This is a genomic window from Halopseudomonas formosensis (assembly GCF_900115905.1).
In the GTDB taxonomy this organism is placed as follows: Bacteria; Pseudomonadota; Gammaproteobacteria; order Pseudomonadales; family Pseudomonadaceae; genus Halopseudomonas; species Halopseudomonas formosensis.
Map to the genome: position 1 here is coordinate 32,104 of NZ_FOYD01000012.1, position 55,449 is coordinate 87,552.

General features: G+C 63.5%; 51 protein-coding genes and 1 other RNA gene. 17 read left to right on the top strand and 35 right to left on the bottom strand.

Annotated features, from left to right (window positions below; translation table 11 throughout):
* Positions 1-342: 342 nt before the first annotated feature.
* Positions 343-957, bottom strand: coding sequence for an FKBP-type peptidyl-prolyl cis-trans isomerase (locus BM046_RS13880; protein WP_090540501.1), 615 nt, complete (start codon positions 955-957; stop codon positions 343-345).
* A 211-nt stretch (positions 958-1,168) separates the two neighbouring features.
* Here BM046_RS13880 and BM046_RS13885 point away from each other — a divergent pair, with 211 nt between their 5' ends.
* The 3 genes from BM046_RS13885 to BM046_RS13895 all read left to right on the top strand — a co-directional run bounded on the left by BM046_RS13885 (position 1,169) and on the right by BM046_RS13895 (position 5,123).
* On the top strand, positions 1,169-2,461 hold the full coding sequence (locus BM046_RS13885; protein WP_090540503.1) for an NCS2 family permease: 1,293 nt from the start codon (positions 1,169-1,171) through the stop codon (positions 2,459-2,461).
* The gene (trmA, locus tag BM046_RS13890) at positions 2,461-3,549 is read left to right on the top strand and encodes a tRNA (uridine(54)-C5)-methyltransferase TrmA (protein ID WP_090540505.1); all 1,089 of its coding nucleotides are present in this window, start codon (positions 2,461-2,463) and stop codon (positions 3,547-3,549) included. The genes BM046_RS13885 and trmA overlap by 1 nt, the downstream gene beginning before the upstream one ends.
* Positions 3,550-3,671: 122 nt before the next feature.
* On the top strand, positions 3,672-5,123 hold the full coding sequence (locus tag BM046_RS13895; RefSeq protein ID WP_218150044.1) for an aminotransferase-like domain-containing protein: 1,452 nt from the start codon (positions 3,672-3,674) through the stop codon (positions 5,121-5,123).
* On the opposite strand, the gene BM046_RS13900 is transcribed toward BM046_RS13895, so the two are convergent.
* On the bottom strand, positions 5,120-7,318 hold the full coding sequence (locus BM046_RS13900) for a hypothetical protein (protein WP_090540508.1): 2,199 nt from the start codon (positions 7,316-7,318) through the stop codon (positions 5,120-5,122). The genes BM046_RS13895 and BM046_RS13900 overlap by 4 nt on opposite strands.
* Before the next feature lie 205 nt (positions 7,319-7,523).
* Here BM046_RS13900 and BM046_RS13905 point away from each other — a divergent pair, with 205 nt between their 5' ends.
* Together BM046_RS13905 and BM046_RS13910 are read left to right on the top strand one after the other, a co-directional pair.
* On the top strand, positions 7,524-9,911 hold the full coding sequence (locus BM046_RS13905) for a DUF6351 family protein (RefSeq protein ID WP_218150045.1): 2,388 nt from the start codon (positions 7,524-7,526) through the stop codon (positions 9,909-9,911).
* 156 nt (positions 9,912-10,067) lie between these two features.
* Entirely contained in the window at positions 10,068-10,583 is a 516-nt protein-coding gene (locus BM046_RS13910) for a GspH/FimT family pseudopilin (RefSeq protein WP_090540510.1), read from the top strand.
* Between the two features lie 26 nt (positions 10,584-10,609).
* Here BM046_RS13910 and argJ read toward each other — a convergent pair whose 3' ends face one another.
* The 3 genes from argJ to BM046_RS13925 all read right to left on the bottom strand — a co-directional run bounded on the left by argJ (position 10,610) and on the right by BM046_RS13925 (position 15,805).
* Positions 10,610-11,827 (bottom strand): bifunctional glutamate N-acetyltransferase/amino-acid acetyltransferase ArgJ, encoded by a 1,218-nt coding sequence (gene argJ, locus BM046_RS13915; RefSeq protein ID WP_090540512.1) that lies wholly within the window; start codon positions 11,825-11,827, stop codon positions 10,610-10,612.
* Positions 11,828-11,943: 116 nt separating this feature from the next.
* Positions 11,944-14,685: a preprotein translocase subunit SecA gene (gene secA, locus BM046_RS13920; protein ID WP_090540514.1), complete on the bottom strand. Its 2,742-nt coding sequence runs from the start codon at positions 14,683-14,685 to the stop codon at positions 11,944-11,946.
* A gap of 178 nt (positions 14,686-14,863) precedes the next feature.
* The gene (locus tag BM046_RS13925) at positions 14,864-15,805 is read right to left on the bottom strand and encodes a M23 family metallopeptidase (RefSeq protein WP_090540516.1); all 942 of its coding nucleotides are present in this window, start codon (positions 15,803-15,805) and stop codon (positions 14,864-14,866) included.
* Between the two features lie 70 nt (positions 15,806-15,875).
* On the opposite strand from BM046_RS13925, the gene BM046_RS13930 reads away from it, so the two are divergent.
* A complete protein-coding gene (locus BM046_RS13930) occupies positions 15,876-16,331 on the top strand; it encodes a DUF721 domain-containing protein (RefSeq protein WP_090540518.1) in 456 nt (151 codons plus the stop codon).
* 217 nt (positions 16,332-16,548) lie between these two features.
* Here the strand turns inward: BM046_RS13930 and lpxC are convergent, their stop codons facing one another.
* The 18 genes from lpxC to rsmI all read right to left on the bottom strand — a co-directional run bounded on the left by lpxC (position 16,549) and on the right by rsmI (position 36,197).
* Positions 16,549-17,460 (bottom strand): UDP-3-O-acyl-N-acetylglucosamine deacetylase, encoded by a 912-nt coding sequence (lpxC, locus tag BM046_RS13935; protein ID WP_090540521.1) that lies wholly within the window; start codon positions 17,458-17,460, stop codon positions 16,549-16,551.
* Between the two features lie 113 nt (positions 17,461-17,573).
* Entirely contained in the window at positions 17,574-18,746 is a 1,173-nt protein-coding gene (gene ftsZ, locus BM046_RS13940; protein ID WP_090540523.1) for a cell division protein FtsZ, read from the bottom strand.
* Positions 18,747-18,852: 106 nt separating this feature from the next.
* Positions 18,853-20,085 (bottom strand): cell division protein FtsA, encoded by a 1,233-nt coding sequence (gene ftsA / locus BM046_RS13945; RefSeq protein WP_090540525.1) that lies wholly within the window; start codon positions 20,083-20,085, stop codon positions 18,853-18,855.
* Positions 20,086-20,094: 9 nt separating this feature from the next.
* Positions 20,095-20,955 carry a cell division protein FtsQ/DivIB gene (locus tag BM046_RS13950; RefSeq protein WP_235818654.1) on the bottom strand — a complete coding sequence of 287 codons (861 nt, stop codon included), beginning with the start codon at positions 20,953-20,955 and terminating at the stop codon, positions 20,095-20,097.
* A 14-nt stretch (positions 20,956-20,969) separates the two neighbouring features.
* On the bottom strand, positions 20,970-21,887 hold the full coding sequence (locus BM046_RS13955; protein ID WP_090540527.1) for a D-alanine--D-alanine ligase: 918 nt from the start codon (positions 21,885-21,887) through the stop codon (positions 20,970-20,972).
* A complete protein-coding gene (murC, locus tag BM046_RS13960; protein ID WP_218150046.1) occupies positions 21,887-23,305 on the bottom strand; it encodes a UDP-N-acetylmuramate--L-alanine ligase in 1,419 nt (472 codons plus the stop codon). The genes BM046_RS13955 and murC overlap by 1 nt, the downstream gene beginning before the upstream one ends.
* 34 nt (positions 23,306-23,339) lie before the next feature.
* Positions 23,340-24,413, bottom strand: coding sequence for an undecaprenyldiphospho-muramoylpentapeptide beta-N-acetylglucosaminyltransferase (murG, locus tag BM046_RS13965; RefSeq protein ID WP_090540532.1), 1,074 nt, complete (start codon positions 24,411-24,413; stop codon positions 23,340-23,342).
* Positions 24,403-25,578: a putative lipid II flippase FtsW gene (gene ftsW, locus BM046_RS13970; RefSeq protein WP_177197880.1), complete on the bottom strand. Its 1,176-nt coding sequence runs from the start codon at positions 25,576-25,578 to the stop codon at positions 24,403-24,405. Before ftsW ends, murG begins: the two co-directional genes overlap by 11 nt.
* The gene (gene murD / locus BM046_RS13975) at positions 25,578-26,927 is read right to left on the bottom strand and encodes a UDP-N-acetylmuramoyl-L-alanine--D-glutamate ligase (RefSeq protein ID WP_090540534.1); all 1,350 of its coding nucleotides are present in this window, start codon (positions 26,925-26,927) and stop codon (positions 25,578-25,580) included. Before murD ends, ftsW begins: the two co-directional genes overlap by 1 nt.
* A 10-nt stretch (positions 26,928-26,937) precedes the next feature.
* Positions 26,938-28,020, bottom strand: a complete 1,083-nt coding sequence (gene mraY, locus BM046_RS13980) for a phospho-N-acetylmuramoyl-pentapeptide-transferase (RefSeq protein ID WP_090540536.1) — start codon at positions 28,018-28,020, stop codon at positions 26,938-26,940.
* Positions 28,011-29,399, bottom strand: coding sequence for a UDP-N-acetylmuramoyl-tripeptide--D-alanyl-D-alanine ligase (locus BM046_RS13985; protein ID WP_090540540.1), 1,389 nt, complete (start codon positions 29,397-29,399; stop codon positions 28,011-28,013). The genes mraY and BM046_RS13985 overlap by 10 nt, the downstream gene beginning before the upstream one ends.
* Complete coding sequence (locus BM046_RS13990) at positions 29,392-30,843, bottom strand: UDP-N-acetylmuramoyl-L-alanyl-D-glutamate--2,6-diaminopimelate ligase (protein ID WP_090540542.1); 1,452 nt, start codon at positions 30,841-30,843, stop codon at positions 29,392-29,394. The genes BM046_RS13985 and BM046_RS13990 overlap by 8 nt, the downstream gene beginning before the upstream one ends.
* The gene (locus BM046_RS13995) at positions 30,840-32,600 is read right to left on the bottom strand and encodes a peptidoglycan D,D-transpeptidase FtsI family protein (protein ID WP_090540544.1); all 1,761 of its coding nucleotides are present in this window, start codon (positions 32,598-32,600) and stop codon (positions 30,840-30,842) included. The genes BM046_RS13990 and BM046_RS13995 overlap by 4 nt, the downstream gene beginning before the upstream one ends.
* On the bottom strand, positions 32,597-32,905 hold the full coding sequence (ftsL, locus tag BM046_RS14000; RefSeq protein WP_090540546.1) for a cell division protein FtsL: 309 nt from the start codon (positions 32,903-32,905) through the stop codon (positions 32,597-32,599). The genes BM046_RS13995 and ftsL overlap by 4 nt, the downstream gene beginning before the upstream one ends.
* On the bottom strand, positions 32,905-33,843 hold the full coding sequence (rsmH, locus tag BM046_RS14005; protein ID WP_090540548.1) for a 16S rRNA (cytosine(1402)-N(4))-methyltransferase RsmH: 939 nt from the start codon (positions 33,841-33,843) through the stop codon (positions 32,905-32,907). Before rsmH ends, ftsL begins: the two co-directional genes overlap by 1 nt.
* Entirely contained in the window at positions 33,840-34,295 is a 456-nt protein-coding gene (gene mraZ / locus BM046_RS14010; RefSeq protein WP_090540550.1) for a division/cell wall cluster transcriptional repressor MraZ, read from the bottom strand. Before mraZ ends, rsmH begins: the two co-directional genes overlap by 4 nt.
* Before the next feature lie 305 nt (positions 34,296-34,600).
* An RNA gene (gene rnpB, locus BM046_RS14015) (RNase P RNA component class A) lies at positions 34,601-34,951 on the bottom strand.
* 397 nt (positions 34,952-35,348) lie between these two features.
* Complete coding sequence (gene rsmI, locus BM046_RS14020; RefSeq protein ID WP_090540553.1) at positions 35,349-36,197, bottom strand: 16S rRNA (cytidine(1402)-2'-O)-methyltransferase; 849 nt, start codon at positions 36,195-36,197, stop codon at positions 35,349-35,351.
* 126 nt (positions 36,198-36,323) lie between these two features.
* On the opposite strand from rsmI, the gene BM046_RS14025 reads away from it, so the two are divergent.
* From BM046_RS14025 to BM046_RS14040, 4 genes are read left to right on the top strand one after another with little or no spacing between them, the layout of a single operon-like run.
* Positions 36,324-38,147, top strand: coding sequence for a penicillin-binding protein activator (locus BM046_RS14025; RefSeq protein WP_177197879.1), 1,824 nt, complete (start codon positions 36,324-36,326; stop codon positions 38,145-38,147).
* Entirely contained in the window at positions 38,141-38,521 is a 381-nt protein-coding gene (locus BM046_RS14030; protein WP_090540557.1) for a YraN family protein, read from the top strand. Before BM046_RS14025 ends, BM046_RS14030 begins: the two co-directional genes overlap by 7 nt.
* 14 nt (positions 38,522-38,535) lie before the next feature.
* Positions 38,536-39,129, top strand: a complete 594-nt coding sequence (locus BM046_RS14035; protein WP_090540559.1) for a phosphoheptose isomerase — start codon at positions 38,536-38,538, stop codon at positions 39,127-39,129.
* Complete coding sequence (locus tag BM046_RS14040) at positions 39,126-39,692, top strand: BON domain-containing protein (RefSeq protein WP_090540561.1); 567 nt, start codon at positions 39,126-39,128, stop codon at positions 39,690-39,692. Before BM046_RS14035 ends, BM046_RS14040 begins: the two co-directional genes overlap by 4 nt.
* A 92-nt stretch (positions 39,693-39,784) precedes the next feature.
* Here BM046_RS14040 and BM046_RS14045 read toward each other — a convergent pair whose 3' ends face one another.
* The 7 genes from BM046_RS14045 to rplM all read right to left on the bottom strand — a co-directional run bounded on the left by BM046_RS14045 (position 39,785) and on the right by rplM (position 44,729).
* Positions 39,785-40,177 carry a ClpXP protease specificity-enhancing factor gene (locus tag BM046_RS14045; protein ID WP_090540607.1) on the bottom strand — a complete coding sequence of 131 codons (393 nt, stop codon included), beginning with the start codon at positions 40,175-40,177 and terminating at the stop codon, positions 39,785-39,787.
* A 27-nt stretch (positions 40,178-40,204) separates the two neighbouring features.
* Positions 40,205-40,834: a stringent starvation protein SspA gene (gene sspA, locus BM046_RS14050; RefSeq protein WP_090540563.1), complete on the bottom strand. Its 630-nt coding sequence runs from the start codon at positions 40,832-40,834 to the stop codon at positions 40,205-40,207.
* Positions 40,835-41,026: 192 nt separating this feature from the next.
* Complete coding sequence (locus BM046_RS14055) at positions 41,027-41,806, bottom strand: cytochrome c1 (protein WP_090540566.1); 780 nt, start codon at positions 41,804-41,806, stop codon at positions 41,027-41,029.
* Positions 41,806-43,029: a cytochrome b gene (locus BM046_RS14060; protein WP_090540568.1), complete on the bottom strand. Its 1,224-nt coding sequence runs from the start codon at positions 43,027-43,029 to the stop codon at positions 41,806-41,808. The genes BM046_RS14055 and BM046_RS14060 overlap by 1 nt, the downstream gene beginning before the upstream one ends.
* Positions 43,029-43,625 (bottom strand): ubiquinol-cytochrome c reductase iron-sulfur subunit, encoded by a 597-nt coding sequence (gene petA / locus BM046_RS14065; RefSeq protein WP_090540608.1) that lies wholly within the window; start codon positions 43,623-43,625, stop codon positions 43,029-43,031. Before petA ends, BM046_RS14060 begins: the two co-directional genes overlap by 1 nt.
* A 270-nt stretch (positions 43,626-43,895) precedes the next feature.
* A complete protein-coding gene (rpsI, locus tag BM046_RS14070; protein ID WP_090540570.1) occupies positions 43,896-44,288 on the bottom strand; it encodes a 30S ribosomal protein S9 in 393 nt (130 codons plus the stop codon).
* 12 nt (positions 44,289-44,300) lie between these two features.
* Complete coding sequence (gene rplM / locus BM046_RS14075; protein WP_090540572.1) at positions 44,301-44,729, bottom strand: 50S ribosomal protein L13; 429 nt, start codon at positions 44,727-44,729, stop codon at positions 44,301-44,303.
* Between the two features lie 271 nt (positions 44,730-45,000).
* Here rplM and BM046_RS14080 point away from each other — a divergent pair, with 271 nt between their 5' ends.
* Positions 45,001-46,041: an NADP(H)-dependent aldo-keto reductase gene (locus tag BM046_RS14080; RefSeq protein WP_090540574.1), complete on the top strand. Its 1,041-nt coding sequence runs from the start codon at positions 45,001-45,003 to the stop codon at positions 46,039-46,041.
* 87 nt (positions 46,042-46,128) lie between these two features.
* Here BM046_RS14080 and zapE read toward each other — a convergent pair whose 3' ends face one another.
* Together zapE and BM046_RS14090 are read right to left on the bottom strand one after the other, a co-directional pair.
* Complete coding sequence (zapE, locus tag BM046_RS14085) at positions 46,129-47,223, bottom strand: cell division protein ZapE (protein ID WP_090540576.1); 1,095 nt, start codon at positions 47,221-47,223, stop codon at positions 46,129-46,131.
* 61 nt (positions 47,224-47,284) lie between these two features.
* Entirely contained in the window at positions 47,285-47,908 is a 624-nt protein-coding gene (locus BM046_RS14090) for an alpha/beta hydrolase (RefSeq protein ID WP_090540577.1), read from the bottom strand.
* 174 nt (positions 47,909-48,082) lie between these two features.
* Between BM046_RS14090 and BM046_RS14095 the strand changes: the two genes are divergently transcribed.
* From BM046_RS14095 to BM046_RS14115, 5 genes are read left to right on the top strand one after another with little or no spacing between them, the layout of a single operon-like run.
* The gene (locus BM046_RS14095) at positions 48,083-48,532 is read left to right on the top strand and encodes a Z-ring associated ZapG family protein (protein WP_090540610.1); all 450 of its coding nucleotides are present in this window, start codon (positions 48,083-48,085) and stop codon (positions 48,530-48,532) included.
* A 34-nt stretch (positions 48,533-48,566) separates the two neighbouring features.
* Positions 48,567-49,703, top strand: a complete 1,137-nt coding sequence (locus tag BM046_RS14100) for an MlaE family ABC transporter permease (RefSeq protein WP_090540579.1) — start codon at positions 48,567-48,569, stop codon at positions 49,701-49,703.
* On the top strand, positions 49,700-50,503 hold the full coding sequence (locus BM046_RS14105; protein ID WP_090540581.1) for an ABC transporter ATP-binding protein: 804 nt from the start codon (positions 49,700-49,702) through the stop codon (positions 50,501-50,503). Before BM046_RS14100 ends, BM046_RS14105 begins: the two co-directional genes overlap by 4 nt.
* Entirely contained in the window at positions 50,503-51,420 is a 918-nt protein-coding gene (locus BM046_RS14110; RefSeq protein ID WP_090540583.1) for an MlaD family protein, read from the top strand. Before BM046_RS14105 ends, BM046_RS14110 begins: the two co-directional genes overlap by 1 nt.
* Positions 51,417-52,046, top strand: coding sequence for an ABC-type transport auxiliary lipoprotein family protein (locus BM046_RS14115; RefSeq protein ID WP_090540585.1), 630 nt, complete (start codon positions 51,417-51,419; stop codon positions 52,044-52,046). Before BM046_RS14110 ends, BM046_RS14115 begins: the two co-directional genes overlap by 4 nt.
* A 1-nt stretch (position 52,047) precedes the next feature.
* On the opposite strand, the gene BM046_RS14120 is transcribed toward BM046_RS14115, so the two are convergent.
* The 3 genes from BM046_RS14120 to BM046_RS14130 all read right to left on the bottom strand — a co-directional run bounded on the left by BM046_RS14120 (position 52,048) and on the right by BM046_RS14130 (position 55,076).
* The gene (locus BM046_RS14120; protein ID WP_090540587.1) at positions 52,048-52,953 is read right to left on the bottom strand and encodes an AEC family transporter; all 906 of its coding nucleotides are present in this window, start codon (positions 52,951-52,953) and stop codon (positions 52,048-52,050) included.
* The gene (locus BM046_RS14125; protein WP_090540589.1) at positions 52,950-54,191 is read right to left on the bottom strand and encodes an MFS transporter; all 1,242 of its coding nucleotides are present in this window, start codon (positions 54,189-54,191) and stop codon (positions 52,950-52,952) included. The genes BM046_RS14120 and BM046_RS14125 overlap by 4 nt, the downstream gene beginning before the upstream one ends.
* Positions 54,192-54,365: 174 nt before the next feature.
* Positions 54,366-55,076 carry a phosphoribosylaminoimidazolesuccinocarboxamide synthase gene (locus tag BM046_RS14130; protein WP_090540591.1) on the bottom strand — a complete coding sequence of 237 codons (711 nt, stop codon included), beginning with the start codon at positions 55,074-55,076 and terminating at the stop codon, positions 54,366-54,368.
* A gap of 125 nt (positions 55,077-55,201) precedes the next feature.
* On the opposite strand from BM046_RS14130, the gene BM046_RS14135 reads away from it, so the two are divergent.
* Positions 55,202-55,449 (top strand): DUF1153 domain-containing protein (locus tag BM046_RS14135; RefSeq protein ID WP_090540593.1); only part of this gene is annotated, 248 nt, incomplete at its 3' end.

Sequence of the window (55,449 nt, forward strand, 5' to 3'; positions counted from 1 at the left end):
CCGTAGGAGCACCGCCCTCGGTGCGATTGGGGCGTACCGGCAACTCCGGCGCCGCCGGCGGGGGTTCGCACCCGGGGCGGGTGCTCCTACCGGATGGGGTGGCAGGCTCGATTGTAGGAGCACCGCCCTCGGTGCGATTGGGACGTGCCGGCAACGACGGCGCCGCCGGCGGGCATTCGCACCCGGGGCGGGTGCTCCTACAGCGAATATCCGTCTGCCTTGCGCACTCCGTAGGAGCACCCGCCCTCGGTGCGATTGGGGCGTGCCGGCAACTTCGGCGCCGCCGGTGGGCATTCGCACCCGGGGCGGGTGCTCCTACGGGAGTGGCGAATGGGCCGGTCGTTACAGGACCTTGAGCAGTTCGATGTCGAAGATCAGGGTGCTGTGCGGCGGGATGCTGCCGGCGGCGCGGCCGCCGTAGGCCAGGTCCGCGGGGATGTAGAGGCGCCATTTGGCACCTTCTTTCATCAATTGCAGTGCTTCGGTCCAGCCGGCGATAACGCCGCCTACCGGGAACTCGGCGGGTTGGCCGCGCTTGTAGGAGCTGTCAAATACCTCACCACTGATCAGGGTGCCTTCGTAGTGGGTACGGACGGTAGAGCTGGCAGTCGGAGTGGCTCCGGTACCTTCGCTGATGACCTCATACTGCAGACCGGATGGCAGAGTGATCACGCCTTCGCGACTGCTGTTGCGCTCGAGGAACTCCTGACCGGCCTTGCCTGCGGCGCGGGCGGATTCCTCGGCCAGGGCCTGCATCTTGGCCTGCAGGGTCTGGAAGGCAGCCTGCATGGCGGCGTCGTCCACCTGACTGGGCTGCTGGGTGTAGGCGTCGCGCAGACCGGCCAGCACCAGTTCAACGCTCAGGTCCGGGATATTGCTCGACAGCAACTGATCACCCATCTGCCGGCCAATGCCGTAGCTGACGCGCTGTTCGTCGGTTTCAAAGGTGTGGCTCATGGCTGCTCTCCTGAAAAATGACCGACAAGCCTGACACAACAGCGCTGAAAATTCACCTGCGGGTTGCCGGACGGAGCACTCACCAGACAGTCCGATACTCCCTGCCCGCGCCGCCCCTCCGCATCGCGGATCAGGCCAAAGATGCTGCGTGACCCGGGGAGATAGGCTAGAATGGCACGCTTTTCGGCCCCCCTCTACCGAGACTCTCCCCATGCTGGAAAAGCTGTTTCAACTCAAGGCACATGGCACCAACGTCCGCACCGAGATCCTCGCCGGTGTGACCACCTTCCTGACCATGGCCTATATCATTTTCGTCAATCCCATGATGATGGCCGACGCCGGTATCGATCCGGGCGCCGCCTTCGTCGCCACCTGTCTGGCGGCCGCGCTGGGCTCGCTGATCATGGGCGCTTGGGCCAACTATCCCATCGCCCTGGCTCCGGGCATGGGCCTGAACGCCTTTTTCAGCTACACCGTGGTGGGCTCCATGGGCTACAGCTGGCAGGTCGCCCTGGGTGCGGTATTCATCTCGGGTTTGCTGTTCTTCATGCTGAGCATCTTCCGCATCCGGGAGTGGATCATCAACAGCATCCCCATGCCGCTGCGCTCGGCGATTGCCGCAGGCATCGGCCTGTTCCTGGCATTGATTGCACTGAAGAGCGCGGGCATCGTGGTGGACAACCCGGCCACCCTGGTCGGCGCCGGTGACATGACCCAGCCCGGCCCCCTTCTGGCCGCCCTGGGCTTCATGCTGATCGTGGCTCTGGCCTACCGTCGGGTGACCGGTGCGGTGATGATCGGCATTCTGGTCATTACCGGCATCAGCCTGCTGTTCGGCCTGACCCAAGCCACCGGCTTCGTTTCCGCACCGCCGAGCCTGGCGCCGACCTTCCTCGAGCTGGATATCCGCGGGGCGCTGGACGTGGGGCTGGTCGCGGTGATCTTCGCCTTCCTGTTCGTCGACCTGTTCGACACCTCGGGCACCCTGATCGGAGTGGCCCAGAAGGCCGATCTGGTGGACAAGGACGGCAAGCTGCCGCGTCTGGGCCGCGCCCTGATGGCTGACAGCACTGCCACCATGTTCGGGTCCCTGCTGGGTACATCCACCACCACCAGCTACGTCGAGTCCGCCGCGGGCACCGCTGTCGGCGGCCGTACCGGTCTGACCGCCTGCGTGGTCGCCGCCCTGTTCCTGCTGAGTCTGTTCCTGTCGCCGCTGGCCGGCGCGGTACCGGCTTTTGCCACCGCACCGGCACTGTTCTTCGTTGCCGTGCTGATGACCAGCGGCCTGGTTCAGGTGAACTGGGAAGACCTGACCGAAGCCGCCCCCGTGGTGGTAACGGCGCTGATGATGCCCCTGACCTTCTCCATCGCCAACGGCATTGCCTTGGGCTTCATTACCTGGACCGCCATCAAGCTGCTGTCCGGTCGCTGGCGTGATCTCAATTCCAGCCTCTACGTGCTGTCGGCCCTGTTCATCGTCAAGCTCGGGTTCTTCAGCTGATGGGGGTGAGCTTCGATCCGTCCGGGTACGAGCAGCAACTGGCGGCCAAGCGCGAGCGACTGACAGAGCTGCTCGCGCCCTTCAGCGCCCCCGAGCCGGCAGTGTTTGCCTCGCCCCGGGAGCATTTCCGTCTGCGTGCCGAATTCCGTCTGTGGTATCAGGAGGGACAGCCGCACTACGCAATGTTCGAGCCGGGCAACAACCGCCAGCCGATCCTGATCGAGCAGTTGCCGATTGCCAGCCGCCGCATCAACGAGCTGATGATGCCCCTGCTGGAGGCCTGCAAGGCCGACCCCGAGCTGGGTCGCAGACTGTTCCAGGTGGAGTTTCTCACCACGCTGTCCGGCGAGGCCCTGGTCACCCTCTGCTACCACCGCCCGATTGATGAGCAGTGGGATCAGGCTGCGCGGAAACTGGCAGAGCAGCTGAACATACTGCTGATCGGCCGCAGCCGTGGGCGCCGCCGGGTGCTGGCGCGCGATCATGTGCTCGAAGAGCTGCAGGTGGATGGCCGCACCTGGCGTTACCAGCAGGTCGAGGGTGGCTTCACCCAGCCCAACGGCGTGGTCAACCAGCATATGCTCAGCTGGGCGCTGGAGGCCGCCGGGCACAATACCGATGACCTGCTGGAGCTGTACTGCGGCAACGGCAACTTCACCCTGCCCCTGTCCACCCGCTTTCGCCGGGTACTGGCCACAGAGCTGTCCAAGAGCTCGGTACGCTCGGCGCTGGAGAACATCGCTGACAATCAGGTAGAGAATGTCACCCTGGTGCGCCTTGCAAGTGAAGAGGTAACCCAGGCGCTGACCGGCGTGCGCGAGTTCCGTCGACTGCAAGGTATCGACCTGAGCGGCTATCAGTTCGGCACCGTCTTCGTCGACCCGCCCCGCGCAGGCCTGGATCCGGGCACCCTGGAACTGGTCAAGGGTTACGACCGCATCCTGTACATCTCCTGCAACCCGGAGACCCTGGCGGCCAACATCGCCGAGCTTCAGGCCAGCCATCGCATCACCCGTTGCGCCCTGTTCGACCAGTTCCCCTATACCCACCATATGGAAGCTGGAGTGCTGCTGGAACGCCGGACCTGAGCGCCAGCAGTACAGATCCGCTCCAGGGCGGCGCTACCCCATTCTGGAGTAATGGCTTAAAGCCGTTATACTGATCACCTCAGAGGAACAACAATAATCACTACCTCGAGAGGGACTGACCCTTGCTGGATCAGGATCTTTATCTTTATGAAAGTATCAGTCTGCAACTGCGTCGTCATATCGAGAGCGGCAGTTACAGGCCAGGGCAGCGGTTGCCCTCAGTTCGCAATCTGAGCCGGCTGTTCAATACCAGCGTCAACACCATCATTCAGTGCCTGCGGCAGCTGGAGCAGGAGAACTATATCGAGGTGCGCGCCAGATCCGGCACCTTCGTGGCGGCATCGCCCCCTGCAGGCCTGCACGGCTCCACGGACTTCGACCCGCTTCCCGTGGAAATCTCCCTGAGCGACGACATCCTCCATTATATGGAACCCCATCATCAGGCCGATCTGGTGCATCTGGGCATTGCCCTGCCCCACCCCCGGCTGATGCCCATGGAACGGATCATGACCACCCTGCGTGACATTACCCGGCGCCAGGCCCGGGATGTCTGGGATTACAGCCATCCACAGGGGCATCAGCGCTTCACCCTGCAGTTGGCGCGGCGCAGCCTCCATTATCCCAACCCGATATCCCAGGACGACGTCATCATCACCAACGGTTGCATGGAAGCCATTGACCTGGCATTGCGTACCGTCACCAGACCAGGGGATACGGTGGCCGTCGAGTCCCCCACCTATTACGGAACCCTGCTGGCACTGGAAGTCCTGCGTCGCAAGGTGCTGGAGATCCCGACCTGTCCGGAACGCGGGATCTGCCTCTCCACCCTGGAGCAGGCCTTCAAGCATCGCCGGGTTTCAGCCTGCATCATCTCCGCCAACGCGCAGAACCCGCTGGGCTTCTCCATGCCGGAACAGAACAAGCTCAAGCTGGTAGAGCTGGCCAGCCGACACGGTATTCCCGTGATCGAAAACGACGTCTGGGGTGACACGCTCTATACCGAAGGCGCCATGCCGGCCAAGGCCTATGATCAGGCGGGCATGGTGGTGTACTGTCACTCGTTCTCCAAGTCCCTGATGCCCGGCATCCGTCTTGGCTGGGTAGCACCGGGGCGTTTTCATCACCGGCTGCGTGAACTCAAGCTGGTAAGCAGCATCACTACCGCTTCCGCTCCCCAGCTGCTCATGGCAAGGCTGATGGAAAGCGGCTTTTACGCCCAGCACCTGAGTACACTGCGCCTGCAGCTGGCGAAACAGGCACAGCAGGTCCGCGAGGTGGTGCTGCGCTGTTTCCCCGCGGGTACGCGGGTTCACCAGCCCAGCGGGGGTTGTGTTCTCTGGGTCGAGCTACCCTCCCACATGAATACCGAGATTCTGTTTGAAGATGCTCTGGGGGCCGGCATCCATATCTTCCCGGGCAGCGTGTTTTCCCCGAGTCAGCAGTACACCCATTGCCTGCGGCTGAATGTGGGCAGCCCCGTGGATACGCCGCTGTTGAAGGCGGTGGCCCGCCTCGGCGAGCTGGCCAGGTATCGATCGGCCCCCCGGGTAGAGGGACCGATCGCAGAACACTAGGGTAAACGGGACACGCCGGTGTAATCGTCGCTGTAGCAGGGTGCGTCGCCACAGACGTCCGTCACCGCGCCATCGCGCTGCATGAAGGCGGACTTCTGCTGACGCGCTGCCACCGTGCTGCGCGGCGAACTGTGCGGGTCGTTGCCAAAGTCGGCGCCAGGGCCCCTGTTGATGGTGGGCGGGAAATCATTGCCGCTCCAGCCACCGCCGTCGCGTTCCACCTTGGCACCGGAGTCCCATATCATCATCCCATGACCATGGTGAGGATACTGCTCGATCCGCGGGATCGCGAACAGCGGGTTGCTGTCGGGACTTTCGCCAAGCCTGGCCGTGGGCTCATGTACTGCAGCGCCTATGGTGCGCGCCATCACTTCCGCACTCCACTGGGTCACCTGGAAGTCCCCCAGCGCCACATGCAGCAGCACATGCTTGTCCGCTGGTGTATTCGGCAGATGACGACCCGCCAGATGACTGAGATAACCGTTGTTCTCCGCCCGGTCCCAGAGCATCTGCATCAACGCGAAATTGAGCGACTGATCCAGTCCATCGGGATAGGCGGCATAGAGGACGGGGGCAAAACGCTGCTCGAAGGGGCCGTAGCGGCGCAGCAGCAGACTGTAGTTGCTCCCCGGTACCCCCAGCACGCCACGATGGAGGTTGGGCGCGGTGGCAATCAGGGCGCCACCCAGAATGCCACCCTGGCTGTTACCGTCGTAGAACACCTCGGTCGGATCATAGACCAGCTGGCCCTGATGGCGGAATTCGTCAGCGGAGGCGAAGCCATCCGGGTGCTGCATGAGTTCGGCCAGAAACATGAAGTTCAGCAAGCCCTGCTGGCTGCGATCCAGTTGCCGTGGCAGGCCGGTCAGGTCAGCCATGATCTGATGGATATTGCCGGCCAGAATGTCCTCCTGGGACATGCCTATCCAGTCGGTAGCGCAGAACATGATGTTATGTTCGCTCTGCATGGCCCGCACGTTGCTGCTGCCGAATTCGCCCCCACTGATATTGTATGAGCTTTCCCCGAACAGGCCGTGACCGTAGATGGCCGCTCTGGCAGTCTGCACATCGGCTTGTGCGAAGTCGGTTGTCGCCAGGGGAATCTGGCAGCGGAAACCAGCACGAACCACGTCTTCACCCAGGGTCTGCGGCAGTGCATCGGGATCATCACTGGCGTAGTTGAAGGTCGCCCCCACCCCACCCCCGGTCTGATTGAGGTAGTTGGGTACATCGAAGGTGCCCTTGATGTTGCGACTGAGGCCGCTGGCCGGGTTATCACGCACCTCGGTGATGCGGAAGCTCGGGCTGGCTCCGGCCAGGCGGGCGAAGGCGTCATCACGGATTGCCAGCAGACGTTCGGTGAGCGACTGCTGACTGGCGATGGTGAAATCCCAGGCCAGAGTCAGTTCCCCGCGCTTCACACCCGCCTGCTCCAGGATGGCAAAGATATCTTCCATCGCCTCGCGGCGCGCCTCGAACACCGGCTCTCCGGTATCGATGCCGTCACGATAGGCCCGAAACAGTTCATTGACCGGCAGCAACTCACCCTCGGCATCTCGAGCATTGCGGATCACTGCGATATAGCGGTTTCCCTCTTCAAAATTCCGTGCCGGCCGGATGATAAGCGCCTGCTCCGCCGGGTCGGTATTGTTGGCGTCCAGCTCGACCCATATCAGCTGCCGCTCGAGCGTCGATGCGTTGATGACCAGAACGGGGGCGTCAGGATCCAGCGAGGGCTCGATGTCCGTGATACGCACGGCGCCGGTCCGCTCCAGATCGATGCCCGGAAGATGTGCCAGCAGCATGGATCCAGGTGAGAAACCATCATTGCGGTTCCACTGGGTCGGCTCGATAGGTGTGGCTTCCGTCGTCCGGATCGGCACGAAGCGGGTGTTGTCCGGCGAGGCGGGCATGTCCACCGGTTGCGCCACCGGCATGGCGCGGATATCGAAGTCGATCCGGAGTCCGGTCGGTGTGGAACCGTCTTCCCGGGTAAACAGGTTGTTGGGGAACGGATACAGACAATGGCCGAGCACGGTATGGTCGCAGTACGCGGCCGACTCCACATCAAAGTCGCTGAGATCGACCTTCTCGGTCTCCACTGGCCGCGAACTGCCCGACCCGCCTGAACTCAGACAGCCCTGGAGCAGCAGTGCCCCGCACGCCGTAGCAACGGCGAGATAGATATGACGCATGGCTCGGTCCCTCTTCTCTTGTTGTTGTCGAGCCAGCCTAGAAAAGTCGGCAAGGCTTTAACAGGCACAGTTACTGCTAACTGACTCAAACAGATCCCTCAGACAGCGGTTCTGTTTCAGTCAGATAGCGCAATCTGTACCTGTTTTCGCTTCTGGGGTGGGCATAGGATCAGATTTCCATAATAAGAAGATGGAGCAAGCCACCATGAAACCTGAAAAGTGCTACTGGCTGCCTTGTGCGGCCGGCCTGCTAGCGATCGCCCTGACCGGATGTCTGAGTGGATCAGGCGGCTCCAGCAGCAAGAACCAGTCAAGACCTGACCTGAGCCTGGCGGTACTCTCGAGTGCACCGGACCAGGTCAGCGGCGGTAATGTGCTGGTTACCATCGAGGGTGATCCGGCCGTCATCGAGAAAGAGCTCGAGCAGCTGGAGTTCTGGGTCAACGACCAGGAAGTCACGCCAGCCCTGGTGCGGACCCGCAACAACCAGCTGGAGATCCTGATCGAGGGTCTGGAACTGGGTGACAACCAGCTGGAGCTGCAACACAGCCGCAGCGGCCGTCTGGATCAGCTGGAGCTGGTCAACCACCCCATCACCGGACCCATCTTCTCCGGCCCGCATCAGTACCCCTTTGTCTGCACCACGGTATCCGAACTGGGCATTCAGCCGCTGGTGGACACCGATGGCGAGATGGGCTTCCCGGTCCTGGACGAAGGCGGGCAGCAGATCGGCCTGAGCAAGGACTGCAGCATCGAGCCTGTGGTGACCTTCCTGTACCGCACCACCGGCGGCGCCTACCGCGATCTGCCGACCGATGGCAGCCGTCCGGCCGACATGGCACGCACCACTCTGACCGACGGTCGCGAGGTGGACTTCATCGTCCGCCGTGAGGTCGGTACCATCAACCGCTTCATCTACAGCATGGCCACCCTGGCCAACCTCGGCGACGCGCCGGACACCGCCTCCACCAACAACTGGAACGGGCGGCTGCTCTATCACTTCGAGGGCGGCGTGGCGATCGGTCACAGCCAGGGGCGCCTGAGCGGCCGGGCACTCAGCCCCGAAGCGCTGGGCCAGGGCTACGCGGTGATCTACTCCACCGGCAACCGGACCAGCACCCACTACAACCTGCAGGTGGGTGGCGAGACCGCGCTGATGGTCAAGGAGCACTTCATCAAGCGCTTCGGGGTGCCCGACTACACCGTGGCCATCGGCGGCTCGGGTGGGGCCATTCAGCAGTATGTGTACGCGCAGAACCATCCCGGGTTGATCGACGCCGGGGTACCGCAGTACTCCTACCCGGACATGGTGACCCAGACCATCCATATCGGCGACTGCGAGCTGCTTGAGCACTACATGGACGTCACCGACAAGGACAACACCCTGTGGACCGATACCCTGAGCCGGCGCCTGCTGGTGGGACTCAATGCCACCGAGGACTACCCTGATCCCTTTGCCGGTGCCAAGGGTCTGCTGGGGTTGAGCACCGCTCCGGGCATGACCGAATGCATCCCTGCCTGGCGTGGACTCTCCCCGCTGGTGATGAACCCGCTGTTCGGCCAGGCGCCCAACCAGGACAAGATGCAGCCGCCGGGCATCATGAATACCGTGCAGTGGAGCCATTACGACGACCTGCGCAATATCTACGGGGTCGACGAGAACGGCAACCCGCGTACCCTGTATGACAACGTCGGTGTGCAGTACGGCCTGCAGGCACTGGTCGAGGGCAACATCACGCCCGACGAGTTTCTCCGTGTCAATGCGCTGATCGGCGGCTGGAAACACCCCAGCGAGATGGTTCAGGAAGGCTTCCCCTTCCTCGGCAGCGTGGACGAAGTACTCGCCGATCCGAGCAAGTTCGACCCCTGGAGCAGCCGCAACATGAACCTGAGTCCGGATGGCGTCACCCCGGCACCGCGCACCCAGGGTGATCTGATCGCGATCAACGCGGCCTATGAATCGGGCATGGTCTTCGACGGCCAGCTGGATATTCCGATCATCGACTGGCGCCATTACCTCGAGGAGGTACTGGATATGCACAACAGCCACCAGTCCTTCTCTGCTCGCCAGCGCATCCGCAACAGGATGGGACATTCGGATAATCAGGTGATCTGGTTCACCGATGCCCGACCGACCATTCTGGACGATCCCGAGGAGCCGGAACCCCGGGACGAGTTCGACCAGACCTGGATGGCGCTGGAGGTACTGCACGAGTGGCTGATGAACATTCGCGCCAACCCCGACCGCAGCATCGGCGAAAACCGCCCAGCCGCGGCCGTGGACAGCTGCTTCAATACCCAGGGCGAGCTGATCGCATCCGGGGCGGATGTGTGGGATGGGATTCTGGATGACCGCCCGGCGGGCACCTGCACCCAGCAGTTCCCCACCTATACCACCTCGCGGATCATCGCTGGCGGCCCCATCGAGGGCAGCGTGTTCAAGTGCACGCTCAAGTCCGTGGACACCGCCCTGGCCGATGGTACCTACGGCAGCTGGGTGCCCACACCGGGTCAGGTCGACCGCCTGAAGGAAATCTTCCCCCAGGGCGTCTGCGACTACAGCAAACCTGATCAGGGCCGTCCCGGCGCCTGATGCAAACACAACCGGGCAAGGCCTGTTGGCCTGCCCGGTTGTGATCCTTCTCCCAGTTTCAGTCCCTCGCCCTTGGGTGATTCCCGGGGTATCTATAGCCTTGGCCCTGAACAGGATCGGGCAGCACGGCAGTAGCCCCTGAACGAGGAACTCGCCGTGCAGCGCAGAGGCTTTACCCTGATCGAACTCATGGTCGCCGTGGCGGTACTGGCGATTCTGCTCTCCATCGGCGTGCCGGCTCTCGGCAGCATGATCGACGCACAACGACTGGACAACGAAGCCCACCGGCTGATGCGCAGCGTACAGTTCACCCGCAACGAGGCAGTGCGGCGCAACCGCCATGTGCTGATGCAGCCGGTGAACGGCAGCTGGACCAATGGCTGGGTGGTGTTTCTGGATGACGACCGCAATGGGCAGCACGATCCGGACGACCCCCTGCTCAGGGTGGAGGGCCCCGCCGGCGCGGTTATCCATGCCAACGGCAGCCTGACCGGCTATGTGCGCTACAACAGCCAGGGCGAATCGGAGCTGCTGAACGGAGGCTTCCTGTCAGGTACCTTTTCCCTGTGTCCCCGGCAACCGGGAGTCGAGGCCAGGCAGCTGGTCATCAATCGGGTGGGTCGGGTGAGGATGCAGCGGGCGGAGCCCGCTGCAGGGAACTGTCCGGAATGACGGGGCGCCTGCCACGCCCCCCGCTGTCAGGTGCGGTATTCCGCGTTGATGCGCACGTACTCGTGGGACAGGTCGGTGGTCCAGATCGTCTCGCTGACGTTGCCACGGCCCAGTTCGATGCGGATGGTGATTTCCTCCTGGGCCATGACCCGGGCACCCTGCTCTTCGGTGTATTCCGGCGCACGCCCCCCATTGCGGGTGATGCAGACGTCGTCCAGGTACACATCAATGCGCTCGACATCCAGATCGGGCACGCCGGCATAGCCGACCGCGGCGAGAATGCGGCCCCAGTTGGGGTCGGAGGCGAACAACGCGGTCTTGATCAGCGGCGAGTGGGCCACGGCGTAGGCCACATCCAGGCATTCGTCCCGGTTGGCACCGCCGTTGACCCGCACAGTCACGAACTTGGTCGCCCCTTCGCCGTCGCGGACAATCGCCTGGGCCAGCTCGAGCATGACCTCGTTGACCGCCCGCGCCAGCTGGGCGTATTCGGGACTGGTCAGATCATTGATCTCGTCCATCTGCGCCTGGCCGGTGGCAATCAGGATGCAGGAATCGTTGGTGCTGGTGTCGCCATCGATGGTAATGCGGTTGAACGACAGATCAGCAGCCTGACGCAGCATATGCTGCAGTACCGGCTGAGTTACCCTGGCGTCGGTGGCCACGTAGCCCAGCATGGTCGCCATGTTCGGGCGGATCATGCCGGCACCCTTGGAGATTCCGGTAACGGTCACTGTCCGGCCACCAAGACTGATCTGGCGGCTGGCACCCTTGGGCAGGGTGTCGGTGGTCATGATGCCTTCGGCCGCCTGGGCCCAGTTACCTTCGGCCAGATCGGCCAGGGCCTGGGGCAGTACCGCGATGATCTTGTCGGCCGGCAGCAGCTCGCCGATGACGCCGGTGCTGAAAGGCAGTACCCGTACCGGCTCGACACCGGTCAGACCGGCCAGCGCTTCACAGGTACGCAGGGCCGCTTCCATGCCCGGCTTGCCGGTACCGGCGTTGGCATTGCCGGTATTGACCAGCAGGTAGCGCGGACCGCTGGGCAGATGCTGTTTGCACAGGGTCACCGGGGCAGCACAGAAGGCGTTACGGGTGAATACCCCGGCCATGCGCGCACCCTCGGCCGCTTCCATGACCACGACGTCCTTGCGCCCGGCACGTTTGATGCCGGCGCAGGCAATACCCAGGCGAAAGCCGGGAACCGGGTGCAGAGTCGGGAGTGGGCCAAGTCCGACGGGCATGATGCGATATCTCCAATTGAGTGAGGTGTACAAAGACAAAGGGGCCGGCACGCTGCTGTGAGGCGGGTGCCGGCCCTGGGGTGTTACTGCAGTACCCGGATGTCCGAATCAGCTGCTCAGACGATGCTGCCGTGACACTGCTTGTATTTCTTGCCCGAGCCGCAGGGGCAGGGGTCGTTGCGCCCTACCTTGGGCCCTTCACGGGTGATGGGACCGGCCGGGGCCGCCGCTGCAGGCTCGCCCTGCGGCTCCTCTGCCTCATTCTCGACCCCCGGCGCTGCTTCATGCTTGAACTGCATGCGCTGGGCCAGCTCCTCGGCCTGACGGCGCAGACGGGCTTCCTCTTCCGCCGGGTCCTCGCGGCGCACCTGCACGTGGCTGAGGATACGCACGGTGTCGTGCTTGATGGAGTCCAGCAGCTGCTCGAACAGCTCGAAAGCCTCGCGCTTGTACTCCTGCTTGGGGTTCTTCTGGGCATAGCCGCGCAGGTGGATGCCCTGACGCAGGTGGTCCATGGTCGCCAGATGCTCCTTCCACAGATCATCCAGCACCCGCAGCAGCATCTGCTTCTCGAAGGTACGCAGCGCTTCCGCGCCGGCCAGGGACTCCTTCTCGGCGTAGGCTGCGCTCAGCGCCTCGCTGATGCGCTCGCGCACGCCATCCTCGTGCAGGGAGTCGTCTTCGTCCAGCCACTGCTGTACCGGCAGCTCCAGGGCCAGCTCGGAGCGCAGGTGCTGTTCCAGGCCGGCGATGTCCCACTGCTCTGGTACGCTCTGGGGCGGCATGTGCTGGCTGACGATGCTCTGCACCACGTCCTCGCGGATGGCCTTGATGGTCTCTTCCACCGACTCGGCGGCGAGGATCTCATTGCGCTGGGCATAGATCACCTTGCGCTGCTCGTTGGCCACATCATCGTATTCCAGCAGCTGCTTGCGGATATCGAAGTTGCGGCCCTCGACCTTGCGCTGCGCCTTCTCGATGGCGTTGGTAACCATGCGGTGTTCGATGGCCTCACCCTTCTCCATGCCCAGGGCCTTCATGAAATTCTTCACCCGGTCAGAGGCGAAGATGCGCATGAGGTTGTCTTCCAGCGACAGGTAGAAGCGGCTGGAGCCCGGATCACCCTGGCGACCGGCGCGGCCACGCAGCTGGTTGTCGATACGGCGGGATTCGTGGCGTTCGCAGGCGATGATGTGCAGGCCGCCGGCATCCAGTACCTGCTGGTGGCGCTCCTGCCACTCGGCCTTGATCTGATCGATCTGCTCGGGGGTCGGGTTCTCCAGGCTGGCGATCTCCGCCTCCCAGCTGCCGCCGAGGATGATGTCGGTACCACGACCGGCCATGTTGGTGGCGATGGTCACGGCGCCGGGGCGACCGGCCTGGGCGATGATTTCCGCTTCCTTCTCATGGTACTTGGCGTTCAGTACCTGGTGGGCAATCCCTTCCCGCTTCAACAGGTTGGAGACCACCTCGGAGGATTCGATCGAGGCGGTACCCACCAGCACCGGACGGCCACTTTCCATGCAGCCCTTGATGTCCGCGACGATGGCCGCGAACTTCTCGTCGATGGTCAGGTAGACCAGGTCGTTGTAGTCCTTGCGGATCATGGGCTTGTTGGTGGGAATCACCACCACGTCCAGGCCGTAGATCTGGCGGAACTCGAAGGCCTCGGTGTCAGCAGTACCTGTCATGCCCGACAGCTTGTTGTACAGACGGAAGTAGTTCTGGAAGGTGGTGGAGGCCAGGGTCTGGCTCTCGGCCTGGATCTTCAGCCCTTCCTTGGCTTCGATGGCCTGGTGCAGGCCTTCGGAGAGCCGGCGTCCGGGCATGGTCCGACCGGTGTGTTCGTCGACCAGCACCACCTGCCCATCCTGCACTATGTACTCCACGTCCCGGTGGAACAGGGTATGGGCACGCAGGGCCGAATGCACATGGTGCAGCAGGTTGAGGTTCTGCGCCTGATACAGGCTGTCGCCCTCGGCCAGCAGCCCTTCGGCGCTGAGCAGCTCCTCGACGTACTGGTGGCCATCCTCGTTGAGCTCGACCTGACGGGTCTTCTCGTCGATGTAGTAGTGACCGTCGACGCCCACTTCACCTTCCTCCGGCCGTACGCCGCGCTTGAGGCGGGGAATCAGCTTGTCGATGGTGGTGTACAGCTGGGAGCTGTCCTGGGAGGGGCCGGAAATGATCAGCGGCGTGCGCGCTTCGTCGATGAGGATGGAGTCCACCTCGTCGACGATGGCGAAGTTCAGCTCGCGCTGGAACTTGTCTTCCAGACGGAAGGCCATGTTGTCGCGCAGATAGTCGAAACCGAATTCGTTGTTGGTGCCATAGGTGATGTCGCAGCGGTAAGCGGCGCGCTTCTCCTCCGGATCCTGGAAGGGCACCACCACGCCGACGGTCAGGCCGAGAAACTCGTGGAGCGGACGCATCAGGTTGGCGTCGCGCCGGGCCAGGTAGTCGTTCACCGTGACCACGTGCACGCCCTTGCCGGACAAGGCATTGAGATAGGCCGGCAGGGTGGACACCAGGGTCTTGCCCTCACCGGTCTTCATCTCGGCAATCTTGCCCTCGTGCAGGACCATGCCACCGATCAGCTGAACGTCGAAATGGCGCATGCCCAGTACCCGCTTACTGGCCTCGCGGACCAGGGCAAAGGCTTCGGGCAGAATGGAATCCAGGCTTTCACCCTTGCTTACGCGCTCCTTGAACTCGCCGGTCTTGGCCCGCAGCTGCTCATCACTCAGGCTGTTCAGACCTTCTTCGAGCGCGTTGATGGCATGCACTGTTTTCTGCATGCGCTTCAACTCGCGCTCGTTCTTGCTTCCAAACATCTTCTTCAATAGAGGCGCAAACATAGTCGACTTCAGTATCCATTTGAGGTGGCTGACGCTGTTCCGTACTAAGGCGGTTCACCGGCAAAAAAACCATTCTACTCTGAAACTCTCGCGACAATAAACCGTAGGGCCGGGAGCGCGGTTTCGGGAATGGCGGGACATCGGCAGGGGCCGGGTCAATTGACCCGGCCTGGGGGAATCAGTTCAGAGCGAGGAAGCGGGCCGGGTCGATGGCCCTGTCGTTGCGATAGACTTCCAGGTGCAGATGCGGGCCGGTCGAGCGACCGGTGGAACCCACAGTGGCAATCTGTTCGCCCTTTCTGACCAGATCGCCCTTCTTCACCATCAACTCCTGGGCATGAGCATAACGGGTCTTGTAGCCGTTGCCGTGAGTGATCTCGACCATGTTGCCATAGGCGCCCCGGCGACCGGCGTAGGTGACCACGCCGGCACCGACGGCGTAGATCGGCGTGCCGCGGGGTGCAGCGAAGTCCAGCCCCGAATGCATGGCGATACGCCGGGTAATGGGATCGGCACGGCGGCCGAAACCGGAGGAGATGTAACCCACGTGCACCGGGGTGAAGTCCAGCGCCGAGTCGGCATCGGTCTTGCGGTTGAGCATCAGCTCCTCCAGCAGGCGCAGCTGCTGGGTGCGATCCTCGATGCGCGCACTGAGACGGTCCAGCACCAGCTGCAGCTCCTCCCCTTCATGGAAATTCATCGCGCTGGGCACCTCCGGCCCACCCATGCCGGGATCGGAGTCGGAGCTGAAGTTGAACTCTCCATCGGACAGCTCGGCAAGCTCGGTAAGGCGCTCGCCCAGAGCGTCAAGGCGGGACAGGCGGACCTGCAGACGGCCCAGCTGCTGGGTCATGTGTTCCAGCTGAACCCGCGACTCTTCCTTTATATAATCCGCGCCGGTGGCATAATCACCTTGAACTGACTGTTGCCAGAGGGTGTCATAATCCAGGGCGGCAGTGTCTGTTTCCATCTGCTGCTGCGAGCTGGCCAGATTCCAGGCCAGCAACGCGGCGAGCAAGGGCATCAGCAGGATGCCTGCGAGACCGGCGATCAACCAGGGCGATGACAGATTCACCGCCCGGCTGGTACCGTCACGCTTGGTGACTATGATGATGTTCAATGAAAGATCCCCAAATTAATCCCTGCGGTTCTGCTAGGATGACCGCTGTTTCAGTCACGCCGAGATAGCAATGTCTTTCTATCCCATGGACGCACGTCGCCCGGGTGACCTGCTGAAAACCCACTCCGCCCTGAAGGGTCTGTTTCGCCAGGCTCGGGCCATAGAACGCATGCAGGTTCTGCTCGACTCGGTATTGGAGCCGGCAGCTCGCGAGCACTGTCGCGCAGCCTCTTACCGCGACGGTGTTCTGAGGGTGCTGGTGACCGATAGCCAGTGGGCTACCCGGGTCCGCTACCAGCAGAAACGCCTCATCCGTCAGTTACAGGCCTACGCGGAGTTCGCCACCTTAACGAAAATCCACTGTAGGGTACAACCGCCACTGGTCAAAAAAACGCCACCAGTTCGCAAAATGAGGCGGTCAATTGTCGCAGCTGAGACCCTGTTCGAAACCTCCAGGGAGATCAGCGACCCCAATCTGCGGGCGGCCCTGGAACGCCTGGCGCGTCATCATAGTGGCGAGTCCTGAACCTCCGTCATTGGCAAGAACATAACCCTGCATCCCAGACCGCCTGCACACTCCGAGCCGGCGATGGCTTTTCCGGCAGCAGCCAGGAAGCTTCCGTTGCGAGGCCTGCCCGATCTCCCAAGCTGACTTTCCGAATAACTTCCAGACAGGCTTCCAGATAAACAAATAAGCAAAAAAAACGGCCACCGAAGTGGCCGTCAAACGAAACGAGTAAAAATCAGACTGCAGCGGCGGGACGCATGAAGGAGATGGGTGCGGTCCCGGCGTCTTCGAAGGTTACGATTTCATAGGCATCGGGCTTGGCCAACAGGGCACGCAACAGCTTGTTGTTGAGGGCATGACCGGACTTGAAGCCGCGGAACTCGCCTACCAGGCTCTTGCCCAGCAGGTAGAGGTCACCGATGGCATCGAGGATCTTGTGCTTGACGAATTCGTCCTCGTAACGCAGGCCGTCTTCGTTCAGTACGCGATACTCGTCCACCACAATGGCATTGTCCACACTGCCACCCAGAGCCAGGTTCTGCGAGCGCAGGTATTCGATATCCCGCATGAAGCCGAAGGTACGCGCACGGCTGACTTCCTTGACGAAGGAAGTACTCGAGAAGTCGACACTGGCGGTCTGGCTTCTGCCGCGGAATACCGGATGGTCGAAGTCGATGCCGAAGGTCACCTTGAAGCCCTCGAAGGGCACGAAGGTTGCCGTCTTGCCGTCCTCTTCCACGGTCACTTCACGCTTGATGCGAATGAACTGCTTGGGCGCGTCCTGTTCCTCGATCCCCGCTGACTGGATCAGGAACACGAACGGACCGGCGCTGCCGTCCATGATCGGTACTTCCGGCGCACTGAGCTCCACCACGGCGTTGTCGATACCCAGGCCGGCCATGGCCGACAGCAGGTGCTCGACGGTATCCACCTTGACTCCATCCTTGATCAGCGTGGTAGACATGGTGGTCTCGCCGACGTACTCGGCCCGCGCCGGAACCTCGGCCACGGGGTCGAGATCAGTGCGACGGAACACGATGCCGCTGTCCACCGGCGCCGGTTTCAGAGTGAGGTAGACCTTCTCACCCGAGTGCAGGCCAACACCGGTGGCCCGGATGGTGTTCTTCAGTGTGCGTTGTCTGATCATGCTTGAACTGGCTTCCGCTGTAATTGCGAATAATTTTCAACTAGATGGCGCGTAGCATAGCAAAATTCGCCCCTGTTGAACACTAATCAGCCCTATTCAACCGATTGACCCACTCAATCAGCCTGACGCCGCAGGAAGGCCGGAATATCCAGATAATCCAGGTCTTCGTTGGGACGTGCAAGGGCTGTTGCCGCTGTCTGGGCGCCACCGGAATTGCGCATCACGGTCGGACGATCCAGGTCGCGGTAGTTGGTAGCCATGCTCTCGGCCGGACGGCTGGCCTGCACCGGGGCAGCCGTGTTGTCCACAACCTTGACCGGCTTGTCCATGCGTGCGCCCAGACCGGTGGCAACCACAGTTACCCGCAGCTCCTCACGCAGTTCCGGATCGATCACGGTACCCACCACCACGGTGGCGCTCTCGGAAGCAAACTCCTCGACGGTGTTACCCACTTCGGAGAACTCGCCCAGCGACAGGTCAGGACCGGCGGTGATGTTGACCAGGATGCCGCGGGCACCCATCAGGTTGACGTCTTCCAGCAGCGGGCTGCGGATGGCGGCTTCGGCGGCTTCACGGGCGCGGTTCGGGCCGCTGGCGTGGCCGGTACCCATCATGGCCATGCCCATTTCGCTCATCACGGTCTTCACGTCGGCGAAGTCGACGTTGATCATGCCGGGACGGATGATCAGGTCGGCAATGCCCTGGACGGCGCCAAGCAGTACGTCGTTGGCCTTGCTGAAGGCGGACAGCAGGCTGGCGTCCTTGCCCAGAACGGTCAGCAGCTTCTCGTTGGGGATGGTGATCAGGGAGTCGACGTGCTGGCTCAGCTCGCGGATACCTTCCTCGGCGATCTGCATGCGCTTGCGGCCTTCGAAGGGGAACGGCTTGGTTACCACGGCAACGGTGAGGATGCCCATTTCACGGGCAACTTCGGCAACGATGGGTGCAGCACCGGTACCGGTACCGCCACCCATGCCGGCGGTGATGAACACCATGTCCGACCCCTGCAGCACCTCGGCGATGCGCTCGCGATCTTCCAGGGCGGCTTCACGGCCGATCAGCGGGTTGGCGCCAGCACCCAGACCCTTGGTCACGGCGGTACCCAGTTGCAGTACGGTACGGGCGGTCATGTTTTTGAGCGCCTGGGCGTCGGTGTTGGCGCAGATGAAGTCCACGCCTTCGACGTTGTTGATCACCATATGCTGCAGGGCGTTACCGCCGCCGCCGCCAACGCCGATGACTTTGATGACCGCGTTTTGCGGGAGGTTATCGATCAGTTCAAACATGGTCCCATCTCCTCGAGTTGATACTCGTCTTGTTTCGTTGTAAGTCGCTTCGTCTGGTACTGCTGTCCGGTTTCCCGGGTGCCCGCTTGGTTTCCCTGCGGGTCTGTTAAAAATTCCCTTTGAACCACCGCTTGACCTTGATCAGCGGTGATTCCCTGCTCTGTTCCGGCCCCCCGTGCTGGGGGTCACCGTGGTGTTTCATGCCGTAATGCAACAGTCCCACGCCGGTGGCGTAGATGGGATTGCGCACCACGTCGCTCAGCCCCTTGATCTCCTGCGGCACGCCCAGGCGCACCGGCATGTGGAAGATTTCCTCGGCCAGCTCGACCGCCCCTTCCATCTTTGCGGTGCCGCCGGTCAGCACTATGCCGGCGGGGATCATGTCCTCGAAACCGGAGCGGCGCAGTTCAGCCTGGATGAGGGTGAACAGCTCGTCATAGCGCGGCTCCACCACCTCGGCCAGGGCCTGGCGGGACAGATCCCGCGGCGGGCGCTCGCCGACGCTGGGCACCTTGATGGTTTCCTCCGGCCCGGCCAGCTTGGCCAGGGCGCAGGCGTAGCGGATCTTGATCTCTTCGGCGTGCTGGGTCGGGGTACGCAGGGCCATGGCGATATCGTTGGTGACCTGGTCGCCGGCAATCGGAATCACTGCGGTATGCCGGATGGCACCCTCGGTAAAGATGGCGATATCGGTAGTGCCACCACCGATATCCACCATGCACACGCCCAGTTCCTTCTCGTCCTCGGTCAGCACCGAGTAGCTGGAGGCCAGCTGCTCGAGGATCACGTCCTCCACTTCCAGGCCGCAGCGGCGGATGCACTTCTCGATGTTCTGCACCGCGTTCATGGCGCAGGTCACCAGATGCACCTTGGCTTCCAGACGCACGCCGGACATGCCGCGGGGCTCGCGCACACCCTCCTGGTTATCGATCACGTATTCCTGAGGCAGGATGTGCAGCACCTTCTGGTCCGCCGGAATGGCCACGGCCTGGGCCGCATCCAGTACCCGGTCGATATCCGCCTGCACCACTTCACCTTCGCGGATCGCGACTATGCCGTGGGAGTTCATGCTGCGGATGTGGTTGCCGGCAATCCCCGCATATACGGAATGAATCTGGCAGCCTGCCATCAGCTCGGCTTCTTCAATGGCTCGCTGGATCGACTGCACGGTGGACTCGATATTCACCACCACGCCCTTCTTCATGCCGCGGGACGGATGCGAGCCGATACCGACGATTTCCAGCTCGCCGTCCGTGCCGATTTCGCCGACCAGCGCCACCACCTTGGAGGTGCCGATATCCAGTCCGACGATCATCCTGCTACCCTGCTTGCTTGCCATGATTGCTCGTTACTCCCCGTTAACCGTTACGGGCTCGCGCCACGCCACTGCCATTCCATTGCTGTAGCGCAGGTCCACCCGTGCTATGAGCTCCCGACGCTCGGCCAGCATCAGCCGGTCGATGGTCAGAAACCGTTGCATCTTGTCCAGTACATCATCACGCCCCAGCAGCATCTCGATGCCGCCGCGGGTTGTCAGGAACCAGCTGCCGCGGTCGCGCATTTCCAGCCGCGCCACCTCGTGTCCATGGGGCCGCAGCAGGCGATTGAACTGCTGATAGTTCTGCATCACCCGCTTTTTCGCCCGCTCCGGGCCGTTCAGCAGTGGCAGGCCCTGGAAGCTGTCGATCTGCTCCGGGGTGAAGGCACGGCCGTTGTTGTTCAGCAGCGCGTCATCACCCCAGCGCGCCACCGGCAGGTGCTCGTCGAGATTGATCACCAGCTGATCCGGCCAGACCCGGCGTACACTGGCCCCGGACACCCAGGGCATGGCCAGCAGATCCGCACGCAGGGCATCCAGATCTATGGTGACCAGGCTCTTCTGCTGATAAGGCGCCAGCGCCGCCTGGACCGAGGCGCGATCTATGTACTGCAGATCCCCTTCCACATTGATCACGCTGATCGGACGCTGGGCCAGCGGCTGCAGACGGTCGACCAGCTCGTACAGCCCCATGCCCAGCACCACCAGCAACAGCGGCCAGAGCAGTTGCTGAAGACGCCGACCGCTGCCGCGCAGGCCCTGCAGCGAGGGCATGCCGAGCCGCGGCCAGCTGCGCGGGGCCGGCGGGGTCACGCGCACGGCGCCACGGGTCGGCGCACCACGCCGGCCCGGGTTTCTGCCGCTGCGCTGATCCCTGATCATCAGCCCCATGTCGATTCCCTGCCTCAGTAGCGGGCACTGGCGAGAATCGCCAGCACCAGATCGGTGAAATTCAGCCCCGCCGCCGCAGCGGCCATGGGCACCAGGCTGTGGTCGGTCATTCCGGGCGCGGTGTTGACCTCCAGCAGGTAGAAACTGCCATCGGTGTCCTGCATCACATCGACCCGGCCCCAGCCGCGGCAGCCCACGGCGTCGAAGGCACGCAGACACAGGTCGGCCAGCTCTGCTTCGCGCTCCTCGCTCAGGCCGCAGGGGCACTGGTACTGGGTGTCGGAAGCCAGGTACTTGGCCTGGTAGTCATAGAAGGTGTTGGGCGTGCTCAGCCGGATCGCCGGCAGCACCTGACGATCAAGAATGCCGACGGTGAACTCGGCCCCGGTGACCCACTGCTCGACCAGCGCCACATCGTCGTACTTGCGCGCCTGCTCCCAGGCCGCCTGCAGCTCTTCCAGCGAATGCACCTTGGCCATGCCGATGCTGGAGCCTTCGTGGATCGGCTTGATGATCAGCGGCGTACCCAGCTGCTCGACCACACCGGCGCATTCGGCCGCGTCGCGCAGAACCGCATAGGCCGGCGTCGGCAGGCCAATGCTCTGCCAGACCTGCTTGGTACGCAGCTTGTCCATGCCCAGCGCCGAGGCCATGACTCCGCTGCCGGTATAGGGGATCTGCAGGCATTCGAGCATGCCCTGCAGGCTGCCATCCTCACCTCCACGCCCGTGCAGGGCGATGAATACCCGGTCGGGGCGCTCGGCGATCAGGCGTTCGGCCAGATCGGCCCCCGCATCAATACCGAACGCATCCACACCGGCGCCCTGCAGGGCAGCCAGCACCGCTGCGCCGGATTTGAGCGAAACTTCACGCTCGGCTGAGGTGCCGCCGTAGAGTACCGCGACACGCCCAAAGTCATTAACGTCGACCATCAGGCCTGACCTCCCTTGAGTTCGTTACCCAGCCGCGTCAACGCCTCGGCCAGTTGCGGGGCGAGCCCGCCGATATCGCCAGCGCCCTGGGTCAGCAGGATATCGCCCGGCTGCAGTACCGCGCGCAGCAGCGGCATCAGATCCGCGTCCCGCGCCACATACAGCGGGTCGATCTGGCCACGCAGGCGGATGCTGCGGCAAAGATGCTTGCTGTCCGCTCCCGGCACCGGCTCTTCCCCGGCGGGGTAGACTTCCATCAGCAACAGCACGTTGGTTTCGCCCAGCACCTGAACAAAGTCCTCGTACAGGTCCCGGGTACGGGTGTAACGGTGCGGCTGGTAGACCATGACCAGCCGTCGCTCCGGCCAGCCGCCACGCACGGCCTTGATCACGGCATCCACTTCCCGCGGATGGTGGCCGTAGTCGTCGACCAGCATCACGCTGCCCTCGTCACCGAGCGGGAACTCGCCATGCACCTGGAACCGGCGGCCCACGCCCTGGAAGCTGGTCAGCCCCTGAACGATGGCCTCGTCGCTGACGCCCTCGTCCGCGGTCACGGCAATGGTCGCCAGAGCATTGAGCACGTTGTGCACGCCGGGCATGTTGACGAATACCCGCAGCGGCTCGCGGCCTTCGCGCAGTACGGTGAAGTGGGTCTGCATGCCCTTTTGCTCGATATCCACGGCGCGGATGTCGGCGTCCTCGGACTGGCCGTAGGTGATCACCTGACGGTTGATCTGCGGCAGGATATCCCGCACCACAGGATCATCGATGCAGAGCACCGCCAGACCGTAGAACGGCAGGTTGTGCAGGAAGTCGACGAAGGTGCGCTTCAGGCGGTTGAAGTCGCCTTCGTAGGTGGCCATGTGATCGAAATCGATATTGGTGACGATGGCGGCCATCGGCTGCAGGTGCAGGAAGGAGGCATCGCTCTCGTCCGCCTCGGCCACCAGGTAGCGCCCCTCGCCCAGCTGGGCATTGGTGCCGGCGGCGGTGAGTTTGCCGCCGATGACGAAGGTCGGGCTCAGATCTGCCGCGGCCAGTACCGAAGCAATCAGGCTGGTGGTCGTGGTCTTGCCGTGGGTACCGGCCACCGCAATGCCATGGCGGTAGCGCATCAGTTCGGCCAGCATCTGCGCCCGGGGCACCACGGGAATGCGTTTTTCCAGGGCCGCGGCGACCTCGGGGTTGCTCTTGTTGATGGCGCTGGAAACCACCAGCACATCGGCGTTCTGCACGTTCTCTGCGCGATGGCCGATATCCACCCGGGCGCCGAAGCTTTCCAGCCTGGCAGTGACTGCCGAACGCTTCAGGTCGGATCCGGACACTCGGTATCCGAGGTTGAGCAGCACTTCGGCAATGCCGCACATGCCCACCCCGCCGATACCGACGAAGTGGATGCGACGAATGCGGCGCATGGCCGGCAGACTGAAGGTGGCCTCGGGGCGCTTGTCAGTGCTCACGGGCAACCTCCAGGCAGGCGCGGACCACGTCTGCTGTTGCATTGGGTCGGGCCTGTTTGCGGGCTTGTTCTGCCATCAGTCGTACTGTCTCCGGTTTGCCAAGCAGGGTGCCGAGGCGCTGGGCCAGCAGCTCGGCGGTAAGGGTTTTCTGCGGCAGCAGCTCGGCTGCGCCGCGATCGGCCAGGTAGCGCGCATTGGCTGTCTGGTGATCATCAATGGCATGGGGCAGCGGGATCAGCAGCGCCGGACGGCCGGCTGCGGCCAGCTCGGCCACGGTCAGTGCCCCGGCCCGGCATACCACCAGATCGGCCCAGGCATAGGCCTCGGCCATGTCTTCGATGAAGGGCTGCACCTCGGCCTTCACACCCACTGCCGCGTAGGCCTGGCGGGTATCGTCCACATGCTGGCGACCGCACTGGTGGCGGATCTGCGGGCGCTGGCCGGCGGGTAACAGGGCCAGGGCCAGCGGCAGCAGTTTGTTCAGCGGCAGTGCACCCAGGCTCCCGCCCAGCACCAGCAGACGCGGCTGACGCAGCCCGTCCCAGATCAGGGGCGGTACCTCAAAAATGTGCTCACGTACCGGGTTGCCGGTGGTGCGCCGGGCACTGCCGGGGGCAAAGCTGTTGTCGAAGCCTTCGCAGCGGCGGGTGGCAATGTGCGCCAGCAGCCGGTTGGTGGTGCCGACCACCGCGTTCTGTTCATGAATCACCAGCGGGATACGGCGCAGCCAGGCCGCTACGCCACCGGGTCCGGTGACGTAGCCGCCGGCGCCCAGTACCACCGCCGGCTGCAGCTCGCGCAATACCTGCAGGGACTGCCACAGGGCGCGGACCAGACGTACCGGTGCCAGCAGCAGCCCCAGCTTGCCCTTGCCGCGCAGTCCTTGGATATCGATGAAATGCAAGGGGATGCCGGCCTGCGGGATCAGCTCGGCCTCGATGCCCCGGCGGGTACCCAGCCAGTGCACCTCATAGCCCTGTTCCTGCAGCAGACGGGCACAGGCCAGCGCCGGGAACACGTGCCCGCCGGTACCACCGGCCATGATCAGCACCTTACTGGCCATCGGCAGCCTCCCGCAGCGCCTGACGGCGCTCCCAGTCGATCCGCAGCAGGATGCCCAGGCTGATGCAGCACACCACCAGCGAACTGCCGCCATAGCTGAGGAATGGCAGGGTCAGCCCCTTGGTCGGCAGCAGGCCGATATTCACGCCGACGTTGATCAGCACCTGCCCGCACCACATGATCGCCAGGCCATAGGCCAGATAGGCCGAGAACAGGCGACCGGCGCGCTCGGCCCAGAGTCCGATGTAGAGCGCCCGGCCAGCGATAAACACCAGCAGGGCGAAGGCCGCCAGGGCGCCTACCATGCCCAGCTCCTCGGCCAGTACGGAAAACACGAAGTCGGTATGGGCTTCCGGCAGGTAGAACTGCTTCTGGATGCTGTTGCCCAGCCCGACGCCGAGCCACTCGCCACGGCCGAAGGCGATCAGTGCCTGGGTCAGCTGGTAGCCGGTGCCGTAGGGGTCGTTCCACGGATTGAGGAAGCCGGTCAGGCGCTGCAGTCGGTAGGGTTCGGACCACACCAGCAGCGCCGCCATGCCGGCCAGCGAGCCGAACAGCAGGGTGAAGCGCAACAGCCCCACCCCTCCGAGGAACATCATGCCCACTGCCGCACCCATCAGCACCACGGTGGCGCCGAAATCCGGTTCCATGATCAGCAGGAAGGCCATGGGGCCCAGCACCAGGAATGGTTTGATGAAGCCCAGCCAGCCTTCCTTGACCTCGTCCTGACGATGCACCAGGTAACCGGCCAGGAATACCACAGCGAACAGCTTGGCCAGTTCCGAGGGCTGCACGTTGATCGGCCCGACGGCGATCCAGCGCCAGCTGCCGTTGACCTCGCGGCCGATACCGGGGATCAGCACCGCAATCAGCAGCACGAAGGCCAGCACCAGCAGCAGGAAGCGCGACTGCTCCCAGAATCGCAGCGGCACGGCCAGGGTGCCGAGCAGTGCCAGCACGCCGATGAACATGTACACCAGCTGACGCTTCATGTAATACAGCGGACTGCCGAGCTGGCCGGCTGCCACTTCCATGGAGGCGGAACTGACCATCACCAGCCCCAGCGACAGCAGCGCGATACCACCCAAGAGCAGCGGCATGTCCATGTCGAAGCGGCGCTCCCCGGTCAGGGGGGCCAGGGATCTGTGCAGCATCTGGGTGACCATCATGGCGCCAACCTCCCGACCGCAGCGGCGAACAGCCGACCACGCTCCTCGAAGTTGGCAAACATGTCCAGGCTGGCGCAGGCCGGCGACAGCAGCACCGCGTCACCAGGCTGCGCCAGGCTGGCAGCGGCGTTGACCGCCTCATCCAGACTGCTGACCCGCTGCAGCGGCACATGGCTCTTGAGCACCTGTTCCAGCTTGTCGGCGTCGCGACCGAGCAGCACCACGGCACGGCAATAGCGACTGATCGGCTCGCACAGCGGCGAAAAGTCGGCACCCTTGCCATCGCCGCCGGCAATCAGCACCTGCCTGCCCTGCAGGGTATCGCCGAAACCTTCAATGGCCGCCAGCGCCGCACCGACGTTGGTGGCCTTGGAATCGTCGTAGTAGTCCACGCCGGCGTGCTGCCCGACCCACTGGCAACGGTGGGGCAGACCGGGGAAGTCGCGCAGGGCCTCGAGCATGGCCGTCATCGGCAACCCGACAGCGTGACCCAGCGCCAGCGCCGCCAGGGCATTGGCCTGATTGTGGGCGCCGCGGATCTTCAGCTCGCTGACCGGCATCAGCGCCTTGAATTCGAAGGCCAGATGTTTCTGCCCGTCCTGCTCGATCAGCCCGAAGCCCCTGAGGTCGGGCTTGCCCAGACCGAAGCTCCAGCACGGCAGACGATCGGCAACCAGCGGCCGGGTCAGGGCATCATCGCGATTGACTACAACCTGCCGGGCACCACGGAAGATGCGGTGCTTGGCCAGGTGATAGGCGCCCAGATCGGCGTAGCGATCCATGTGGTCTTCGCTGATGTTGAGTACGGTGGCGACCTCGGCATTCAGCGCCTCGGTGGTCTCCAGCTGGAAGCTGGACAGCTCCAGCACATAGAGATCCGCCTTGCTGTCCAGCAGATCCAGTGCCGGAGTGCCGATGTTGCCACCGACCGCCACCCGCCGGCCGGCCTTCTCGGCCATCAGCCCGACCAGGGTGGTCACAGTGCTCTTGGCGTTGGAACCTGTGATGGCGACTATGGGCGCCTCCGCGGCACGGGCGAAGAGTTCGATATCACCCACTACCTTCACCCCGGCCTGAATGGCCGTCTGGATGGCAGGTGTGGACAGGGGAATGCCCGGATTCACGATGAGCTCGTCAGCCGAACTCAGCAGCTGCGCATCCAGCTCGCCGAGGTAGAGGTCTGCCATGGGCGCAAAGCGCTTGAGCTTGTCCAGGCCGGGCGGATTGGTGCGGGTGTCGCAGACCGCGAACGGCAGATCACGGCCGGCCAGATACCGGGCGACCGATAAACCGGTAACCCCCAGTCCGACTATGATCCGTTGCTTGTCCGTGGAAATCAGCGACACCTTGGGTTCCTCAACGCAGTTTCAGAGTGGACAGGCCGATCAGCACCAGAATCACGGTGACGATCCAGAAGCGCACGATGACGCGCGGCTCCGGCCAGCCCTTGAGTTCGAAATGGTGGTGGATGGGTGCCATGCGGAACACCCGGCGACCGGTCAGCTTGAACGAAGCCACCTGGACGATCACCGACAGGGTCTCGACCACGAAGATGCCGCCCATGATGAACAGCACTATTTCCTGACGTACCACCACCGCAATCACACCCAGCGCGGCGCCCAGCGCCAGCGCGCCGACGTCACCCATGAACACCTGCGCCGGGTAGGTGTTGAACCAGAGAAAGCCCAGGCCTGCACCGATCAGCGCCCCGCAGAAGATCAGCAGCTCGCCTGAGCCCTGCACATAGGGGATCAGGAGATACTGGGAGAACTGCACGTTGCCGGACAGGTAGGCAAAGATGCCCAGGGCGCCACCGACCATCACCGTCGGCATGATGGCCAGCCCGTCCAGACCATCGGTCAGGTTGACGGCGTTGCTGGCCCCGACGATGACGAAGTAGGTCAGTACGATGAAGAAGGCACCCAGCTGGAACTCGACGCTCTTGAAGAACGGCAGGATCAGGGTGGTCTCTGCGGGGGTGTCGGCGGCCAGATAAAGGATCACGGCGGCGACCAGGCCGAACACCGACTGCCAGAAATACTTCCAGCGCGACGGCAGACCGCGGGAGTTCTTCTCGATCACCTTGCGGTAGTCATCCACCCAGCCGATGGCGCCGAAGCTGATTGTCACACCCAGCACCACCCAGATATAGAGGTTGCTCAGGTCCGCCCACAGCAGGGTACTGATGGTGATGGCGGTGAGGATCAGGGCGCCGCCCATGGTCGGGGTACCCTTCTTGGACAGGTGCGACTGGGGACCATCGTTGCGCACGGCCTGGCCGATCTGGCGCAGTTGCAGGGTGCGGATCATCCAGGGACCGAGGAACAGCGCCATGCCCAGGGCAGTCAGCACGCCGAGGATGCCGCGCAGGGTCAGGTACTGGAAAACACCGAAGCCGGTGTGAAATTGTTGCAGGTATTGCGCGAGTATCAGCAGCATGTCGGCTTGCCCTCTTCCTGATGTTGCGAGCCTTCAACCAGAGCGGCGACGACCTCTTCCATACCCGCACTACGCGAGCCTTTTACCAGAACCCGGGTGCGCGGGTTCAATTCATTGTTCAATGCCGCAGCCAGTGCAGCGCGATCGGCAAAACTGTGACCGCCGAGACCGAAAGCCCGGGCGGCCAGTGCCGACAGCGGGCCGGTGCTGTACAGGGCATCCAGGCCGCGGCTGCGTGCGTACTCGCCGATGTCCCGGTGGGCCTGCTGTTCGGTTGCACCCAGCTCGCCCATATCCCCCAGCGCCAGTATCCGCTGACCGTCCAGGGCAGCCAGCACATCGATGGCAGCGCGGACCGAGACCGGGTTGGCGTTGTAGGTGTCGTCGATGACCAGTGCGCCGTGGTGCCCGGGCAGGCTGCGGCCGCGGCCGGCGACCGGCTGCAGGGCCGCCAGGCCGTCGGCGATGGCCTGCAGGGGAATGTCCAGCGCCAGGGCGGCCGCGGCCGCAGCCAGGGCGTTGGCCACGTTGTGCCGACCCAGCAGGTTTAGCTGCACGTGCTGACTGCCCAGCGGAGACATCAGTTCGAAGCCCGGACAGCCACGCTGGTCGAGCTGGATATTGCGGGCATGCAGATCGGCGCGGCAGTCCTCGATACTGAAGCTCCAGCGCTTGCGCTGACCCAGAGTGGCCTGCCAGTCCGCCTGCCAGGGGCTGTCGAGGTTGATCACGCCCTGTCCATCGGCATCCAGACCGGCGAAGATTTCGCCCTTGGTCCGGGCAATGGCCTCTTCGCTGCCGAAACGGCCGATATGGGCCACGCCGGCATTGGTCAGCACGCCCACCTGCGGGCGGGCCAGCTGCATGCAGTAGGCGATGTCGCCCACCGCGCCGGCGCCCATCTCGACCACGGCAAAACGGTGCTCGGGAGCCAGCTCCAGCAGGGTCAGGGGTACGCCCAGCTCGTTGTTCAGATTGCCGCGGGTGGCCAGCACCGGTCCGCACTCGCGCAGGATGGCGGCGAGCATTTCCTTGACCGTGGTCTTGCCGCTGGAGCCGGTGATCGCCACCAGCGGATGGCGGAAGGCGGTGCGGTTCAGCGCACCCAGCTGGCCCAGGGCGAGCTGACAGTCGCTGACGATCAGTTGTGGCAGTGCGTCGTCCAGCGGCCGTTGCACCAAGGCGGCGACGGCGCCATTGGCGCGGGCCTGGGCGATGAAGTCGTGGCCATCCACCCGGCTGCCGGGCAGGGCCACGAACAGGCCGCCGGGCTGCACCCGACGGGCATCGATGCTGACGCTGTCAAAGCTGACGTCGGCACCCTTGAGTGTGGCATTGAGCGGTGTGGTCAGGGCGGAGAGGCGCATGGCTTCAAGCATGATGTCCCCCCCGGCCAAGCAGAGCGCGTTCGGCCTGTTCGATGTCGCTGAAAGGGTGACGCACCCCGTTTATCTCCTGATAAGTCTCGTGCCCCTTGCCGGCCAGCAGAATGACATCCCCTGCGGCGGCAGCAGCGATGGTCTGGGCGATCGCCTCGGCACGGTTGGCTATGACTGTGACCTGTTCGGTTCGTTCAATGCCGGCGAGAATATCCTCGATGATGGCCGCCGACACCTCGGTGCGCGGGTTGTCATCGGTAATCACCAGCTGATCGGCGCCCTGCTCGGCGATCCGACCCATCAGCGGCCGCTTGCCGCGATCGCGGTCACCGCCGCAGCCGAAGACACAGATCAGTCTCCCGGCCACATGGGCGCGCAGGGCGGCGAGCGCCTTTTCCAGCGCGTCCGGCGTATGCGCGTAATCGATGACTACCAGCGGCTGCCCTTCCCCGCCCAGACGCTGCATGCGACCGGCCGGGGGTACCAGCAGCCCCAGCTGCGCGGCAATCTGGGCCAGCGGCAGCTCCAGCGACAGGAGCACACCGGCGACCGCCAGCAGGTTGGAGAGGTTGAAGGTGCCCAGCAGCGGGCTGCGCAGCTCGGCGCTGGCCTGGGCCGTATGCAGCCGGGCGCTGATACCCTGGGCATCGAAGCGAATATCACTGCAGTGCAGGTCGGCATTGCTGTCGTTCAGGCTGAAGCCTATCAGCGGCAGGGTGCACTCTTCAGCCAGTTGGCGACCAAAGGTGTCATCAAGATTGATCACCGCGCGCTCGGCCTGATCGAACAGGCGCGCCTTGGCCTGGCCATAGGCAGCCATGTCGCCGTGATAATCCAGATGATCCCGGCTCAGGTTGGTGAATACCGCCACTTCGAACATCAGCGCGGCCACGCGGTTCTGCGCCAGTGCGTGGGAGGAGACCTCCATGCTGACCCGGCAGGCACCCTGATCGCGCAGATGCGCCAGCTGCTGCTGCAGGCTGAGTGCATCCGGGGTGGTCATGCCGTGGTCCAGCAGGGCGCCGGGCATGCCGCTGCCAAGGGTGCCGATCACGCCACAGGGCTGACCCAGATTGTTCAGTGCCTGGGCGAGCATCTGGCTGACGCTGGTCTTGCCGTTGGTGCCGGTAATGCCCACCAGCTTCATCTGGCAGGCAGGCTCGCCATGGAAGCGGCCGGCAATGGCCGACAGCTGGCTGGCCAGGTGACCGATCGGCAGCACGGGTACGGCCGCGCGGCAGGTGAATCCGTCCGCCGCTTCGTAGGCTACCGCAGCGGCACCGGCAGCAACCGCCTGGTCGATGTGATCGCGACCATCATGACGCAGGCCGGGCACCGCCAGGAACAGATAGCCAGGTTTCACCTGGCGGCTGTCGGTGGTCAGGCCGGTAAGGGTCACCAGATCACCCTGCCATTGCGGGAAAAGCTGCTGCAGCTGGATCATCCGCGTCCCTCCGGGCGTTCCGGGCTGGGCAGTTCGACCTGCTGCAGCTCATTGAGATTGTCCGGGGTGATGTTCAGCAGACGCAGGGCGTTGGACATCAGGCCGCTGAACACCGGCGCGGCGACCAGACCACCGTAGTAACCACCCTTGCTCGGCTCGTCGATCACCACGGCAATCGCCAGCCGCGGATTGCTGCCGGGCGCGAAGCCGGCGAACAGCGAGCGGTAAGCATCCTGCTGATACCCACGGGTACCGCTGGCGGTCTTGCGCGCGGTACCGCTCTTGCCGCCGACGTGGTAACCGGGAACCCGGGCGCGGTGGGTGCCGCCGGTGCCTTCGACCACTTCCTGCAGCATGCCCTGAATGGTACGTGCCACCTGCTCTGGCATGACCTGCTGGGCCGCCGGCTGTTCGTTCAGGCGCAGCAGCGACATGGGCACCTTGCGTCCGTTGTTGGCCAGAATCGCGTAGGCCTGGGCCAGCTGGACGGTCGTTACCGACAGGCCGTAGCCGTACGACAGGGCAGCGGTTTCTGCCTGGCGCCACTCGCGGAAGCTCGGCAGGTTGCCGACCCGCTCACCCGGGAACCCAAGCCCGGTGTACTGGCCGAAGCCGACCGCGTGCATGGTTTCATACAGCGCCGGACCGCCGACATCAAAGGCGACCTTGCTCATGCCCACGTTACTGGACTTGAGCAGGATGCCAGTCAGGTCGAGCACGCCGCCGGGGGCGCGGGACACGTCGCGGATGGTATAGCGGCCGATCTGCAGGGTGCCGGGGTAGACATTCACCTGATCGCGGGGCGACCAGCGGCCGGTGGCCAGGGCCGCACTCATGGAAATCGGCTTGACCGTGGAGCCGGGCTCGAACACGTCGATCAGCGCCCGGTTGCGCATGGCATCGGGCTGCAGGTTGGCACGGTTGTTGGGGTTGTAGCTGGGGTGGTTGGCCATGGCCAGAACCTCCCCGGTGCGCACGTCGATCATCACGATGGAGCCGGCACGCGCTTCGAATTCCTGCAGCGCCTCGCGCAGCTGGCGGTGAGCCAGATACTGCAGGCGCAGGTCGATGGACAGGGCCAGGTCGTTGCCGGGGCGGGCATTGCTGACCACCTGCACGTCCTTGATCAGACGGCCACGGCGGTCCTGCAGTACCTGACGCTTGCCGGGCACCCCTTCGAGCCAGTGGTCATAGGCCAGCTCGATGCCCTCCTGGCCCTTCTCGTCGACGTTGGTGAATCCCACCAGATGGGCTGCCACCTCACCGGCCGGATAGAAGCGGCGGTATTCCTCGATGCTGTAGACGCCGGGCACCCGCAGGGCCATGACCGCCTCGCCATCGGCGGGCACCATGCGCCGGCGCAGGTAGATGAATTCCTTGTCGGCGTTGGCCTTGAGCCGCTCGCTGAAGGTCGCCAGATCGGTCCCCAGTTCCCTGGCCAGTTCCGGCCAGCGGTCCGGATGCTTGATCAGCTGGGTCGGGTTGGCCCAGATGGTCAGTACCGGCGTACTGACGGCCAGCGGCTCGCCATTACGGTCGGTGATCTGGCCGCGGTGGGCAGGGATGGGCACATGGCGCACGCTGCGCTTGTCACCCTGATTCTTCAGGAAGCCCTCATCCAGCACGTGCAGCTCGACGATGCGCCAGCAGACAGCGAGGCTGCACAGCGCGAGCATGCCGATGACGATCCGGAAGCGCCAGGGATGCAGGCTGCCGTTGTTCGGATGGATGAATGATTTCCAGTCGGGCTTCTTCATGGGCGCACCAGAATCACTTCACTGGGTTCAGGTACGCGCATGCCCAGCTGCCGGGTGGCAATGCTTTCCACCCGGCTGTGCGCGGTCCAGGTGCTCTGTTCCAGCACCAGACGACCCCATTCAGCCTGCGCTTTCTCCCGCTGCTGCATCTCGCCCGCCAGCTCGTTGAGCAGCTGGCGGCTCCAGTGAGCGCTGTAGGGCACAGCCAGGGCGGTCACTAGGGTGAGGCCCCAGATCAGCAGCAGCCAGCCGCTGCCGGCGGGCAGGCCGGCGCGGGCGGTATTGGCAGCATTCGGCGTGCTCATCAGCGTTTCTCCGCCACGCGCAACACCGCACTGCGGGCACGGGGATTGGCAGCGATCTCCGCAGCGGAAGGCTTGATGGCCTTGCCGATCAGTTTCAGGCTGACCTTGATCTCGGCGTCGCGGATCGGCAGGTTGCGCGGCAGCGGGTCGCCCTTGGCTTCGCGGCGCATGAACTGCTTGACCTGGCGATCTTCCAGCGAATGGAAGCTGATCACCGCCAGGCGCCCGCCGGGAGCGAGCACCGCGAGCGCGGCCTGCAGCCCCTCGGCCAGATCCTCGAGCTCGCGGTTGATGAAGATGCGGATGCCCTGGAAGGCACGGGTGGCCGGATGCTTGTGCTTTTCCCAGGCCGGGTTGGCCTGCTTGATCACCTCGGCCAGATCGGCGGTGGTGGTAAACGGCTGTTCCGCACGGCGGGCCACGATGGCGCGCGCCATGCGGCGGGAGAAGCGCTCCTCGCCGTACTCGTACAGCACGGTGGCGATATCCGCCTCGTCGGCACTGTTGATCCAGTCGGCAGCGCTCTGGCCGGCGGCGGGATTCATGCGCATGTCCAGCGGGCCATCGTTGAGGAAACTGAAGCCGCGACCCGGGTCATCCAGCTGCGGCGAGGAGACGCCCAGGTCCAGCAGGACGCCGTCCACCTGCCCCAGCAAGCCACGGGACTCCAGCTCGTCCGCCATCTCGGCAAACGAGCGCTGTACAACGACAAAGCGGCCGTCTTCGGCCGCCAGCTGATTTCCGACCCGGATCGCCTCCGGGTCCTTGTCGAAGCCGATCAGTCGCCCCTCGGGAGAAAGCTGGGCGAGTATCGCCCGGCTGTGGCCTCCCCGGCCGAAGGTGCCGTCTATATAGAGGCCGTCCGGCCTTACTGCGAGCCCTTCCAGCGCTTCGCTCAGCAGTACACTGACATGTTTCAATTCGGTCTGCTGATTCATAGGCTCAATGTGTGCAGTTCCGCCGGCAGCTCGCCGACGCCCTGCTCCTCTTCCATATAGGCTGCGGTAGTGGCCTGCCAGGCCTCTTCACTCCACAGCTCGAATTTGCTCAGTTGCCCTACCAGCATCACCTTCTTGTCCAGACCGGCATGCTCACGCAGCAGCGGCGGCACAACGAAACGGCCGTTGCCATCCAGTTCGATCTCGTTGGCGTTACCGATCAGCAGGCGGCTCAAGCGCTTGACCGCCGGGTGCATGTTGGGGGCATTGCGCAGCTGCTGCTCGACCGCTTCCCAGGCCGGCAGCGGGTAGATCCACAGACAGCGCTCTTCCAGGGCAATGGTCGCGATCATCTGGCCGCCACAGGACTCGAGCAGACGGTCGCGATACCGTGCAGGCATCGCGAGTCGGCCCTTGGCGTCCAGATTGACAGCGCTCGCTCCCCGAAACACTTTTTGTTATTCCCCTGTTCGACCCACTGTTAGGACCACATTCCGTCCAAAAAAATCCACTTTGATCCACTACACACCACTTTCGCACACTATAGAAAGGCGCCCATACAGCGTCAAGTGACCAATTCACGGAAAAGCCTTATATGGCGAGGGTTTAGCGGCCAAACGGGGGCAAAAAAGCGCTCGAGGGAGGCAATTTCAAGAAAGAATTTTCATGAGGAACAAGAGGATGCTCATGCAACTTAAAGTTAAACATGAGGTTGAAAATATTTTTCGCTGCCGGAAGAGAACGTCAGGAAGGAAAAAATGGGAGCTGGCCTGTAAGCCGGGTTCTGTCGAGGACAGTCATTCCTCTGCGACAGCCATCACTGACTGCCTGTAGCAACCTACCCGAACCCAGTGCGGGCCGCACCAACGGGTTCCTATTTGGTCTTGCTCCGAGTGGGGTTTACCATGCCACGAACTGTTACCAGTCGCGCGGTGCGCTCTTACCGCACCCTTTCACCCTTACCGGCGCTTGCGCGCTTAGGCGGTCTGCTCTCTGCTGCACTTTCCGTGGGCTCACACCCCCCAGGCGTTACCTGGCACTCTGCCCTGTGGAGCCCGGACTTTCCTCCATATCACCGAAGCGATACAGCGACTGTCCAGCCAACTCCTGAACGCAAGGGTAGCGACATTGAAGCCAGACGGCAAGCCTTGATGGCTCAAGGGCGTGGGTTTTGGGTTCGGTGCACGCTGAAAGCTGCGAGCTTGCCTGACATCGGGAGCTGCCTGCCTGAGACACGCCGTAAACACATCCCTGTGGGCTCGTTGATGACATCCTTGTCATCAAACGGTCTCAGGCAGGCAACTCCCGACATCAGAGCGGTCACTTTTGAGCAGCTGACAGCTTAAAGCGACCAGCAGCGCAGAGTGTCCGGCGAAGCTGGGTGACAGGGTTGTGACGACCGTCGGTTTTCAGGGATGAAAACCGCGAGCCTACAGGGAAGTATTCACGGCGTGTCGGCACAGCCCTGTCAGCCAGCTGCGTCATCTGCGGGCCCGCCAATAGAGTCAGCGCCCCTTCTCCAGAGCAAGCTGATACAGGCGATTCTTCTTCACCCCGGTAATGCGCGCCGCCAGCGCTGCGGCCTGCTTGACCGGGAGCTCCTCCAGCAGGATATCCAGCACGCGCTCGGCAGCCGGATCGAGTGCGTCTTCGTCAGTGGACTGCGGCGCGCCCTCCACTACCAGCACGCATTCACCGCGTTGTTGATCCGGATCGTTGCGCACCCATTCCACCAGTTCGGCCAGGGGCGCGCCCCTGATGGTCTCGAAGGTCTTGGTCAGTTCCCGGGCCAGCACCACCTGCCGCGCGGGCCCCAGAATGTCCAGCAGATCCTCCAGGCACTCCAGCAGGCGATGCGGCGCCTCATAGAGCATCCAGGTGCGCGACTCGGCTGCCAGCGCCTCGATGCGCTGCCGACGGCCGTGGGCCTTGGCCGGGAGGAAGCCCTCGAAGCTGAATCTGTCCGAGGGCAGCCCTGCCGCGCTGAGCGCAGCGATCAGGGCGCAGGCGCCGGGTATCGGTGAGACCCGCACCCCGGCCTCCCGGGCCTGGCGTACCAGATGGAAGCCGGGATCGGAGATCAGTGGGGTGCCGGCATCGGAGATCAGCGCCATATCCTCGCCGGCCAGCAACCGCTCGACCAGCCGGGCGCTCTTGTCGCGCTCGTTATGGTCATGGCAGGCGGTGGTGGCGGTGGTGATGCCGAAGTGCTGCAGCAACCGGGCGCTGTGCCGGGTGTCCTCGGCGGCGATCAGACTCACCGAGCGGAGCACTTCCAGCGCCCGCGGTGTCAGATCCTGCAGATTGCCGATCGGCGTGGCGACAACGTAGAGAGTACCGGCAGTGGTAGACATGACAAATCCTGAGAACGGTGACCCATGATTGTACAGGACGTGAACGGTTTCCCGCCAAGCACATGGCAGCCCATGCCCCCGGCGGTTACACTATGCGGCAAAGTGCCCCAATCCAAGGTAGCCCTGATGTTCCGCATGTTTCGCCTGCCGCTTGCCGGCCTGATTCTCGCTTCTCTGATTGCCGGCTGCTCGGCGCCGCCCCGCCAGTTGGCGGACCTGCCTGCGTCCACTGACGCGCCGCTCAGCGACATCCTGCGGCAGGCCGAACGACGCTCCGGGGCGGAAGCCAACCTGCTGCGTCTGCATGCCGCCCAGACTGCCTGGAATCGTCAGCAGCCCGAGGAAGTCCGGCGCATTCTGGCATTGATCCCGCAGAGCGAGTTGCCCCTGGATCAGCAACAGCGTTTCAGCGAACTGCAGGCGCGCAGCGAAATGGCCCTGGGCCAGCCGGCAGCAGCCCTGCGTGCCCTGCGCCACCCGTCGCTGCAGCAGCTTGAAGGCCTGGCGCCCGCCAGTCAGGTGGAGATCCACCTGCTGCGTGCCGAGGCGCTGGCGGCTACTGGCGAGCATCTCAAGGCTGCCCAGGAGCGAATGTTCATCCATGATCTCCTGCCCAACGCGGATCAGCAGCAGAATCTGTCGGCAATCTGGCAGCAACTGAATCAGGTACCCAGCGGAAAGCTGCGCGAGGCAGCCGCCCTGGCCAGCGGAGAAACCGCCGGTTGGCTGAGCCTGGCGCTGATCCAGCGCGAACATGGCAGCCTGGATCTGCAGGTGCACGCGCTCCAGCAGTGGCAGAAACAGTATCCGGACCATCCGGCGGTGCAGAGCCCACCGGAGGGCGTGACACGTCTGCTGGAACTGCACGCGCAACGCCCACGTCACCTGGCCCTGCTGCTGCCCTTCGACGGCAACCTGGCCAGCGCTGCCGACGCCCTGCGCGATGGCTTTCTTGCCGCCCAGTACAACGCACTCGGTCAGGGCCTGGAGCAACCGCAGGTCAGTCTGTATGACAGTGGCAACTATGCCGACCTGATGCAGTTCTACCGCCAGGCAGAGGCCGACGGCGTGCAGTGGGTTATCGGCCCGCTGGATCGCCAGCAGGTCGCCAGGCTGGCCAGCCAGCCACAGCTGCCGCTGCCGACCCTGGCGCTGAATTATGCGGACGGGGCAACCACTCCGCCGCCCGGCCTGTTCCAGTTCGGCCTGTCGCCGGAGGACGAGGCGCGCTCGGCGGCGCTGCGTGCATGGCATGACGGCCACCGGCAGATGGCGATCCTGGCCAGCCAGGAGGATTGGGGCCAGCGGGCTGCAAGGGCGTTTGCCGAACAGTGGCAGGCCATGGGAGGCCATCTGGTCGGCCATGAGACCATTGATCAGCCCTCCGCCATTGCCAACCAGATCGCCGACCTGCTGCGAGTTCAGGAGAGCGAGCGTCGCAACCAGCGTATCCAGAGCGTACTCGGTGACGGCGTGACCGTGCAGCCGACCCCCCGCGCAGAACTGGAGGCCATCTTCCTGGCGGCCAACCCGCTGCAGGCGCGGCAGATCAAGCCGACCCTGGTCTTCCAGTACGCCGGTGATCTGCCGGTCTACGCCACCTCCCATGCCTATCGCCTTTCGGTACACGGGGAGCCGAACCCGGATATCGACGGACTGCTGGTCGCCGAGATTCCCTGGCTGCTGCACAACTCCGACCCGCTGTACGACACCGTGGTCAGCTCCTGGCCGGCCGCCGCCGGCCCCATGGGCCGACTCTACGCCATGGGCGTAGACGCCCAGCGCATCTTCAATCGCCTGCTGCAGATGCAGGAGCACCCGGAGACCCGCATTCATGGCGCCACCGGCACCCTGTCGCTGGACCCCAGCGGCCGCGTGCGGCGAGAGCTGTCATGGGGCCAGATCGTCGATGGGCAGCTGCAGCCGGTGGGTGATCTGGCGCCGTGGTAAGCGGTCGCCGGACCCTGCGCCAGATCAGCGGCGACCAGGCCGAGCGGCACGCCGAACAGCTGCTGCTCGGTGCCGGAATGCGCCTGCTGGCCCGCAACTACCGCTGCAAACAGGGCGAGCTTGATCTGGTCATGCGGGATGCCGATACAGTAGTATTCGTCGAAGTGCGCTACAGGCGGCGAGACCTGTGGGGCGACGCCGCGGAAACCGTGGACTGGCGCAAGCAGAAACGCGTGATTGCCGCTGCCCACCACTATCTGCTGACCCACCCCCACCTGGCCAACCAACCCTGTCGTTTCGATGTCATCGCCGCCATCGGCGACCCCGCGGACCCGGCATCCTACCGCTGGCTCCGGGAAGCTTTCACTTGTTAGCGAGCCCTTTTTCTATGGACATGCAACACCGTATCAGACAGCTGTTTACCGACAGCATCGAAACCAAAACCCGTGCCATGGACGTGCTCGGCCCCCCGATCGAGCAGGCCAGCCAGCTGATGGTCAACGCGTTGTTGAGTGAACGCAAGATTCTCAGCTGCGGCAACGGTGGCTCGGCCGGTGATGCCCAGCATTTTTCCTCGGAGCTGCTCAACCGCTTCGAGCGCGAGCGCCCCAGCCTGCCGGCTATCGCCCTGACCACCGACAGCTCCACCATCACCTCGATCGCCAACGACTACAGCTACGAGGAAGTGTTCTCCAAGCAGATCCGCGCCCTCGGCCAGCCCGGCGACGTGCTGCTGGCGATCTCCACCAGCGGCAACTCCGCCAACGTGATGCAGGCCATCCAGGCCGCCCACGACCGGGATATGCTGGTGGTGGCCCTGACCGGCCGCGACGGCGGCGCGATGACCTCCCTGCTGCTGCCCGATGATGTGGAAATCCGCGTACCGGCGCGCTCCACTGCACGCATCCAGGAAGTACACCTGCTAGCCATCCACTGTCTGTGCGACCTGATCGACCGCCAACTGTTCGGGAGTGAGGAATGATACGTATCGCCGCCGTTCTGCTTGCCCTGACCCTGGCTGGCTGCAGCGGAGTGCTGACTGCCACGCGGGACGCGCCCATGGAGCCGAACTACGGCACCCGCACCCTGGGCAGCAGCATTGACGACCAGCTGATCGAGACCCGGGCGAGCGTCAATATCGCCAAGGCCCACCCGGACCTGGAAGCCCAGTCACGCTTCAGCGTAACCAGCTACAACGGCGTGGTATTGCTCACCGGACAGGTGCCGCGGGCCGAGCTGGTGCAGCTGGCCGGCGATACCGTGCGACGAGTACAACGGGTCAAGGTAGTGCATAACGAGCTGACCGTGGGGCCGCGACTGTCCCTGCTGGCGCGCAACAACGACGCGCTGATCACCTCCAGCGCCAAGACCCGGATGCTCGCAGACAGCAACATCCCGGGCCGGCGCATCAAGGTGGTTACCGAGGCCGGTGCCGTCTATCTGATGGGGCTGGTGACCCGCGCCGAGGCGGATGCCGCCGTGGCTGCCGTCCAGCAGGTCGGCGGTGTGCAGCGGATCGTGAAGCTGTTCGAATATATCGACTGAGACTGTCACCGGGGTGTAGCGCACCTGCGCTACGCCTCAGCGACCGAGCGGACACCCCGGCGTCGAGCGGTGCCCGACACCCCTTATCGCTGCTACTTGACGACCTTGAGTGACGGCCTGCCGCTCGGCTTGGGCGGCTCATCGGACGGGCCTTCGTCCTGCGGGGGCGGTGTTTCGGTATCGATCTCGAAGACCATGCCCTGACCATTTTCCCGCGCATAGATCGCCATTACCGCGCCGATCGGAATCCACACCTGCTGTGCCACACCGCCGAAACGGCCATCGAAGCAGATGCGATCGTTATCCATGTCCAGTGACCGGATCGCCGAGGGTGACAGGTTCAGGACGATCTGACCGCCTTCGACGAAGCCTTCCGGCACAGCGGTACCGGGATATCCCGCGTTGACCAGGATATAGGGCGTACAGTTGTTATCCAGAATCCACTCGTAGAGTGCTCGGATCAGGTAGGGGCGACTGGAATTCATCTGCATGGGGCTGGGTCCTTGGCAGCGTTACTGCATATTGCGTTCAGCAGCCGAGAGACTGCCAATGAAGCCTTCGCGGGCAAAGATGCGATCCATGTATTCCTGCAGCGGGCGGGCCTGGCGTGGCAGCTCGATGCCGAGCACCGGCAGACGCCAGAGAATCGGTGCCAGACAGCAGTCAACGAGACTGAACTCCTCGCTCATGAAGAAGGGCATTTCGGCGAATACCGGTGCGACGCCGATCAGGCTCTCGCGCAATTCCTTACGTGCCTTGGTGACGGCCGCCTCGGCACTGCCGGGATTGGTCAGCACGTCAACCAAGGCGCTCCAGTCGCGCTGGATGCGGTACATGAGCAGCCGACTGTTGGCCCGCGCCACGGGGTACACCGGCAGCAGCGGCGGGTGCGGGAAACGTTCGTCCAGGTATTCCATCATGATGTTGGGCTCATAGAGCACCAGATCACGGTCAAGCAGAGTGGGAACTGTGTTGTAGGGATTGACCTCTGCCAACTCCTGGGGGTGGTTATCCGGCTCAACGTTCACGATGTCGACGGTGACACCCTTTTCCGCCAGGACAATACGTACCCGGTGGCAATACTGATCGCTCGGATCGGAAAAGAAAGCCATCGAGGAACGCTTGTTGGCACTGACACTCATATCTCAACTCCCATCCTACAGAAACCCACGGCAAGACCGAGCAGCATCCCTGCGGCCTGATCGAAAGCGGCCAGTATACCACATCAGCCAGGGACCCCGGCGGCCTGGACCGACGGGCCGGCAGGACAGGATCTGCACAAACGAAAACGCGCCCCGGAGGGCGCGTTTTCGTGATCAGAAGATCGACAAGCCTTACTTGACGTCCTTCCAGTACTCACGCTTGAGCAGGTAGGCGAAGACGAAGAAGAAGGCCAGATACAGCAGTACGTAGACACCGATGCGATGGCGGGTTTCCTTGATCGGGTCAGCCGAGTAGCTGAGGAAGGCAACCAGGTTGCGTACGGTGGTGTCGTACTCATCGGCGGTCTGGGTACCGGTACCCTCGACGACAGTCAGCACGTCGCACTGCTCGGCCAGCATGGGCTCGCCGGTCAGGGAGTCGCGCACGACCTTGCCGTTTTCCTTCACCGGTACCGGCGCGCAACCCTTGACCTGCTTGCCCTGCAGCTCGGCCAGTACGTGCGGCATGCCCACGTTCTCGAACACGGTGTTGTTCCAGCCGAAGGGACGTGAACGGTCCTCATAGAACGAACGCAGGTAGGTGTACAGCCAGTCCTCGCCGCGTACGCGGGCAACCATGGTCAGATCCGGCGGCGCAGCACCGAACCAGACCTTGGAGTCCTCGGGACGCATGCCGATCTTCATGTGGTCGCCGTACAGCGCGTCGGTGAAGACCAGGTTCTCCATCATCAGCTCTTCCGGGATACCCAGGTCAGTAGCCACGCGCTCATAGCGCTGGTACTGGGCCGAGTGGCAGCCCATGCAGTAGTTGACGAAGGTACGAGCGCCGTCCTGCAGTGCAGCCTTGTCGGACAGGTCGATATTGGCCTTGTCCAGCTGCACACTCGGCCCCGCTGCCAGGGCCAGGCCCGGCAGCAGCGCGAACATCAATGCAATCAGTTGTTTTTTCATCAGCCAGTAACCCTCTCCGGAACGGGTTTGGTCTTCTCCATACGGGTGTAGAACGGCATCAGGATGAAGAAGGCGAAATACAGAACGGTGCACACCTGCGACAGCAGCGTACGGCCCGGGGTAGCCGGGATGGCACCCAGAACACCGAGGACCACGAAGCTGACACAGAAGATCACCAGCCACAGCTTGCTCAGCCAGCCCTTGTAGCGGATCGACTTGACCGGGCTGCGATCCAGCCAGGGCAGGACGAACAGCACAGCGATGGCAGCACCCATGGCCAGCACACCCGGGAACGCGGAGCCGGCGATGGCCGGAACGGCACGCAGGATGGCGTAGAAGGGCGTGAAGTACCATACCGGAGCAATATGGTCAGGGGTCTTCAGCGGGTTGGAGATCTCGAAGTTCGGCTTCTCCAGGAAGTAGCCACCCATCTCCGGGAAGAAGAACACCACGGTGCAGAAGACGAACAGAAACACCGCAACACCGACAATATCCTTCACGGTGTAGTACGGGTGGAAGGGAATGCCATCCAGCGGCACGCCGTTCTCGTCCTTCAGCTTCTTGATCTCGATGCCGTCAGGGTTGTTGGAACCCACTTCGTGCAGGGCGATGATGTGCAGCACGACCAGACCCAGCAGGACGATCGGCACGGCAATCACGTGCAGCGCGAAGAAGCGGTTCAGGGTGATACCGGAAATCAGGTAGTCACCACGTACCCACTGGGCCAGATCCGGGCCGATGACCGGAATCGCGCCGAACAGGGAGATGATCACCTGGGCACCCCAGTAGGACATCTGACCCCAGGGCAGCAGGTAGCCCATGAAGGCCTCGGCCATCAGCGCCAGGTAGATCAGCATGCCGAAGATCCACACCAGCTCGCGAGGCTTGCGGTAGGAACCGTACATGATGCCGCGCAGCATGTGCAGGTAGACCACCACGAAGAACGCGGAAGCGCCGGTGGAGTGCAGGTAGCGCAGCAGCCAGCCCCATTCCACATCACGCATGATGTATTCGACGGAGGCAAAGGCGGTGGCCCCGGAGGGCTCGTAGCTCATGGTCAGCCAGATACCGGTGATGATCTGGTTGACCAGCACCAGCAGCGCCAGGGAGCCGAAGAAGTAGAAGAAGTTGAAGTTCTTCGGTGCGTAGTACTTGCTCAGGTGATCTTCCCAGACGCGGGTGACCGCCATGCGTTCGTTGACCCAATCAAGCAGCTTGCTCATCAGGCTGTCTCCTCCTGATCGATGCCGATGATGATGACATCATCCGACTCATAGCTATGGGGCGGTACGGGGAGGTTCAGCGGAGCGGGCATGCCCTTGAACACACGACCGGACATGTCGTAGTAGGAACCGTGGCAGGGGCAGAAGTAACCGCCCTTCCAGTCGGCGCCCATATCGACGGCACCGACTTCCGGCTTGAACAGCGGCGAACAGCCCAGGTGGGTACAGATACCCAGCACCACCAGGACTTCGGGCTTGATCGAGCGGGTCTTGCCATCAACATAGGCAGGCTGGATCGATGCGTTGGACTGGGGGTCGGCAACGACGCTGTCCATTTCATCCAACAGGGCCAGTGCTTCCGGCGTCCGGCGCGAGATGAATATCGGCTGACCACGCCATTCGGCAACAATCTGCTGCCCCGGCTCGATCTTGCTGATATTTACCTTAACCGGCGCACCTGCCGCCTTGGCTCTTGCGCTTGGGAACCATGACCCCACAAAGGGCACAGCCACCCCCACTACACCAGCAGCACCCACCACACTCGTGGCTGCTACCAGGAAGCGACGCCGGCCGTTATTTACGCCGTCATTACTCATCCAGTCGTCTCCCATCAGCTAAACAGACCTTTGCAAAAGGCCTTTTTCAAGTATTGAACTGCCTGCACAAAATGAAACAGATGGTAATGAAAAACCCCTATCGTGACAAGGCGATCTCCCATTATCCCGGAACCTGCGAAGTGTACCCGAACCTGCATAATTCGGGGCGTCGAGCGATACGTCCTGTCACGCGACACCTTGTCGCAGATACAAGAACGCCCGGTATCCTGGGCAGGATCCGGGCGTCTTGGAAACGCTGAGTCTGTCGACTTAACGCTTGGAGTATTGCGGACGCTTACGCGCTTTACGCAGACCCACTTTCTTCCGCTCGACCTCACGGGCGTCGCGGGTAACGAAACCGGCCTTGCGCAGTTCGCCGCGCAGGGTTTCGTCGTATTCCATCAGCGCACGGGTGATACCGTGACGGATGGCACCGGCCTGACCGGAGATACCGCCACCCTGAACAGTGACGTAGACGTCGAACTTTTCAGTGTTGCCGGTCAGTTCCAGCGGCTGACGCACGACCATGCGTGCAGTCTCGCGACCGAAGAACTGATCGAGAGTGCGGTTGTTGATGGAGATATTGCCAGTACCCGGACGCAGGAACACCCGAGCGGTGGCGGTTTTACGACGGCCAGTACCGTAGTTTTGTGTCACCGACATAGTGAGCTCCTGTTAGATCTTGAGTTCTTGGGGCTGCTGGGCAGCATGCGGATGGTTGGCACCGGCGTAGACTTTCATCTTGCGGTACATTGCCCGACCCAGGGGGTTCTTGGGCAGCATGCCTTTAACAGCGATCTCAATGATACGCTCAGGAGCACGCTGGTTCAGCTTCTCGAAGTTGATGCTCTTGAGACCACCCGGGAAACCGGTGTGGCTGTAGTACATCTTGTCCTGAGCCTTGTTACCAGTGACCTGAATCTTCTCGGCATTCACGATCACGATGTAGTCACCGGTATCAACGTGCGGAGTGTACTCAGGCTTGTGCTTGCCACGCAGGCGGCTGGCAACTTCGGTAGCCAGGCGACCAAGGGTCAGACCGGTGGCATCTACTACGTACCAGTCGCGTTTTACTGTTTCCGGTTTGGCGCTGAAGGTTTTCATTAAATCCTAGCCTCAGAGGCCGCTCTAAGAATTTCAAAGAGGGCAAATCTTACAGAGTGATATGTGTTTTTACAACCAGTGAGCCTGGGCAGACACTCAGTGGGGGCTGTGGGGTCTGGGTGGCATTCCGGGCTGTAACAACAACGACAGGCTAGGCATCCTGTCGAGAGTGCGGGGCATTATGCCAATGGGGCGAAAAATTACAACCTTTATTTCGCCATTGATCAATAATGTCCCCCCTACCGCAACCATCAACTGATCGGAGTCCGACATGCTCTATCGCCCCCTCGGCACCAGTTCACTCAAGGTCAGCGCCCTGTGCCTGGGCACCATGACCTGGGGTGAGCAGAACACCCAGCGCGATGCCTTTGCCCAGATCGATCGTGCGCGCGACGCCGGCGTCAACTTCATCGACTGCGCGGAGATGTACCCGGTACCGCCCCGGGGCGAAACCCAGGGTGCCAGCGAGCGCATCATCGGCGAGTACTTTCGCCAGCGTGGCAATCGCGATCAGTGGGTGCTCGCCAGCAAGGTCGCCGGGCCGAGCCGGGACATGCACCATATCCGTGACGGCGCGACCCGCTTCACCCGTCAGCACATCACCGCTGCGCTGGAAGGCAGCCTGAAGCGCCTGCAGACCGAGCATATCGATCTCTATCAGTTGCACTGGCCGGACCGGCACACCAACTTCTTCGGCCAGCTCGGCTACCAGCACGACCCCGAGGAGCAGATCACCCCCATAGAGGATACCCTGGAGGTACTGGACGACCTGGTGCGCGCCGGCAAGATCCGCCATATCGGCCTGTCCAACGAAACCCCCTGGGGTACCAGCCGCTTCCTGCATCTGGCCGAAACCCGTGGCTGGCCGCGGATCGTCAGCGTACAGAACCCCTACAACCTGCTCAACCGCAGTTACGAGGTGGGCATGGCGGAGATTTCCATCCGTGAACAGGTAGGCCTGCTGGCCTACTCGCCGCTGGCCTTCGGCACCCTGACCGGCAAGTACCTCAACGGCCTGCGGCCGGAGAAGGCGCGCCTGACCCTGTTCAGCCGCTTCAGCCGCTACACCAACCCCCAGGCCCAGAAGGCCTGCGCACGTTATGTGCAGCTGGCCCGGGACCACGGCATGGATCCGGCGCAGATGGCCCTGGCCTTCGTCACCCGCCAGCCCTTCGTGACCAGCAACATCATAGGGGCGACCAATATGGACCAGCTCAATCGCAACCTGACCAGCGTGCACATGGGACTGACCGACAAGATCCTGGAGGCCATCGAGGAGATCCATCGCAGCCAGCCGAACCCCGCGCCCTGAGCCGGGCCGGGGTGTAGCGCACCCGCGCTGCGCCTGGGTAAATCTGGAATGGTACGTCGTCGCGCAGATGCGCGACGACCCGTTGAATTACGGCTTGTGCGGTCTTGCGAGGAACTCGTGGGACTGCATTTCCAGCAGTCGACTGAGGGTGCGCTGGAATTCGAAATCCAGCCGGCCGCCGGCATAGAGGTCCTTGAGCGGTACCTCGGCGGAAATGATCAGCTTGACGTTGCGGTCGTAGAATTCATCCACCAGATTGATGAAGCGACGGGCCATGTCGTCCTTCGCTACACCCATCTGCTCGACATTGGCCAGCAGCACCGCCTGGAAGATCTTGGCCAGGGCAATGTAGTCGTTCTGGCTGCGCGGGCCGTCACAGAGCTCGCGGAACTCGAACCAGGCGACGTTCTCGTACATGCGCACAGCCTGGATTGCCCGGTTCTCGATGGTCAGCTCGGCGTTCAGGCGCACGTGTTCCGGTTCCAGCACCAGACTGCGGAAGCTGCGATCCAGACTTGCCTCCGCCTCCTCACCCAGGGGGTAGTGATAGAGGTCGGCCTGCTCCAGCGCCCGCAACCGGTAGTCAACACCATTATCCACGTTGACCACTTCAGTATGTTCCTTGAGCAGGGCGATGGCCGGCAGGAAGCGCGCCCGCTGCAGGCCGTCCTTGTACAGCCCGTCCGGCACTATGTTGGAGGTCGCCACCAGCACCACGCCGTTACCGAACAGCTCCTCCATCAGGGTGCCGAGGATCATGGCATCGGTAATGTCGGTAACGAAGAACTCGTCGAAGCAGATCACCCGAGCCTCATCGGCAAACTTGCGGGCGATGATCTTCAGCGGGTTTTTCTCGCCCTTGAGCTCGCGCAGCTCCTGGTGCACGCGCTGCATGAAGCGGTGGAAATGGGTGCGCATCTTGCGCTCGATGGGCAGCGCTTCGAAGAAAGTGTCCACCAGATAGGTCTTGCCGCGACCTACACCGCCCCAGAAGTACAGACCCTTGACCGGCAGGCTGCGCTTGGCACGGAAACGACCGAACAGGCCGACACTGCGTGGCGGGCCCGCCCGAAGAATGTCGTCGTAGAGCCGTTGCAGATGCTTTACGGCATTTTCCTGCGCGGGATCGTGGAAAAAATCCGGACGCTTGAGGTCCGCCTGATAGCGTTCAAGGGGCGTCATACTGGGGGGTCCAGGGTAAAACAGGGGTCGATACTCTACCCGCCGGACCGCCTGATGGCAATCAGCGCAGGACTTCCTCCACCGCCGCCTTCAGCTCCACCAGCTTGCCATGGAAGAAATGCCCGGTATCGGCAAAGCGCACCATATTCACCTCCGTCCTGCCCTCCAGCAGCTCGAACACGGCAGCGGAGGCCACCACATCATCCGCCTCGCCCATCATCACGTTGACCGGACCGGGCAGCGGCAGCAGATCGGCAAAAGGCAAGCGTTCCACCGAGGGCGCCACCAGGACCACTGCCTCGGGCCAGGTGCCCAGACTGCTTGCGGCGGCAGCGGCGACGTAGCCACCGAAGGAGAAGCCCATCAGCCACAGCGGCAGACCGGGGAACTCGCGGGCCGCCCAGTCGGTCACTGCCTTGCAATCCTCTGTTTCACCCACGCCATCGGCATGCCGGCCGGTGCTCTGACCCACCCCGCGGAAGTTGAAGCGCACCGTACTGGCTCCCTGGTCCCGTGCCGCGCGCATCAGCGTCGACACCACCTTGTTATGCATGGTGCCGCCATGCAGGGGATGGGGGTGACAGATCACCGCCACTGCCCGGGCCTCGGCCACGCGGGTGACGAGGATTTCCAGCTCGCCAGCGGGACCGCTGATGAGCAGATGTTCTTCGCTGCTGCGATTCATGGACTGAACTCCGTAACTGATTCGTGACTATGGTCGGGGCGTCTGCGTCGGATAGGCCAGGCAGGACTGAAACATCGATCAGCCCCTAGCCTTGTTTGACAAATGCCGTTACCGTAACAGCAGACCCGGGCGGTGCAACAGCATCGCGTGACAAGATTCAACGAGGTACCCAAGGTGGATACAAGCGAAAACCTGTGGATTGCAGTCGTGATTGCCCTGGCCGTGGGCTTTATCGTGGGCATCATTGTAGCGCGACTGGCACCGCGCCTGAGCGGTGGTTCCGCCTCCAGTACCCAGGCCCAGCTGGAAAGCCTGCAGCTGCGCTTCGAGGAGTACCAGCAGGAGGTGGCCAGTCACTTCAACACCACCGCGAACCTCGTTTCCCGCCTGAACAGGAGCTATCAGGACATCCAGGAACATCTGGGTCAGGCCGCAGTCGAACTGGCACCCGACGAGATGACGCGTCAGCGCCTGCTCGCCGCCCTGGATCAGAACAGCGTACCGGACACCCGCGAACGCATCGAACCGGTGTTCGACAGTCTCGAGCCACCCCGTGATTACGCGGACAAGACGCCGGACGGCCCCGGTACGCTCTCCGAAGAGTTCGGAGTGAAGCGTACCTGAGCCATCCTGCTGTTGTCCTTCAACGGAAACGCCCATGCCGGATGTCAGCGCCAACCGCTTCATAAGCACATCACCGGATGACCCGGCCCATCTGACCCTGGAGGGCGACTGGGTACTGGAACACTACGCGCAGCTGCGCCAGCAGGTGCGCGACCTGACCCGTTCCGGCGCCGCCTGCCGTTCCGCCGACCTGCGCCGGATCGGCCGCCTGGATACCGCCGGCGGCCAGTTACTGGCCGACCTCCTGGGCCCCGAACTGCTGCGGCAACTGGCCGACAGCGACCGGGACCTTCCCGAGGAACGCCGTGTACTGCTGACGCGCATCGCCGACAGTCTGCAGGAGGAGTCCGCCCCCCAACCGCCACAGAATGCGGTTCTGGAGCTGCTCGACAATCTGGGCAGGTATGTGGTGGAGCTGTACCAGCATATTGTCATCCTGCTGGCCTTCATCGGCATGACGCTGGCGGGTCTGGCTTCCAGCCTGCTGCGCCCCGGCACCTGGCGAGTGACCTCGATCGTCGCCCAGATAGAACAGATCGCCCTCAATGCGGTGGCCATTGTGGCCCTGCTGACCTTCATGGTCGGCGCCGTCATCGCCTTTCTCGGCGCGACCGTCCTCGCCGACTTCGGCGCCACCATCTATACCGTCGACCTGGTCGCCTTCTCCTTCCTGCGCGAATTCGCCGTGCTGCTGACAGCCATCCTCATGGCCGGGCGCACCGCCAGCGCCTTCACCGCCCAGATCGGCTCGATGAAAGCGAACGAGGAGATCGACGCCATCCGCACGCTGGGGCTCAATCCCCTGCATATTCTGGTGATCCCCCGGGTCATCGCCATGATCATCTCGCTGCCCGTGCTGACCTTCATCGGCATGCTCTCGGGCATGCTCGGTGGCGCCGTGGTCTGCTCCCTGGCACTGGACATCTCGCCGACCATGTTCCTCCACATCCTGGAGCAGAACGTGGCAGTCCGGCACTTCTACTTGGGTATGGCCAAGGCGCCGCTGTTTGCCTTCCTGATTGCCATCATCGGCTGCATGGAAGGCTTCAAGGTGAGTGGCAGCGCCGAGTCGGTAGGCGAACACACTACCTCGGCGGTGGTCCAGTCCATCTTCGTGGTCATTCTGCTGGATGCACTGGCCGCCCTGTTCTTCATGGAGATGGACTGGTGAGCGACGAACGCAAACCCCTGGTGGAGATCCGCGGGCTGGTCAACCGCTTCGGCAAGCAGACCGTGCACGAGAACCTGGATCTGGACATCCTGCCGGGTGAGATCCTCGGCGTGGTCGGCGGTTCGGGCACGGGCAAATCGGTACTGCTGCGCTCCATTGTCGGCCTGCGGCGCCCCAGCGGCGGAAGCGTCAGGGTGTTCGGCGAGCAGCTGGACAAGCTTGATGAACAGAGCCGCTCAAAGGTCGAACGGCGCTTCGGTGTGCTGTTCCAGCGCGGCGCCCTGTTCTCCTCGCTGACCGTCACCGAGAACGTGGCCCTGCCGCTGATCGAGCATGCCGGCCTCAGTCGCGATGACGCCGAGCACCTGGCCGGCATGAAGCTGGCCCTGGCCGGTCTGCCGCCGCACGCCGGGGACAAGTTTCCCTCGGAGCTGTCCGGTGGCATGGTCAAGCGCGCCGCTCTGGCACGGGCGCTGGCTCTGGATCCGGACATCCTCTTTCTCGACGAGCCCACCGCCGGTCTGGACCCCATAGGAGCGGCGGCCTTCGACCAGCTGATTCTCACCCTGCGCGACGCCCTCGGCCTCAGCGTATTCCTGGTCACCCATGACCTGGACACGCTGTACACGATCTGCGACCGGGTCGCCGTGCTGGCGGAAAAGCGCGTGCTGGTGGCTGATACGCTCGAACGTGTGGCTGCGACCGACAACAGCTGGATTCAGGATTACTTCCATGGCCCCCGCGGCCGCGCTGCCGCCAGCGCGGCCAGTCATACACCTCAGCCGGAGCAGAGCCCCTAATGGAAACCCGTGCCCATCACGTCATCATCGGCTTGTTCACCCTGCTGGCCGGCGCCGGCGCGGTGCTGTTTGCGGTGTGGATCAGCAATGCCAACACCAGTTCGGATTACCGCTACTACACGGTGGTTTTCCGCGAGGCTGTCACCGGCCTGTCCCGCGGCAGCGCGGTGCAGTACCGCGGCATTCCCATCGGCGATATCACCGAACTGGGCCTCGACCCGGAAGATCCGTCGCAGGTGCTCGCCGGCATCCGCATCAGCGGTACCGCGCCGATCACCCGGGACACCAAGGCCCGCCTGACTTTCACCGGCATCACCGGCAACACGGTGATCGAGCTGGTTCCCGGCGACCCGAACAGCCCCCTGCTGGACGGCGACGGCACCCAGGCCGCCCGCATACCGGCCACACCCTCGCCCATTTCCAGCCTGCTGGCCAACGGCGAGGATCTGATGACCAACATCAATCAGTTGGTCAGCAACGCCCGCAACATGCTGTCCGACGAGAACGCCGAACGCATCGCGCGCACGCTGGAGTCGATCGAGGTGGCCGCCGGCAGCCTGTCGAGCCAGGGCGATGACGTGAAGGCGCTGGTCAACGAACTGACCGCCGCCAGCCGCGAGGCGACCGAACTGATCACCAATGTGAATGCCCTGGTCAATGAGCAGGGCACGCGCACCCTGAACAACGTGGAACAGACCCTGGAGTCCATCGCCAGCACCAGCGAAACCCTGGAGCAGCTGCTGGTGGACAACAGCGACGCGTTCTCCAGTGGCATGCAGGGTCTGGGACAGCTCGAGCCGGCCATCTCGGAACTGCGCGGCAGTCTGACGGCGCTGCGCTCCATCACCCGGCGCCTGGAGGACAACCCTGCCCGCTTCCTGCTCGGTCGCGATACTTTCGAGGAGTATGAGCCATGATCCGTCTGCCCCTGACCACAGGCCTGCTGGCTGCCCTGCTGACCCTGGGTGGCTGCTCGCTGCTGCCCGAATCCGAACCGGTGGCGGTGTATCAGTATTCGCAACCACCGCAGAACCTGATCCAGCAACGCCCGCAGAGCCTGCCCCTGTCCCTGCGGGTCGACACACCCCAGGCCGGCTATGCCCATACCGGGCCGCGTCTGATGGTACAGACCCGCGACAACCAGCTGCTCAGCTACCGCGGCGTGCGCTGGAGTGACCCGACCCCCACCCTGCTGCGCGAATATCTGGCCCAGGCCTTCCAGCGCCAGGGCGGACTGCGGGCGGTGACTACCGACGAGAACGCACTGCATGCCGATGTGCATCTGGGCAGTGATCTGCGCCGCTTCCAGGTGGTCGACGGTGAACAACCGCGCATCCTCATCGAGCTGCAGGCCCGACTGGTGAACCCGGAAAGCCGCCGGATCTACGTCAGCCGCGATTTCCGTATCGAGCAGCCGATTGGTAACACCCAGATTGCCCACGTGCTCGAGGGCCATGAGCGGGCGGCCCAGACCCTGGCGCGCCAGTTGCTGGAATGGGCATTGCCGCAGATGGCAGCCATCCCCGCCGACAGCCGCCCCTGAGTCAGAGCGCCAGCAGCAGTACCAGCGGCAGGCTGAGCATGGCCAGCAGGGTCTGCAGGGTGATGATGCCGGCCATCAGCTCCGCGTCCCCATGCAGCTGACGGGCCAGCACGTAGGCCGTGGGCGCACAGGGCAGCGCGAAGAGCAACACCACGGCGACCTGCTCCATGCCGGCCATGCCCATCCAGCCGCTGAGCAGCCAGGCTCCCAGCGGCATCAGCAGCAGCCGCCCCATGCTGTTGATCAGCAGCGGCAGGGTTTCCCGGCGCAGGTCCTGTGGCTGCAGCGCTGCCCCTACACAGAGCAGACCCAGTGGCAGACTGCTGGCCGCCAGCAGCCCGAGCAATTCGCTTACCCCGCCGCCCAGAGGCAATCCCACCAGATTGGCCATCACGCCACCTATACAGGCGAGGATCAGCGGATTTCTCAGCAAGGTACCGATCAGGGCCGGCACACCGAGACTGCCGCCGGGGGTCAGCGCCAGCACTGACAGGGTGTTGACCGCCGGCACTGTTACCGCCAGCAGCAGTGCCATCAGGCTCAGCCCGGCCTCCCCGAACAGCGCACCCACCGCCGCCAGGCCAATGTAGGTGTTGAAACGCAGGGTCCCCTGCACCAGCACGCCGAAGCGCGAGGCAGGCCAGGCACGCCAGCGACGCAGGAGCAGCAGCACACCCCAGCCCACGCCCAGGATCAGCGCCACGCACCCGGCAATGCGCCCCAGGTGCGGACTGTCCAGCGGCGCCCTGGCCAGACTGCTGAACAGCAGCGCAGGGAACAGGACGAAGTAGTTGAGCCGCTCCGCCCCCGGCCAGAAAGCATTGCTTGGGAAACCCGCGCGCCGCAGCAGATAGCCGCCGAGAATCAGCGCGAACAGCGGCCAGAGGGCCGCCAGCAGGTAGCTCATGAGGCTGATCCCATGTCTGCCGCGGGTTGCGGCTCTGCGACCGCCAGCTCACGGGGGAAGCGGCGGATCAGCAGGGTGAGACCGAAGCCGGCACTCAGCACCGCCACGGTGAAACCGAAGGCGCTGGTGAAGTTGCCGGTACTGCCGATCAGCCAGCCGGCGATGGCCGGGCCGAAGAACTGGCCGATGGCGAAGAACAGGGTGGCGAAGCTGAAAGCGATGGGAATGTAGCGCGGCGCCACCTGGTCGGTGGCACTGGTCTGGATCATGGCGAACAGGCCGTTGATCGACAGGCCCATGATCAGGAAGTGGAAGAAGAACACCGGCAGCGTCTGGGCGAACAGCGGCAGGGCCATGGCGCCCACCACCAGGGCGATGGAGATCGCCAGGGCATTGCCCCTGCCCCAGTGATCGGACAGACCGCCCCACACCGGACCGGTCGCCACCGACAGCAGCCCGGACATGGCCATCAGCCGCCCGGCGACCACCTCGCCATGGCCGCTCTCGACCATGAAGCTGACCATGAAGATGGTCTGCACTATGTAACCCAGGCCGATGATCCCGTAGGTGCTGGCAACGATCAGCACCCGCGGATTGCGATAGACCCGCCACTTCTCCGCGGCGGACAGCTTGCCACTGACACCGCTGGCCGCCTGCGGGGGATTGCGCACGAACAGCGCGATCAGCAGGGTTGCCGACAGTGCCACGGCACCGAACAGCCCCCAGCTGGCCCGCCAGCCCTGATCACCGAACAGGTCGAGCAGCGCCGGCACCAGCAGCCCCGCCGAGAGGGTGCCTATGCCTACCCCGCTGCTCATGTAGCCGATGACCAGTCCCCGCTTTTCCGGGAACCAGGTGGCCAGCAGCGTGACCATGGGGGCGAAGGCGAAGGCGGTACCGAAACCCAGCAGCCCCATGAGCAACGCAATCAGCCAGAATGACGAGGCCAGGGTGAGTCCGGCGAAGCCCAGCACCACTATGCCCAGACCGAACAGCACCGAAGCGCGGGCGCCCCAGCGTGCCGCCGCCAGCCCGCCCGACAGCACGAAGCACACGTAGCACAGGGCGGTGATGGTGCCGAGAATGCCGGCCTGCTGGTAGCTCAGGCCCAGGTCTGCACGCATCGACGGCAGTATGATGCCGTAGGCCAGGCGGGCAAAGCCGATTACCACCATGGAGGTGAGGGTGCCACACAGAACGGTGATCACCATGTTCGGGCGGATTGTACTGCGGGTCATGACGACTCTCTTATCGATGGCTCGAACACTGGAAGGCAGTGGCGCCGTGCGGCTCGCCAGTCGGCCAGGCGTACCCCACCCTCCGAAGATGACAAAGCCCGCGAACAGGCGGGCTTCGTTGATTATCCCCGGTCGGGCCCAGAGGACCCCGGCCGCGCTGGCATGTCAGGTATCTTAACCTATCAGCTGCTGACACAGAACCGCGTGGTCCAGTACCTGGCCCGACTGATCCATGACCCGCATCGCATCCGCGGAGACCTCATCGATGACCACGACCTGACCGTCGACCAGACCGATCTCGATCTTCATGTCGATCAGCACCAGTCCCTTGCCACGCAGATCGGCCTCGACAATACGGCAGACCTGACGGGTAAGCTCCTTGGCCTCAGCCAGATGCTCGGCGCTGAGCAGGCCCAGGGCCAGGATGGCGTCATCATTGATCAGCGGGTCACCGCGCTCGTCATCCTTGATGGTGATCTCGACCAGATAGTCCAGACCCCGCTCGGCGTCGCTGATGTAATTGCGGTAGCGACGCAGGAAGCTGCCCCAGGGACGGGTGCGGCAGATGAACTCGAAACCGCCCGCGCCCTTCACGTCCTTGCCCAGGGGCTCGGCGCGACGCACTTCCATGGTGCCCTTGTCGAGGTCGGCCGCGACGAAATGGGTGGGAACAGCTGCGGCATGCAGACGCTTGAAGAAGTAGTCGGTCATGGCCAGGGATTTGCGACCCTTGCCTTCGACCTGGCCGATCACGGTGTTGGCACCCGGATCGATGACCCCGTCCTCACCGGTGACGTCGTCCTTGAAGACCAGCAGGATGTTGCCATTGTCCAGGGCGTATACGTCCTTGGTCTTGCCGGTGTAGATCTTTTCGTTTGTGCTCATGACTCTGCTCGCTGGTAATTCCGATTGTGCACTCGACGCCGCGCAAAGGTGGCCTGTGAGTATACATGTAATGACCCAGTGAAAACCTGCACATGCTAAAGTCGCTTCAGAAATTGGAGTGAAGCATGACGCAAGAACCCGACATCAAGCGCTGGACAGCCAAACGCAAAGCGGAGCTGATCAAGCAGATCTACCGAGGGCAGACTACAGTGCCCGAGGCTGCGCGCCACTACGATCTCACCCAGCAGGAGATCGAGAAGTGGATGGACGATGCCGAAGCTGGAATGGAAAACGCCCTTAAGGCCAATCCCAAGGATATCGCCGAGCAGTATGAAACCCAGCTGCGCGAACTCCGGGAAGCCTATGGCGAGGC

Excerpts from the sequence above, each read along its gene's own strand:
- rpsI (WP_090540570.1), bottom strand. The coding sequence starts at position 44,288 with ATGTCGGTGACACAAAACTACGGTACTGGCCGTCGTAAAACCGCCACC.
- BM046_RS14120 (WP_090540587.1), bottom strand. The coding sequence starts at position 52,953 with ATGAGCTACCTGCTGGCGGCCCTCTGGCCGCTGTTCGCGCTGATTCTC.
- BM046_RS13880 (WP_090540501.1), bottom strand. The coding sequence starts at position 957 with ATGAGCCACACCTTTGAAACCGACGAACAGCGCGTCAGCTACGGCATT.
- BM046_RS13905 (WP_218150045.1), top strand. The coding sequence starts at position 7,524 with ATGAAACCTGAAAAGTGCTACTGGCTGCCTTGTGCGGCCGGCCTGCTA.
- ftsW (WP_177197880.1), bottom strand. The coding sequence starts at position 25,578 with ATGGTCACCCAGATGCTGCACAGATCCCTGGCCCCCCTGACCGGGGAG.
- mraY (WP_090540536.1), bottom strand. The coding sequence starts at position 28,020 with ATGCTGCTGATACTCGCGCAATACCTGCAACAATTTCACACCGGCTTC.
- BM046_RS13930 (WP_090540518.1), top strand. The coding sequence starts at position 15,876 with ATGTCTTTCTATCCCATGGACGCACGTCGCCCGGGTGACCTGCTGAAA.
- BM046_RS14040 (WP_090540561.1), top strand. The coding sequence starts at position 39,126 with ATGATACGTATCGCCGCCGTTCTGCTTGCCCTGACCCTGGCTGGCTGC.
- murG (WP_090540532.1), bottom strand. The coding sequence starts at position 24,413 with ATGGCCAGTAAGGTGCTGATCATGGCCGGTGGTACCGGCGGGCACGTG.
- ftsA (WP_090540525.1), bottom strand. The coding sequence starts at position 20,085 with ATGGCAAGCAAGCAGGGTAGCAGGATGATCGTCGGACTGGATATCGGC.
- BM046_RS14035 (WP_090540559.1), top strand. The coding sequence starts at position 38,536 with ATGGACATGCAACACCGTATCAGACAGCTGTTTACCGACAGCATCGAA.
- trmA (WP_090540505.1), top strand. The coding sequence starts at position 2,461 with ATGGGGGTGAGCTTCGATCCGTCCGGGTACGAGCAGCAACTGGCGGCC.
- BM046_RS14125 (WP_090540589.1), bottom strand. The coding sequence starts at position 54,191 with ATGACCCGCAGTACAATCCGCCCGAACATGGTGATCACCGTTCTGTGT.
- BM046_RS14110 (WP_090540583.1), top strand. The coding sequence starts at position 50,503 with ATGGAAACCCGTGCCCATCACGTCATCATCGGCTTGTTCACCCTGCTG.
- argJ (WP_090540512.1), bottom strand. The coding sequence starts at position 11,827 with ATGCCCGTCGGACTTGGCCCACTCCCGACTCTGCACCCGGTTCCCGGC.
- BM046_RS13885 (WP_090540503.1), top strand. The coding sequence starts at position 1,169 with ATGCTGGAAAAGCTGTTTCAACTCAAGGCACATGGCACCAACGTCCGC.
- BM046_RS14060 (WP_090540568.1), bottom strand. The coding sequence starts at position 43,029 with ATGAGCAAGCTGCTTGATTGGGTCAACGAACGCATGGCGGTCACCCGC.
- BM046_RS13955 (WP_090540527.1), bottom strand. The coding sequence starts at position 21,887 with ATGGTCGACGTTAATGACTTTGGGCGTGTCGCGGTACTCTACGGCGGC.
- BM046_RS13985 (WP_090540540.1), bottom strand. The coding sequence starts at position 29,399 with ATGCTTGAAGCCATGCGCCTCTCCGCCCTGACCACACCGCTCAATGCC.
- BM046_RS14045 (WP_090540607.1), bottom strand. The coding sequence starts at position 40,177 with ATGAATTCCAGTCGCCCCTACCTGATCCGAGCACTCTACGAGTGGATT.
- secA (WP_090540514.1), bottom strand. The coding sequence starts at position 14,685 with ATGTTTGCGCCTCTATTGAAGAAGATGTTTGGAAGCAAGAACGAGCGC.
- BM046_RS13950 (WP_235818654.1), bottom strand. The coding sequence starts at position 20,955 with ATGGGGCTGATGATCAGGGATCAGCGCAGCGGCAGAAACCCGGGCCGG.
- BM046_RS13990 (WP_090540542.1), bottom strand. The coding sequence starts at position 30,843 with ATGATCCAGCTGCAGCAGCTTTTCCCGCAATGGCAGGGTGATCTGGTG.
- rplM (WP_090540572.1), bottom strand. The coding sequence starts at position 44,729 with ATGAAAACCTTCAGCGCCAAACCGGAAACAGTAAAACGCGACTGGTAC.
- BM046_RS14115 (WP_090540585.1), top strand. The coding sequence starts at position 51,417 with ATGATCCGTCTGCCCCTGACCACAGGCCTGCTGGCTGCCCTGCTGACC.
- BM046_RS14090 (WP_090540577.1), bottom strand. The coding sequence starts at position 47,908 with ATGAATCGCAGCAGCGAAGAACATCTGCTCATCAGCGGTCCCGCTGGC.
- ftsZ (WP_090540523.1), bottom strand. The coding sequence starts at position 18,746 with ATGTTTGAACTGATCGATAACCTCCCGCAAAACGCGGTCATCAAAGTC.
- rsmH (WP_090540548.1), bottom strand. The coding sequence starts at position 33,843 with ATGAATCAGCAGACCGAATTGAAACATGTCAGTGTACTGCTGAGCGAA.
- BM046_RS13900 (WP_090540508.1), bottom strand. The coding sequence starts at position 7,318 with ATGCGTCATATCTATCTCGCCGTTGCTACGGCGTGCGGGGCACTGCTG.
- zapE (WP_090540576.1), bottom strand. The coding sequence starts at position 47,223 with ATGACGCCCCTTGAACGCTATCAGGCGGACCTCAAGCGTCCGGATTTT.
- petA (WP_090540608.1), bottom strand. The coding sequence starts at position 43,625 with ATGAGTAATGACGGCGTAAATAACGGCCGGCGTCGCTTCCTGGTAGCA.
- BM046_RS14100 (WP_090540579.1), top strand. The coding sequence starts at position 48,567 with ATGCCGGATGTCAGCGCCAACCGCTTCATAAGCACATCACCGGATGAC.
- BM046_RS13995 (WP_090540544.1), bottom strand. The coding sequence starts at position 32,600 with ATGAAGAAGCCCGACTGGAAATCATTCATCCATCCGAACAACGGCAGC.
- ftsL (WP_090540546.1), bottom strand. The coding sequence starts at position 32,905 with ATGAGCACGCCGAATGCTGCCAATACCGCCCGCGCCGGCCTGCCCGCC.
- sspA (WP_090540563.1), bottom strand. The coding sequence starts at position 40,834 with ATGAGTGTCAGTGCCAACAAGCGTTCCTCGATGGCTTTCTTTTCCGAT.
- BM046_RS14080 (WP_090540574.1), top strand. The coding sequence starts at position 45,001 with ATGCTCTATCGCCCCCTCGGCACCAGTTCACTCAAGGTCAGCGCCCTG.
- rsmI (WP_090540553.1), bottom strand. The coding sequence starts at position 36,197 with ATGTCTACCACTGCCGGTACTCTCTACGTTGTCGCCACGCCGATCGGC.
- murC (WP_218150046.1), bottom strand. The coding sequence starts at position 23,305 with ATGCGCCGCATTCGTCGCATCCACTTCGTCGGTATCGGCGGGGTGGGC.
- lpxC (WP_090540521.1), bottom strand. The coding sequence starts at position 17,460 with ATGATCAGACAACGCACACTGAAGAACACCATCCGGGCCACCGGTGTT.
- BM046_RS14025 (WP_177197879.1), top strand. The coding sequence starts at position 36,324 with ATGTTCCGCATGTTTCGCCTGCCGCTTGCCGGCCTGATTCTCGCTTCT.
- BM046_RS14055 (WP_090540566.1), bottom strand. The coding sequence starts at position 41,806 with ATGAAAAAACAACTGATTGCATTGATGTTCGCGCTGCTGCCGGGCCTG.
- BM046_RS14130 (WP_090540591.1), bottom strand. The coding sequence starts at position 55,076 with ATGAGCACAAACGAAAAGATCTACACCGGCAAGACCAAGGACGTATAC.